51 protein-coding genes, 3 pseudogenes and 1 riboswitch (1 of these 55 running past the window's edge) are annotated in these 55,206 nt (G+C 73.6%); of the genes and pseudogenes, 33 read left to right on the top strand and 21 right to left on the bottom strand.

Annotated features, from left to right (window positions below; all coding sequences use genetic code 11):
• The first annotated feature begins 353 nt into the window (after positions 1–353).
• Positions 354–1,550 (top strand): alpha/beta hydrolase family protein, encoded by a 1,197-nt coding sequence (locus tag ACIGZJ_RS13535; RefSeq protein WP_396457321.1) that lies wholly within the window; start codon positions 354–356, stop codon positions 1,548–1,550.
• Here the strand turns inward: ACIGZJ_RS13535 and ACIGZJ_RS13530 are convergent.
• Both ACIGZJ_RS13530 and ACIGZJ_RS13525 read right to left on the bottom strand, forming a co-directional pair.
• Positions 1,547–2,321 (bottom strand): annotated as a pseudogene (locus tag ACIGZJ_RS13530) (helix-turn-helix domain-containing protein). The gene ACIGZJ_RS13535 and the pseudogene ACIGZJ_RS13530 overlap by 4 nt on opposite strands.
• Before the next feature lie 34 nt (positions 2,322–2,355).
• Positions 2,356–5,985, bottom strand: coding sequence for a SpoIIE family protein phosphatase (locus ACIGZJ_RS13525; RefSeq protein ID WP_396457320.1), 3,630 nt, complete (start codon positions 5,983–5,985; stop codon positions 2,356–2,358).
• A 910-nt stretch (positions 5,986–6,895) separates the two neighbouring features.
• On the opposite strand from ACIGZJ_RS13525, the gene ACIGZJ_RS13520 reads away from it, so the two are divergent.
• Positions 6,896–7,702, top strand: coding sequence for a S1 RNA-binding domain-containing protein (locus tag ACIGZJ_RS13520; RefSeq protein ID WP_396457319.1), 807 nt, complete (start codon positions 6,896–6,898; stop codon positions 7,700–7,702).
• 376 nt (positions 7,703–8,078) lie between these two features.
• Here ACIGZJ_RS13520 and ACIGZJ_RS13515 read toward each other — a convergent pair.
• Positions 8,079–8,823 (bottom strand): annotated as a pseudogene (locus ACIGZJ_RS13515) (thiolase family protein); the annotation flags it as partial.
• A 167-nt stretch (positions 8,824–8,990) separates the two neighbouring features.
• A pseudogene (locus ACIGZJ_RS13510) lies at positions 8,991–9,428 on the bottom strand (steroid 3-ketoacyl-CoA thiolase); the annotation flags it as partial.
• Positions 9,429–9,651: 223 nt separating this feature from the next.
• On the opposite strand from ACIGZJ_RS13510, the gene ACIGZJ_RS13505 reads away from it, so the two are divergent.
• The gene (locus ACIGZJ_RS13505) at positions 9,652–10,179 is read left to right on the top strand and encodes a GNAT family N-acetyltransferase (protein ID WP_396457318.1); all 528 of its coding nucleotides are present in this window, start codon (positions 9,652–9,654) and stop codon (positions 10,177–10,179) included.
• Positions 10,180–10,288: 109 nt separating this feature from the next.
• Here the strand turns inward: ACIGZJ_RS13505 and ACIGZJ_RS13500 are convergent, their stop codons facing one another.
• Both ACIGZJ_RS13500 and ACIGZJ_RS13495 read right to left on the bottom strand, forming a co-directional pair.
• Entirely contained in the window at positions 10,289–11,347 is a 1,059-nt protein-coding gene (locus ACIGZJ_RS13500; RefSeq protein ID WP_396457317.1) for a serine hydrolase domain-containing protein, read from the bottom strand.
• Positions 11,348–11,695: 348 nt separating this feature from the next.
• Positions 11,696–12,796, bottom strand: coding sequence for a glycoside hydrolase family 19 protein (locus tag ACIGZJ_RS13495; protein WP_396457316.1), 1,101 nt, complete (start codon positions 12,794–12,796; stop codon positions 11,696–11,698).
• A 286-nt stretch (positions 12,797–13,082) separates the two neighbouring features.
• On the opposite strand from ACIGZJ_RS13495, the gene ACIGZJ_RS13490 reads away from it, so the two are divergent.
• Both ACIGZJ_RS13490 and ACIGZJ_RS13485 read left to right on the top strand, forming a co-directional pair.
• Positions 13,083–13,856, top strand: a complete 774-nt coding sequence (locus ACIGZJ_RS13490; RefSeq protein ID WP_396457315.1) for a GntR family transcriptional regulator — start codon at positions 13,083–13,085, stop codon at positions 13,854–13,856.
• Between the two features lie 310 nt (positions 13,857–14,166).
• Entirely contained in the window at positions 14,167–15,675 is a 1,509-nt protein-coding gene (locus ACIGZJ_RS13485; protein ID WP_396457386.1) for an alkaline phosphatase family protein, read from the top strand.
• A 68-nt stretch (positions 15,676–15,743) separates the two neighbouring features.
• On the opposite strand, the gene ACIGZJ_RS13480 is transcribed toward ACIGZJ_RS13485, so the two are convergent.
• A complete protein-coding gene (locus ACIGZJ_RS13480) occupies positions 15,744–16,163 on the bottom strand; it encodes an HIT family protein (protein ID WP_396457314.1) in 420 nt (139 codons plus the stop codon).
• Between the two features lie 148 nt (positions 16,164–16,311).
• Here ACIGZJ_RS13480 and ACIGZJ_RS13475 point away from each other — a divergent pair, with 148 nt between their 5' ends.
• The gene (locus ACIGZJ_RS13475) at positions 16,312–16,518 is read left to right on the top strand and encodes a YegP family protein (protein WP_396457313.1); all 207 of its coding nucleotides are present in this window, start codon (positions 16,312–16,314) and stop codon (positions 16,516–16,518) included.
• 72 nt (positions 16,519–16,590) lie between these two features.
• Here the strand turns inward: ACIGZJ_RS13475 and ACIGZJ_RS13470 are convergent, their stop codons facing one another.
• Positions 16,591–17,286 (bottom strand): MSMEG_1061 family FMN-dependent PPOX-type flavoprotein, encoded by a 696-nt coding sequence (locus tag ACIGZJ_RS13470; protein WP_396457312.1) that lies wholly within the window; start codon positions 17,284–17,286, stop codon positions 16,591–16,593.
• A 132-nt stretch (positions 17,287–17,418) separates the two neighbouring features.
• Here ACIGZJ_RS13470 and ACIGZJ_RS13465 point away from each other — a divergent pair, with 132 nt between their 5' ends.
• Complete coding sequence (locus ACIGZJ_RS13465) at positions 17,419–17,724, top strand: antibiotic biosynthesis monooxygenase family protein (RefSeq protein WP_396457311.1); 306 nt, start codon at positions 17,419–17,421, stop codon at positions 17,722–17,724.
• Positions 17,725–17,825: 101 nt separating this feature from the next.
• On the opposite strand, the gene ACIGZJ_RS13460 is transcribed toward ACIGZJ_RS13465, so the two are convergent.
• On the bottom strand, positions 17,826–18,074 hold the full coding sequence (locus ACIGZJ_RS13460; RefSeq protein WP_396457310.1) for an SCO4226 family nickel-binding protein: 249 nt from the start codon (positions 18,072–18,074) through the stop codon (positions 17,826–17,828).
• Positions 18,075–18,666: 592 nt separating this feature from the next.
• Positions 18,667–18,794, top strand: a riboswitch (FMN riboswitch).
• Between the two features lie 208 nt (positions 18,795–19,002).
• Here ACIGZJ_RS13460 and ACIGZJ_RS13455 point away from each other — a divergent pair.
• The 10 genes from ACIGZJ_RS13455 (at position 19,003) to ACIGZJ_RS13410 (ending at position 27,751) form a co-directional block, all read left to right on the top strand.
• The gene (locus ACIGZJ_RS13455; protein WP_392934452.1) at positions 19,003–19,665 is read left to right on the top strand and encodes a riboflavin synthase; all 663 of its coding nucleotides are present in this window, start codon (positions 19,003–19,005) and stop codon (positions 19,663–19,665) included.
• A complete protein-coding gene (locus ACIGZJ_RS13450) occupies positions 19,662–20,309 on the top strand; it encodes a nicotinamide riboside transporter PnuC (RefSeq protein ID WP_392934454.1) in 648 nt (215 codons plus the stop codon). Before ACIGZJ_RS13455 ends, ACIGZJ_RS13450 begins: the two co-directional genes overlap by 4 nt.
• Positions 20,306–21,631, top strand: a complete 1,326-nt coding sequence (locus tag ACIGZJ_RS13445) for a bifunctional 3,4-dihydroxy-2-butanone-4-phosphate synthase/GTP cyclohydrolase II (RefSeq protein WP_396457309.1) — start codon at positions 20,306–20,308, stop codon at positions 21,629–21,631. The genes ACIGZJ_RS13450 and ACIGZJ_RS13445 overlap by 4 nt, the downstream gene beginning before the upstream one ends.
• A 42-nt stretch (positions 21,632–21,673) precedes the next feature.
• Positions 21,674–22,147 carry a 6,7-dimethyl-8-ribityllumazine synthase gene (ribH, locus tag ACIGZJ_RS13440; protein ID WP_396457308.1) on the top strand — a complete coding sequence of 158 codons (474 nt, stop codon included), beginning with the start codon at positions 21,674–21,676 and terminating at the stop codon, positions 22,145–22,147.
• A 140-nt stretch (positions 22,148–22,287) separates the two neighbouring features.
• Positions 22,288–22,560 (top strand): phosphoribosyl-ATP diphosphatase, encoded by a 273-nt coding sequence (locus ACIGZJ_RS13435; RefSeq protein WP_387942747.1) that lies wholly within the window; start codon positions 22,288–22,290, stop codon positions 22,558–22,560.
• A gap of 76 nt (positions 22,561–22,636) precedes the next feature.
• Positions 22,637–23,485, top strand: a complete 849-nt coding sequence (gene hisG, locus ACIGZJ_RS13430; protein WP_387942749.1) for an ATP phosphoribosyltransferase — start codon at positions 22,637–22,639, stop codon at positions 23,483–23,485.
• Between the two features lie 127 nt (positions 23,486–23,612).
• Positions 23,613–24,050, top strand: coding sequence for a PH domain-containing protein (locus ACIGZJ_RS13425; RefSeq protein ID WP_396457307.1), 438 nt, complete (start codon positions 23,613–23,615; stop codon positions 24,048–24,050).
• A 248-nt stretch (positions 24,051–24,298) separates the two neighbouring features.
• Positions 24,299–25,645, top strand: a complete 1,347-nt coding sequence (locus tag ACIGZJ_RS13420) for a hemolysin family protein (RefSeq protein ID WP_396457306.1) — start codon at positions 24,299–24,301, stop codon at positions 25,643–25,645.
• Positions 25,642–26,688 carry a hemolysin family protein gene (locus ACIGZJ_RS13415; protein WP_396457305.1) on the top strand — a complete coding sequence of 349 codons (1,047 nt, stop codon included), beginning with the start codon at positions 25,642–25,644 and terminating at the stop codon, positions 26,686–26,688. The genes ACIGZJ_RS13420 and ACIGZJ_RS13415 overlap by 4 nt, the downstream gene beginning before the upstream one ends.
• A gap of 79 nt (positions 26,689–26,767) precedes the next feature.
• Positions 26,768–27,751, top strand: coding sequence for an NAD-dependent epimerase/dehydratase family protein (locus ACIGZJ_RS13410; RefSeq protein ID WP_396457304.1), 984 nt, complete (start codon positions 26,768–26,770; stop codon positions 27,749–27,751).
• A 40-nt stretch (positions 27,752–27,791) separates the two neighbouring features.
• On the opposite strand, the gene ACIGZJ_RS13405 is transcribed toward ACIGZJ_RS13410, so the two are convergent.
• Complete coding sequence (locus ACIGZJ_RS13405; RefSeq protein ID WP_396457385.1) at positions 27,792–29,750, bottom strand: AAA family ATPase; 1,959 nt, start codon at positions 29,748–29,750, stop codon at positions 27,792–27,794.
• Positions 29,751–30,221: 471 nt separating this feature from the next.
• Positions 30,222–30,857: a uridine kinase gene (locus ACIGZJ_RS13400; protein WP_396457303.1), complete on the bottom strand. Its 636-nt coding sequence runs from the start codon at positions 30,855–30,857 to the stop codon at positions 30,222–30,224.
• A 209-nt stretch (positions 30,858–31,066) separates the two neighbouring features.
• Between ACIGZJ_RS13400 and ACIGZJ_RS13395 the strand changes: the two genes are divergently transcribed.
• Entirely contained in the window at positions 31,067–32,230 is a 1,164-nt protein-coding gene (locus ACIGZJ_RS13395; protein WP_396457302.1) for an acyl-CoA dehydrogenase family protein, read from the top strand.
• A gap of 107 nt (positions 32,231–32,337) precedes the next feature.
• Here ACIGZJ_RS13395 and ACIGZJ_RS13390 read toward each other — a convergent pair whose 3' ends face one another.
• The gene (locus ACIGZJ_RS13390) at positions 32,338–32,790 is read right to left on the bottom strand and encodes a hypothetical protein (RefSeq protein ID WP_396457301.1); all 453 of its coding nucleotides are present in this window, start codon (positions 32,788–32,790) and stop codon (positions 32,338–32,340) included.
• A 229-nt stretch (positions 32,791–33,019) separates the two neighbouring features.
• Here ACIGZJ_RS13390 and ACIGZJ_RS13385 point away from each other — a divergent pair, with 229 nt between their 5' ends.
• The 5 genes from ACIGZJ_RS13385 (at position 33,020) to fxsA (ending at position 38,045) form a co-directional block, all read left to right on the top strand.
• Positions 33,020–33,460, top strand: coding sequence for an Lrp/AsnC family transcriptional regulator (locus ACIGZJ_RS13385; protein WP_030243361.1), 441 nt, complete (start codon positions 33,020–33,022; stop codon positions 33,458–33,460).
• A gap of 30 nt (positions 33,461–33,490) precedes the next feature.
• The gene (locus ACIGZJ_RS13380; protein WP_396457300.1) at positions 33,491–35,113 is read left to right on the top strand and encodes an amidohydrolase; all 1,623 of its coding nucleotides are present in this window, start codon (positions 33,491–33,493) and stop codon (positions 35,111–35,113) included.
• A 76-nt stretch (positions 35,114–35,189) separates the two neighbouring features.
• The gene (locus ACIGZJ_RS13375) at positions 35,190–35,645 is read left to right on the top strand and encodes an N-acetyltransferase (RefSeq protein WP_396457299.1); all 456 of its coding nucleotides are present in this window, start codon (positions 35,190–35,192) and stop codon (positions 35,643–35,645) included.
• A 135-nt stretch (positions 35,646–35,780) separates the two neighbouring features.
• Positions 35,781–37,421 (top strand): apolipoprotein N-acyltransferase, encoded by a 1,641-nt coding sequence (gene lnt, locus ACIGZJ_RS13370; protein WP_396457298.1) that lies wholly within the window; start codon positions 35,781–35,783, stop codon positions 37,419–37,421.
• 54 nt (positions 37,422–37,475) lie between these two features.
• On the top strand, positions 37,476–38,045 hold the full coding sequence (gene fxsA, locus ACIGZJ_RS13365) for an FxsA family membrane protein (RefSeq protein WP_392934482.1): 570 nt from the start codon (positions 37,476–37,478) through the stop codon (positions 38,043–38,045).
• A gap of 221 nt (positions 38,046–38,266) precedes the next feature.
• Here the strand turns inward: fxsA and ACIGZJ_RS13360 are convergent, their stop codons facing one another.
• The 3 genes from ACIGZJ_RS13360 to ACIGZJ_RS13350 form a co-directional block, all read right to left on the bottom strand.
• Entirely contained in the window at positions 38,267–38,641 is a 375-nt protein-coding gene (locus ACIGZJ_RS13360) for an RNA polymerase-binding protein RbpA (RefSeq protein WP_030396357.1), read from the bottom strand.
• A 286-nt stretch (positions 38,642–38,927) separates the two neighbouring features.
• Positions 38,928–40,586: a hypothetical protein gene (locus ACIGZJ_RS13355; protein ID WP_396457297.1), complete on the bottom strand. Its 1,659-nt coding sequence runs from the start codon at positions 40,584–40,586 to the stop codon at positions 38,928–38,930.
• Between the two features lie 148 nt (positions 40,587–40,734).
• Positions 40,735–40,929 carry a hypothetical protein gene (locus ACIGZJ_RS13350; RefSeq protein ID WP_063346460.1) on the bottom strand — a complete coding sequence of 65 codons (195 nt, stop codon included), beginning with the start codon at positions 40,927–40,929 and terminating at the stop codon, positions 40,735–40,737.
• A gap of 396 nt (positions 40,930–41,325) precedes the next feature.
• Between ACIGZJ_RS13350 and ACIGZJ_RS13345 the strand changes: the two genes are divergently transcribed.
• The 4 genes from ACIGZJ_RS13345 (at position 41,326) to ACIGZJ_RS13330 (ending at position 44,070) form a co-directional block, all read left to right on the top strand.
• The gene (locus tag ACIGZJ_RS13345) at positions 41,326–41,742 is read left to right on the top strand and encodes an ankyrin repeat domain-containing protein (protein WP_396457296.1); all 417 of its coding nucleotides are present in this window, start codon (positions 41,326–41,328) and stop codon (positions 41,740–41,742) included.
• Positions 41,743–41,766: 24 nt separating this feature from the next.
• Positions 41,767–42,297: a GNAT family N-acetyltransferase gene (locus ACIGZJ_RS13340; RefSeq protein ID WP_396457295.1), complete on the top strand. Its 531-nt coding sequence runs from the start codon at positions 41,767–41,769 to the stop codon at positions 42,295–42,297.
• A 60-nt stretch (positions 42,298–42,357) separates the two neighbouring features.
• A complete protein-coding gene (locus tag ACIGZJ_RS13335) occupies positions 42,358–43,458 on the top strand; it encodes a serine hydrolase domain-containing protein (protein WP_396457294.1) in 1,101 nt (366 codons plus the stop codon).
• 114 nt (positions 43,459–43,572) lie between these two features.
• Positions 43,573–44,070: an NUDIX domain-containing protein gene (locus ACIGZJ_RS13330; RefSeq protein ID WP_396457293.1), complete on the top strand. Its 498-nt coding sequence runs from the start codon at positions 43,573–43,575 to the stop codon at positions 44,068–44,070.
• Between the two features lie 20 nt (positions 44,071–44,090).
• Here ACIGZJ_RS13330 and ACIGZJ_RS13325 read toward each other — a convergent pair whose 3' ends face one another.
• From ACIGZJ_RS13325 to ACIGZJ_RS13315, 3 genes are all read right to left on the bottom strand, one after another.
• Positions 44,091–44,750: a vitamin K epoxide reductase family protein gene (locus tag ACIGZJ_RS13325; protein WP_396457292.1), complete on the bottom strand. Its 660-nt coding sequence runs from the start codon at positions 44,748–44,750 to the stop codon at positions 44,091–44,093.
• 68 nt (positions 44,751–44,818) lie between these two features.
• Positions 44,819–45,640: a DsbA family protein gene (locus ACIGZJ_RS13320; protein ID WP_396457291.1), complete on the bottom strand. Its 822-nt coding sequence runs from the start codon at positions 45,638–45,640 to the stop codon at positions 44,819–44,821.
• A gap of 194 nt (positions 45,641–45,834) precedes the next feature.
• Positions 45,835–46,512: a hypothetical protein gene (locus ACIGZJ_RS13315; protein WP_396457290.1), complete on the bottom strand. Its 678-nt coding sequence runs from the start codon at positions 46,510–46,512 to the stop codon at positions 45,835–45,837.
• Positions 46,513–46,720: 208 nt separating this feature from the next.
• On the opposite strand from ACIGZJ_RS13315, the gene ACIGZJ_RS13310 reads away from it, so the two are divergent.
• The 3 genes from ACIGZJ_RS13310 to ACIGZJ_RS13300 all read left to right on the top strand — a co-directional run bounded on the left by ACIGZJ_RS13310 (position 46,721) and on the right by ACIGZJ_RS13300 (position 48,779).
• Complete coding sequence (locus tag ACIGZJ_RS13310; RefSeq protein ID WP_396457289.1) at positions 46,721–47,320, top strand: hypothetical protein; 600 nt, start codon at positions 46,721–46,723, stop codon at positions 47,318–47,320.
• Entirely contained in the window at positions 47,317–47,703 is a 387-nt protein-coding gene (locus ACIGZJ_RS13305) for a hypothetical protein (protein ID WP_392934505.1), read from the top strand. The genes ACIGZJ_RS13310 and ACIGZJ_RS13305 overlap by 4 nt, the downstream gene beginning before the upstream one ends.
• Before the next feature lie 188 nt (positions 47,704–47,891).
• A complete protein-coding gene (locus ACIGZJ_RS13300; protein WP_396457288.1) occupies positions 47,892–48,779 on the top strand; it encodes a CHAD domain-containing protein in 888 nt (295 codons plus the stop codon).
• A 43-nt stretch (positions 48,780–48,822) separates the two neighbouring features.
• On the opposite strand, the gene ACIGZJ_RS13295 is transcribed toward ACIGZJ_RS13300, so the two are convergent.
• Positions 48,823–49,611, bottom strand: coding sequence for a uracil-DNA glycosylase (locus tag ACIGZJ_RS13295; RefSeq protein ID WP_396457287.1), 789 nt, complete (start codon positions 49,609–49,611; stop codon positions 48,823–48,825).
• A gap of 148 nt (positions 49,612–49,759) precedes the next feature.
• On the opposite strand from ACIGZJ_RS13295, the gene ACIGZJ_RS13290 reads away from it, so the two are divergent.
• Entirely contained in the window at positions 49,760–50,728 is a 969-nt protein-coding gene (locus ACIGZJ_RS13290) for a slipin family protein (RefSeq protein ID WP_392934516.1), read from the top strand.
• A gap of 118 nt (positions 50,729–50,846) precedes the next feature.
• Entirely contained in the window at positions 50,847–51,311 is a 465-nt protein-coding gene (locus ACIGZJ_RS13285; RefSeq protein ID WP_392934518.1) for a CBS domain-containing protein, read from the top strand.
• A 51-nt stretch (positions 51,312–51,362) separates the two neighbouring features.
• Here the strand turns inward: ACIGZJ_RS13285 and ACIGZJ_RS13280 are convergent, their stop codons facing one another.
• Positions 51,363–54,299, bottom strand: coding sequence for an FAD-binding and (Fe-S)-binding domain-containing protein (locus tag ACIGZJ_RS13280; RefSeq protein ID WP_396457286.1), 2,937 nt, complete (start codon positions 54,297–54,299; stop codon positions 51,363–51,365).
• A 77-nt stretch (positions 54,300–54,376) separates the two neighbouring features.
• On the opposite strand from ACIGZJ_RS13280, the gene ACIGZJ_RS13275 reads away from it, so the two are divergent.
• Positions 54,377–55,003: a hypothetical protein gene (locus ACIGZJ_RS13275; protein WP_396457285.1), complete on the top strand. Its 627-nt coding sequence runs from the start codon at positions 54,377–54,379 to the stop codon at positions 55,001–55,003.
• A 9-nt stretch (positions 55,004–55,012) separates the two neighbouring features.
• On the opposite strand, the gene ACIGZJ_RS13270 is transcribed toward ACIGZJ_RS13275, so the two are convergent.
• Positions 55,013–55,206: the end of a glycosyltransferase family 2 protein gene (locus ACIGZJ_RS13270; protein ID WP_396457284.1), read on the bottom strand. 841 nt of this gene lie beyond the right edge of the window; the window shows 194 of its 1,035 coding nt (coding positions 842–1,035); the start codon falls outside the window, past its right edge; the stop codon is at positions 55,013–55,015.

The raw sequence follows: 55,206 nt of genomic DNA, 5'->3' as shown, positions 1-55,206 counted from the left end.
TGCGGTCGTCGACGTAGAGTGCCGCGTCCAACTTCTTGTTCGTCACGAGCAGGTGGTGGCGCTCGAGCCTTGCTCCGGCACGCCCGTGTCCGGCGAGCAGCATGTCTCGCAGGACCAGTGCAGCGCCGCGTTGATCCTTCGGGGGTTCATGCGGCTTTGAGTGGGCTGCCGTCGTGGGTCCAGCGGTAGGGCTTGGCGTCGTGTTCGTCGTAGGCCAGGACGAAGGTGGCGCTCGACGACGCCGACGAAGGGAGCCTCGCGCCGCTGGGGATCTCAGGGTGTAGCCAGCACCACCCTCAAGGCGGAAGCCCGCATGATCGAGCGTCAGGGCGGGGCCGGGCAGGATCGTGCCCGTGAACACCACCTCGAACCGCAAGCGCCGTATCAGCGCTGTCGCAATCCTGGGTCTCGCCGCATCAGTGGCCGCGACCGGCACCGGAGTCGCCGCCACGACCCCGCCGTCCACCGTGCACGCGACCGCCGCCACAGCTGCCGCCGCGCCCCCGCGGTCCTTCCAGGGCACGCTCCCCGCGCCGACCGGCCCCTACGCCGCCGGCGAGGACGTCATCCACCTCACCGACGCGAGTCGTCCCGACCCGTGGGTGCCGACATCCGGCCCCCGCCAACTGACCGTCACGATGGTCTACCCGGCCGTCCCCGGGACCGGGACTCCGGCCCCCTATATGACCCTCGCCGAGGCAGCCGGATCCCTCCAGCACCGGAAGACACCGGCGAGCTCCGGCGTCACCCCACAGAACCTTTCCAGCGTCACCACTCACGCCTTCGACGGCGCGCGGCCGCAACGCGGCAAGCATCCGCTGGTGGTCCTCTCACCCGGGTACGAGGACCCGCGCATGGTGCTCACCTCGCTCGCGACCGACCTGGCGAGTCACGGCTACATCGTCGCGCTCGTCGGCCACACATACGAGGACAGCGGCGAGACGCTGGCGAACGGCCAGACGCCGCCGTGCGCGATCTGCGATGACCCGGCGCGGCTCGACTTCGACTCCGTCGCCGCCAGCCGCGCGCTGGACGTGTCCTTCGTGATCGACCAGTTGACGCATGGCAATACCTCGTGGCGCCTGGCACACCTCATCGACAAGCACAAGATCGGAATGGCCGGACACTCCCTCGGCGGAGCGGCGGCCGCCGCCACGATGATCGCCGACTCGCGAGTACTGGCCGGAGTGAACATGGACGGCTCCTTTCACCCGGCCCCGATGCCCGGCCAGATCAACCGGCCGTTCCTCATGCTGGGTGCGGCCGCCGACCACCACTCGGCCGGCGGCGAGTGGGAGCAGACCTGGGCCGCCCTCGGCGACTACAAGAAGTGGCTGACGGTCACCGACGCCGACCACTTCAGCTTCACCGACCTGGACCTGCTTCTGGAGGAGGCCGGGTTCCCGTCGCCGCCCCTCTCCCCGGAACGCGGGGTGGTGATCACCCGCGAGTACGTGACAGCGTTCTTCGACCAGACGCTGAAGGGGATCCACAGTCCGCTGCTGGACGGCCCCTCGCCGAACAATCCGGAAGTACTCTTCCAGTACTAGTGTCCTGCGCCGGAGATCCGTCGGCAGAATCGGGCGAGTGAGTCGAGGATCTCGTCGGCGGTCTTGGTCCAGGTGAACGGTGTGGGGTCCTCGTTCCAGCGCTTGACCCAGGTGCGGATGTCGCGTTCGAGGGCCTGGACGTTCCGGTGGGATCCGCGGCGGATCATCTGGTCGGTTGGGAAGCCGGACCAGCGCTCGACCTGGTTGATCCACGAGGACCCGGTCGGGGTGAAGTGCATGTGGAACCTGGGGTGTTGGGACGTGGACCTTCTCGATGAAGAACGGGTCGGTGGAGAGCTTGAAGGTGTCCGCCAGGTGGGGCTTGAGCTGGAACTTCCGCCAGATCCGCCCCACCGTGGACTTCGACAGGTCGCTGTGGGCCGCCATCGAGCTCCGCGACCAGTGCGTCGCGTTCTTCGGGATCTCCTCCAGTGTCGCGACCACCACCGCTTCGACCTCGTCCAGTGCGATCGTGGGCGGTCGGCCCGGCCGCGGCTCGTCCGCCAACCCGTCCAGCCGCTCGACGAGGAACCGCCGCCGCCACTTGCGGACCGTGTCCGCGGTGATCCCCAACTCCCTTGCCGCACCGACGATCGACGGCACATCGGGGCCGTCGCAGGCCAGCACGATCCGTGCCCGCAGAGCCGGCGCCTGGGCGGACGTCGCTCTGCGGGCCCACCGCGTGAGCGCCGCACGCTCCTCGTCCGACAGCAGCAACGGCTCCAACGCGGGACCACGACGACGCAGCGACACATCCGGAGAATCACTCATGCACGATCTGGCGACGGATCTCCGGCGCAGGACACTAGTGGTCGGTGTGGATCCCCGGCGGCAGCTCCAGCTCGAACCAGACCACCTTCCCGTCCCGGGTGCGGCGGCTGCCCCAGCGGTGGGCCAGTTCGTTGACGAGGTGCATGCCGCGCCCGCCCTCGTCCTCCTCCCGGGCGCGCCGGATCCGGGGTGCCTCGCTCTCCTGGTCGGCGACCTCGATGGTGAGCACCCGGTTGCAGAACAGCCGTAGCTGGGTGGGGGATCCGGCGTGTACCAGGGCGTTGGTGATCAGCTCGCTGGTGAGCAGCTCGGCCCAGTCGGCGAGCGAGCCGAGCCCCCAGGCGGTGAGCGTCTCGCGGGTGAACCGGCGTGAGTGCGCGACCATGGCGTGGTCGCCGGTCAGCGGCAGGGTGGCGATCCGGTCGGTGCCGACCGGCTGGACCTGCGCCAGGATGATCGCGATGTCGTCCTCGCTGGTGCGGCCGGTGAGTTCGGCGAGCACCGCGTCGCAGGTCTGCTCCAGCGAGCCGCGGCGGTCGGCGATCGTCCGGCAGAGCAGTCGCAGGCCCTCGTCCAGGTCGCGGCCCCGCCGTTCGACCAGGCCGTCGGTGTAGAGCGCCAGGATGCCCTCCTCGGGGAGGGTGAACTCGACGCTCTCGAAGGGCACTCCGCCGACGCCCAGCGGCGCCCCGGGCGGCATCTCGACCAGTTCGGCCCGTCCCTCGGAGTCGGCCAGTACCGGCGGCAGATGGCCGGCGCAGGCGGCCGTGCAGAGCCGGTCCACCGGGTCGTACACGGCGCAGACGCAGGTGGCGAACTGGCCCTCGCCGATAGCCGTCGTCGCCTCGTCCAACCGGTGCAGCACCCGGGTCGGGTCCAGGTCGAGGGTTATCAACGTCCTTGCCACCGTGCGGAGCTGGCCCATGGTGGCGGCCGCCCGGATGCCGTGCCCCATGACGTCCCCGACCACCAGGGCGACCCGTCCGGAGGACAGCGGCACCACGTCGAACCAGTCGCCGCCGACCTCGCTCACCACACTGCTCGGCAGGTAGCGGTAGGCGATCTCCAACCCCGGTGTGCGGTGGATGTCCTGGGGGAGCAGGCTGCGTTGGAGCATCAGCGCGGTGTCCCGCTCGCGCCGGTAGAGCCGGCCGTTGTCCATCGCGAGGGCGGTCCGGGCGGCGAACTCCTCGGCCAGCGCCCGGTCCGCCGGGCCGAACGGCAGCGGGTTGCGGATCCGGATGAACTCCGCGCCGCCCAGCACCACTCCACGCGCCAGCAGCGGCACCATCAGATAGGAGTGCACCCCGGCGTCCAGGCCCGGCTGCACCCGGTCCGGCGAGGCCACGATCCGGCGCAGCGCCGCCTCGTCCACCTCGGACACCAGGATCGACCGCCCGGTCCGCAGGCTCTCCGCGTACACCTGCGCGGACATCGAGGTCTCGCCGATCTGGTCCGCCGCCGAGGACATCGTCCCCTCGGGTCCCAACTCGCCGACGGCCACCGCCCGCATCAGCACCGAGCCGTCGTCCGGGACCGGTCCCGGCTCCTCGCCGCTGAGTACCGCGTCGCGCAGGTCGACGGTGACGAAGTCGGCGAAGCGCGGGATCACCACCTCCACCAACTCCTGGGCGGTGCGGTGCAGATCGAGCGTGGTGCCGATCCGGGTGCTGGCCTCGTTGAGCAGTGACAGCCGCTGCTGGGCCGCCCAGGCCTCGTCCAGGGCGCGCTGGCGGTCCTCCGCCGCGTCGCGCTCGCGGGTGAAGAGCAGTGCGTTGTCGATCGACACGGCCGCCCGGACCGCCAACTCCCCGGCCAGCGCCAGGTCCTCGTCCTCGTAGGGGCGTTCCACCACCGTCCGGTAGAAGCCCGCGACGCCGACGGGTGCACCGCGGGCGATCAGCGGCACCACCATGAAGGACCGGACGTTCTGCTTCCGAACGGCCGACTGCCGCACCGGGTCGTCGGCGAACCAGGCCATTCCGGCCTCGTCCATCCGGGGGACCAGCACGGGGGCCCGGTTCGCCAGGCTCCAGGCGTACGGGGATCCGGGCTGGAACCGGTGTACTCCGCCGGTCCGGGCGATCGGCTCCAGCGTGGAGCCCTGCGCCGAGTGGAACGCCATCCGGCGCAGTACCGCCGAACCGTCCTTCTGCACCCGGGCCTCGCGCTCGCCGCGCACCAGGTCGTCGAGCACCTCGACCACCACGGTGTCGGCCAGTCTCGGCGTCGCGACCTCCGCCAACTCCATGGCGGTCTGGGCGAGATCGAGTGTGGTGCCGATCCGGGTGGATGCCACGTTGACCAGCGCCAGCCGCTCCTGTGCGGCCTTCGCCTCGCGCAGCGCCTGCTGGCGGGCGAGCACGGTCTGGTGCTGGCGCAGGTAGAGCCGGGCGTTGTCGATCGCGACGGCGGCACGCGAGGCCAACTCGTCGCCGAGGGTGATGTCCGCCGCGACGAAGGACTCCCGCTCGCCGCGCCGGGAGTACACCACCATGCCCAGCGTGGTGCCGCGGGCCACCAGCGGGGTGATCCGCACCGAGCGCGGGCGGTCGCCGAGGTAGGCCTGGCGGCGACTCTCCGTGATCCCCTTACTCAGCAGCGGCAGCTCCCAGGACGGCACCACCACCGTTCGGCCGCTCGCCATCGCGCGGGCATAGGGCGAGTCCGGCGCCACCTCGTACACCGCCTCGACGGGTAGCGCGTCCGCCGGGTACAGCGGGTCGTCGGTGGCCAGCGCGAGGCGGCGCACCAGCTGGGGGACGGTCGGGTCCAGCGGCTCGACGTTGCGGCCTGAGACCAGTACCTCCAGCGCGAACACACCGCTGATGTCGGCGACCCTGGGCACCATCGCATCGGCCAGTTCGCGTGCGGTCTGCCGCAGGTCGAGCGTGGTGCCGATGGAGGTGGTGGCGTCGACGAGCAGGGACAGCCGCTCCTGCGCCCGTGCGGCGCGGGCGTCCGCGCGGAAGCGTTCGGTGATGTCGATCAGGGTCGAGCTGACGCCCAGGACCTCGCCGCCGGGCTCCTCCAGCCGGAAGTAGGAGGCCGACCAGGCGTGGTCGTGCTCCGGGTCGTTGGGGGTGCGGCCGTGCGAGCGGGCGTCGATGACCGGCTCGCCGCTCTCCAGCACCTGCCGCATCACCGCCTCGCTCTCCTCGCCGTTGATCCCCGGGAGCAACTCGCTGAGGGTGTGGCCCAGATGCTCCTCGACGCTGAGGCCGTTGACCCGGGCGAGCGCCTCGTTCAGCCGGACGAAGGCGAGCCGGGAGTCGAACACCGCCATGCCGACCGGCGACTGGGTGAAGAACCCGTCCAGGACGGCGAGGTCCGCCTGGATCCGGCGCAGTGTGGTGACGTCCGATGCGACGGCCAGCACCAGCGGGCTGCCGCCGGGGCCGGAGATCGGGTGGGTGCGGAACTCCAGGTTCACATGGTGGCCGTCCCGGTGCCGGACCGGGAAGACGCCGGACCAGCCGCGGCCGTCCAGGATCCCCTGGAACAGCTCCAGGATCTCCGGCCGCTGGCTGTCCGTGGCCAGCAGCTGTGCGGCCCGGGCGCCGATCGCCTCCTCGGCGGAGAAGCCGAGCAGGGCCTCCGCGTCACTGCTCCAGTGCAGGATGCGACCGTCGGCCTCGATCAGCGCGGTCGCGATCGGCACCATCAACAGGGCGTCCTGGTGCTGCCCCCGACCGGCACCTCGCTGCTCGTTCACCATAGCCAGAGAACCGCCCGGAGATCGTTCCCATCAGCCCTGCCATCTTCCCACGCTGCCCCGTCCAACCGCTCTCCGTGCCGGCCCCGGCCCTCCGAAAGGGCCCGCCCCAGCACCCCCACCTCGCCCCGGCCCCCGATCCCGGCCCCTCCACCCGGCCCCTCCACCCGGCCCACCGCCTCCCCGCTGACCCGTGTGCCACCCCAGCCCACCCGGGGGTAAATATGTAGACCGGTCTACTGACTTATCCACCAGAGAGCGCAAAATATGTAGACCGATCTCTATATTTGTTGCCCACGTGCATAAATTCACTAGACCGGTCTACATAATCCTGCGTCGCACCAAGCTGATCTGGAGTGGGAAGTCGGCGGGTCCGACTTCCCACTCCGGAACTCCGTGGGATGTGGCCGGAGAGTCGGGGGCCTACGGCGAAGGCGTAGGCCGCGAACGGTGCCAGACCGTGCGGGCGGCGATTTCGGTCCTGCGGCTGGTGGGCTCGCATGTTGAGGTGTCGCGTGTTCCATAGGGCAAGGCCTTGGTTTGCCTGGAGATCTGCCTGCTCCGCATCCGCGAGCTGGGCATTTCAGCGCTCGAGTGGCGAGAGCGGTAATCCGCGGCGTACCGGCTCCAGGCTTCGCCGGCATTGGTGACCAGGCGGGTGGCGACCCGAGCAGCCGCAGACCGACTCCTGAACGGCGTTCGCCCCCGCGATCTACAGGCGGGACCGACCGTGGTTCAGCTCGCCGCCGGGCGCGACGACCTTCTCGGCAGCGTCCGCTCCCTCTCCGTGGCCCCCAGTCGTAGAGCCCTCTACTGAATCCCTCCCAGAAGGGAGGTCGGCGCGTGCCACCATCGGCGGATGAGTGAGTATTCCTGGCCTGACGACGGCATCGAAGTCGGCGCACGGGCCAAGGCGGCGTGGTCTGCCACATGCCAGGTACTGCCTGTGGGGACCCGGATCACTGGCGAGGTCATCGGCCGCCGGCCCTTCGGGGTCTTCCTCCGCATCGATCACCACCCCGACGCCGTCGGGCTGGCCGAGATCACCGCCATGCCCAGATGCGCGACCCTTCCGCACGTCGGTGAGCAGGTCTCGGGCGAGGTCATCTGGCATGCAGACCACAACCACCAGGTGAAGGTAAGACTCACCGAGTGGACCTCGCACGAGGACCTGCTGCCGCAGTTCGCCGCCCGCATCGGCCAGATCGTCACCGGACACGTCACCAAGCTCGCGCCGATCGGAGCATTCGTCCGCCTCGCCGACTGCGTCGAAGGGCTTGTACCCCTCGCCGAGCTGTCCGATGAACCCGCCGGGGATCCGGCCCAAGCCGTCTACCAGGGAAAGGAGTTGCCCGTCCGGATCCTCAATGTCGACCTCGAACGGCGCCGGATCGAGCTGTCGGCCAGGAGCTGCCCGGCCGATCACGGGACTCGCGAGGCTCCTGGTCTTCTGAACGGGTTGGCTGCAGAGGTGATGGTGCAGAGGATCATGGATGCGGAATACGCCGATGATGCCGAGGTCGCCTACCTGTTGGAGACCTTGGGAAGGTCCCTCGGCTGTCCAAGTGGCCATATCGGCAACTTGATCTTCTGTCCGGATGGGCCGGACCTGACAGCCGCTGAAGTGGTCGCTCAGGCTCTGGGGTATCGGCCCTTCGCGCTGTGAGGAAGGCGACGGGCGCACAGCCGCGAGGTACCGAGGAAGTCGGATTTCCTCCCGGATCGCCTCCACCAGCCGGCCGACGCGACTCTTGACGGGGCGGGTGCAGGCGGCGGGTCGGTGCGCGCGGATAGTGGTGGAGCCCCACCGCCACGCCCCAGTCGATCCCGCCTGCCGCGCTCGCCAACGTCCTTTCCCCATAGGGGAGTCCACAACCCGAACGCGACATCCCATCCCAACGAAGTGCCACGGTGAGATGGAGGGCAAACCACTCTCCCTGCTCGCCACCCGGGCCACCGCCGACGCCCCGGCCGAGGCGCGCCGCCGATTCGCCGCAGCGGTGCGGACGCACCGATCGGGTGCCCGAGCCGCCGGGTCGGGGTCAGTCCAGCGCCTCCAGGATGGTGGCGTTGGCCAGGCCGCCCGCCTCGCACATGGTCTGCAGGGCGTAGCGGGCGCCGCGCTCGCGCATCGCGTGCACCAGGGTGGTCATCAGCCGGGTGCCGCTGGCGCCCAGCGGGTGGCCGAGGGCGATCGCACCGCCGTTGACGTTGACCTTCGCCGGGTCGGCGCCGGTCTCCTGCAGCCAGGTCAGCACCACGCTGGCGAAGGCCTCGTTCACCTCGAACAGGTCGATGTCCGCCAGGGAGAGCCCCGAGCGGCTCAGCACCTTCTCGGTCGCGGGCAGGACACCGGTCGGCATCAGCAGCGGGTCCGAACCGGTGACGGCGAAGGAGTGCAGCCGCGCCAGCGGACGCAGGCCCAGCCGCGCCGTCGTCTCGCCGTCGGTGATCAGGACGGCCGAGGCGTCGTCGTTGATCGGACTGCTGTTGCCCGCCGTCACCGACCAGTCGATCTGCGGGAACCGCTCGCCGAAACCCGGGTCGGCGAACGCGGGCCGCAGGCCGGCGAGCACCTCGGGCGTGGTGCCCGGGCGGACCGACTCGTCCATCGTGACCAGGCCGCCGGGCGTCGTGACCGGCGCCGGCTCCGGCTCGAACAGCCCGGCCGCATGGGCGTGCGAGGCCCTGGCGTGCGAACCGGCGGCGAACTCGTCCATCGCCGTACGGGAGGGAGAGCGACCACCTGGCGGCGATCAGCTCCGCGCTGATGCCCTGCGGAACCTGGGGCCTGTCTTTCGGATCACGCCGGGTGGTCGACGCCGGAGCACGCACGCCCCCAGCCTTCGGCCGGGAGGTACCCCCACCGCATGGACTCCCTCCTCCGCACCGCCGATGCACGCACTCCAACGCCGCCCCCTGATCCGACGCGATCCGAAAGAGAGGCCCCCACCCGGGTAGCGGTCGGTGATCGCCACGCTGAACGGGTCCGCCCCCGGCGGGACGTTGGACCACATCGGCACCCGGCTCATCGACTCGACCCCGCAGGCGACCACCACGTCGTAGGCGCCCGCGATCACCCCCTGGGCGGCGAAGTGGACGGCCTGCTGGGAGGAGCCGCACTGCCGGTCGACGGTGGTCGCGGGGACGGACTCCGGCAGCCCGGCCGCCAGCCAGGCGTTCCGGGTGGTGTTCATGGCCTGCTCGGCGACCTGGTCGACGCAGCCGCCGATCACGTCGTCGACCAGCGCCGGGTCGATCCCGCTGCGCCCGATCAGGGCCTGGAGGGTGTGGGCGAGCAGCTCGACGGAGTGGACGCCGGAGAGGGCCCCTCCCGGCTTGCCCTTGCCGATGGGGGTGCGGACGGCTTCGGCGATCACGGCGTCACGCATGGCGGCCGGCCGCCTTCCTCTGGGTGGCGCCGGGCCGGTCCTGGCTCCGGCGGAAGTTGGAAAAGCAAACCCACCATAGGGCTGGTGGGTTTGGAATTCCAACTATGCGAAGATGTGGCCCGGGCCACACCTCTCCGGCCCGCTGCGGCACCTCGCAGGAGGATCAAGCCGCATCCGTGAAAGTGTTTGCCGACCGCGCGTCGCATGGGTAGCGTCGCCATCCGTGACCCCGACCCTGCGCACCGAGCGGCTGCTCCTGGAGCCCTACGTCCCCGACGACGAAGAGGGCTTCGTCGCCCTGTTCCAGGACACCAGGGTGTCGCGCTGGATGGGTGACGGTCCTGCTTCCGAAGCCGCGGACCGGGCGCTGTTCGGGCGGATCTTCACCAAGGTCTACGCCCAGGACCTCTTCGACGTCTGGGCCGTCCGCCGGGACGGACTCCTGGTCGGGCATGCCGAGATCAAGGCGACCGAGGCCACCGGAGGCCACGAGATCATCTACGCCCTGGCGCCGACGGCCTGGGGGCTCGGCCTGGGGACCGAGCTGGCGGAGGCGATCACCGCCTATGGCTTCGGCACTCTCGGACTGGCCCGCGTCCACGCCACCGTGGCCGCGCCGAACACGGCCTCCCTGGCCCTGCTGGACCGGATCGGGTTCGAGCACGTCCAGGACGTCGAGGAGGAGGACGGAAGCACCACCAGGGTGCTGGTCCGCCGGCGGACCGCGACCGACGGCTCGCCCCTCGCCTGATCAGGGGCGAGCCATCCGCGTCCGTGAACCCCTGACCGACTGAACCGCCCGTTGGCCTGGCGGCGGTCGGCGGTCGGCGGTTGGCGGTGATCGGGTTCGGGGCGCCGACCTACCCGGCCGTCGCGTGGTCGGTCTGAAGGGTGCGCAGCAGGGCCGTGCCCGCCGGGTCGACCGAGCGGCGGGTGTTGGCCAGGACTATCACGCCCACCTGCTTCTCCGGGTCGAAGGCGACGAAGGAGGCGAAGCCGCCCGTCCCGCCGTTGTGCCAGATCTGCAGATGGCCGCCCTGGTGCGGGTGCAGGCGGTGGCCGAGCCAGCCCAGGTGCGCCCATGCGAAGGGGTTGACCCGGTGCTTGACCTCGCGGGTGAGCGCTATCGCGGGGGCGAGCGGGCCGTCCTCGCCGCGGCCGTTGGCCAGTTGGGCGCGGAGGAACACCGTGAGGTCCGCGGCGGTAGAGCGCAGCGCGCCGGCGCCCGCCAGATCGGCCAGGTTCCACCGGGGTACGGGCCTTCGCCGCGGGCTGTGGCCCTGGGCGAGCCGGGCCGACTGCTCCGCGCTCACCTCGATCACCGTGTCGGCGAGCCCGAGCGGCTCGGCGATCTCCCGCGTCACCAACTCCCCGTACCCGAGGCCGGACCGGTGGGCGAGCGCCAGGCCCAGCAGCCCCGCGCCCAGGTTGGAGTAGCGGAAGCCGCGGCCGGGCGCGCTGTGCAGTCGCGTCCGGGCGAGCCCGGCGAGCAGGGCCTCGCCGGTGCAGTGGACGTACGGGTCGGGCTTGCGCGGGTTGAGCAGGGCCGGCAGCAGCATCCCCGCGGGCAGGCGGGGGAGTCCGGCGGAGTGGGTGGCGAGGTGCTGGAGCGTTATCGCCGTTCCACCCTTGCCCGGCACGGTGGAGCCGGCCGGCAGTGCGTCGGCGAGCGGCTCGTCCAGGGCGGCCGACCCGGCGGTGACCAGCCGGGCCAGGGTGAGGGAGGTGAACACCTTGGTCACCGAGCCGACTTCGAACAGGGTGTGCGCTCCGGGTACGTCGGCGGCCGGGCCCGCGCCGGTGCGGCCGGCGCCGCGGATCTCCACCGCGTCACCGGCCAGCCCGGCGACGACCACACCGACCTGCTGGCCCGCGAGCCGGTCGGCGGTCTGCTGGACAAGGCTGCCAAGATCGCTCATGCCTGTGAGCCTAGGTGCCCGCCACCTGCCCGGTCGTCAGCCGTAGCGATGATTCCGGTCCCCGCTGGTCCGCCCACAGGCGTATGCCAAAAGGGATACGTGAGCGACCGCCGGGGACGAACGCGGCAGTCGGCCAGGCCCGAACGACCTATTCCGAACGGCCAGGCCCGGCAATCGGCCAGGCCCGAACGGCCAGGCCCGGCAATCGGCCAGGCCCGAACGGCCAGGCCCGGCCCGAGGACCAGGCCCGAGGACCAGGCCCGAGGACCAGGCCCGAGAGCTCGGCCCGAGAGCTCGGCCCGAACGGCGGGGACCGGTCACCCGGCCCCCGCCCTCCGATCGGCGGTGTCAGCAGCTCAGGTTGGAGCCCGGAACGGTGCCGAGGATCTGGGTGAAGCTCTGGTAGGCGTTGATCCGGCTCTGCACCTGGGCGGGGTTGCCGCCGTTGCACTCCAGCGAGCCGTTGATGCTGCGGATCGTCTCACCGAAGCCGTACCCGTTGACCATGGCGTTGTGCGGGGTCATGGTGCCGGGGCCGGTCTGGGTGTTCCAGTACCAGAGCGCGGTCTTCCAGGCGACGGCCGGGTCGGTCTGGACCAGGTTCGGGTTGTGCAGCAGGTCGATGCCCAGGGCGTCGCCGGCCGCCTTGTAGTTGAAGTTCCAGCTCAGCTGGATCGGCCCGCGCCCGTAGTACGCGGCCTGTCCGGCCGGGCAGCCGTACGGCTGTGAACTGTCGCAGTAGTGGGGGTAGTTGGCGGTGTTCTGCTCGACGACGTAGACGAGTGCGCCGGTCTCGTGGTTGACGTTGGCGAGGAAGGCCGCGGCCTCCTGGCGGCGGACGGTGTCGCTGCCGGTGCGGGCGAACCCGGGGAAGGCGGCGGTGGCGTCGATCAGGCCCTGGTAGGTGTAGAAGGGGTTCCGGTTCGGGAACATCTGCTGGAACTGCGCCTCGCTGACCGGGAATCCGCCCGGGTTGGGCGTCTGGGTCGAGGTCGGTGTGGCGGTCGGCGTCGAGCCGCAGTTGTACGGCTCCCAGTACCAGGTGCTGATCACCGGGTCGTAGCCCGGGTTGTCGTGGGTGGCCCGGTAGAGCCCGCCGTTGGTGTAGTGCACGATCGTGCCGGTGGTGTACGTGCGCCCGGCGACCCAGTCAGGGTAGGAGCAGTTGCCCGAGGTGGGGGTCGGGGAGGTCGGGCCGCCACCACCGCAGGTGCCCTGGTCGGCCCAGACACCCGTGCCGGCGGTGCTCGGGGCCTCGTTCTGGGTCCACCACTTGGCGGACCAGTTGTGCCCGCTGTAGGAGACGGCCGCGCCGCCGGTGTACGCGGTGGACGCGTTCCAGGGCGCGGCGCAGGCCGCCGCGTTGGCGGCGGAGGCGGGCAGCAGCAGCGCGACCGCCAGCGCGGTCACCACGGCGGAGAGCAGCGCGAGTAGGCGTTTCGTGGACACTTCATCACCCCTTGTGCGGTGGGGGCCGCACGGTCGTGGAGGAAGGGAGGAAGGGAGGGGCAGGGAAAGCGGGAAACAGGGGCAGGGGAGCCGGGCCTCGTCGGGGTTGCGGCGCGGGCGCGTCGTGGGGGACGGGCCGACCGGGGTGCGGGCCGGTGCGCCGATGACGACGGGGCTGACCCAGACTCAAGCGGAATGGTCTATACCTGTCAAGGGGTTGCGGCGTGATGCGGCGCCGGTCGTGCCGGATTCGGCCGGAATCGGCTGGGTCTGCGAGGATGTCCGGATGGACGACACTCCCGGCTCCGCCGCCCTGCCCGGCCCCGGCGGGCCGATCCGGTCGGGCATCCCGGAGCACGGTCGGGTGCCCAAGTACTACGCGGTGAAGGGGCAGTTGGAGGCTCTGGTCGACGAGCTCGGCGAGGGCGGCGTGCTGCCGACCGAGCGCGAGCTGGCCGCCCGATTCGAGGTGGCCCGCGAGACCCTGCGCCAGGCGCTGCGCGACCTGCTGATCCAGGGGCGGGTCCGCCGGCGTGGCCGCAGCACCGTGGTGGCCGGGCCCAAGCTGGAGCAGCCGCTGTCGCTGTCCAGCTACACCGAGGGCGTCCGCCGTCAGGGGCGCACCCCGGGCCGCAGCCTGATCGGCCTGGAGCGGATCGCCGCCGACGTCCACCTGGCCGGTCAACTCCGGCTGCCGGTCGGGGAGTCGGTCTGGCATCTGGAGCGGGTGCTGCTGGCGGACGGCGAGCGGATCGGACTGGAGAGCACCTACGTCGCGGTGGCGAGGGTGCCCGCGCTGGACCGGGAGTTCGACCCGGAGTCGTCGTTCTACGCGTTCCTCAAGGAGCAGGCGGGAATCGCCTTCGGCGCGGCGGACGAGCGGATCGAGACGGTCCTCGCCTCGCCGCGGGAGGCGCTGCTGATCGGTACGCCGCCCGCGCTGCCGATGCTGCTGCTGCACCGGCTGACCAGGGATGCGGCCGGGGTCCCGGTGGAGCGGGTGCGCTCGCTCTACCGCGGGGACCGGTTCAGCTTCACCACTCACCTCGCCGCCGACTGAGGCCGTTCCGCACTGCCGCCGCCAAGCCGCCACCTGTCCGTCGCCACCCCCATTTGATCACCAAAAGGTAACGGGTCTGGACCGAATTCGAGCGCTGTTCACGCCCGGGACGAAATCCGGGCGACCTCCGGCCACCCGCTGCTCCGACCGTTGTCACCGCTCCCCTTCTGCTCCCCTCCCGCTCCATGACGCAGCCTCAGGAGACGACGTGACCGCCGGAACCCCCGCCACCGAGCCCAGCCCCACCGAGCCCAGCCCCACCGGACCCCGCACCGCCGGACCGCGCACCGCGGGCATCCCCCGCCGAGGACTGCTCCTCGGCACCGCCGCCGCCCTGCTGGCCACCGGCCCGCTGGCCGGCCGCGCCGCGGCCGTCACCGGTACCGCCACCACCGCCACCGCGACCACCCCCGCCGCCGCCCTCACACCCCGCACGCCGAAGGTCCTGCTCATCGGCCTCGACGGCGCCATGCTCAACCGCATCAAGGACGCCGGCGCCGCCAACCTCAACGCCCTGATGGCCGGCGGCCTCACCGCCGCCAGCAGCCTCTACGCCAAGCCGATGGCCGAGACCGCCTCCGGCCCCGGCTGGTCCACCGTCGCCACCGGCGTCTGGCCCGACAAGCACAACGTCAGGGACAACAACTTCACCGCCCCGGCCTTCGCCGCCTACCCCGACTTCCTCACCCGCGCCGAGACGGCCGCCCCCGCACTCTCCACCCACGTGATCGCGTCCTGGGGGCCGGTCGCCACCACCATCTGCTCCGGCAGGGTCGACACCCGCATCGCCACCCCGTCCGCCGAGTACGACACCGGGACCACCTCCCGCGCGGTCGCCCTCCTGCGGGACGGCAGCCCGGACGCCGTCCTCGTCCACCTCGACAACGTCGACCACGCCGGCCACTCCAGCGGCGCCGCCAGCCAGGCCTATCTGGACGCGATCCGCGGCGTCGACGCCCAGGTCGGCCAGCTGGTGGCCGCCGTCCGCGGCCGGGCCGGCTATGCCCAGGAGGACTGGCTGATCATGGTCACCGCCGACCACGGCCACACCGACCTCGGCGGCCACGGCGGCTCCAGCTGGAGCGAGCGGCAGACCTTCGTCATCGCCAACGGCGGCGGCCTCCCGGCCGGTTCGGTCCGCCACGACGTCCGGATGGTCGACATCGCGCCCACCGCCCTGGCCCACCTCGGGATCGCCGTCGACCCGGCCTGGGGCCTCGACGGCAGCCCGATCGGCAGCCTCGTCCCGGACGCCTTCGACGCACTGCGCCCCCAGCTCACCGGCCGGGTCGACGAGACCGGGATCGCCGCCGGCACCCTCGGCTTCACCCACACGCCGCCGAGCGGCTGGTCGGTCGACAACTCCGCCATGGGCACCGGCGGCATCACCGAGTGGCGCGGCTGGAGCTTCACCACCGACGAGTTCTGGACCAAGACCCAGCGCGACCAGAACCGCGAACTGAACGTCCGCTCCCGGAACGTCTTCGCGGTCGCCGACTCCGACGAGTGGGCCGACAAGACCTTCAAGGGGGTCTACGACTCGACCCTGGTCAGCCCGTCCTACCCGGTGGCGGGGCTCGGTACGGTCACCGTCTCCTACAGCACCTACTACCAGCCCGAGGGCAGCCAGACCGCACAGGTCCTGGCGGTCTGGGACGGCGGCACGCCGACCGTCGTCAGGAGCCACACCACCCAGGTCAACGGCCCGCAGACGCTCACCCTCGCCGTCCCGGCCGGTGCCACCGGCCTGCGGCTGCGCTTCCGCTACACCGGTGACAACAACTGGTACTGGGTGCTCGACAACGTCCGGGTGGGCTGACAGCGCGCGGCGGCGGTCACCCGGGCTCGGTGAGTGCGGCGGTCACCCGGGCTCGGCGCGCGAGGCGGTCACCCGGGCTCGGCGAGTGCGGCCCGCAGCCGCTCGGCGACCTCCGCCGCGCCCGCCTCGTCCGGGTACCGCCCGCGCGGCCAGAAGAAGCCGCGCAACCCGTCCTTCGGGTTGCGCGGCACCACGTGGACGTGCAGATGCGGTACCGACTGGCTGATCCGGTTGTTCGCCGCCACGAAGCTGCCCGCCGCACCGAGCCCCCGCTCCACGGCGGCGGCCACCCGCTGCACCCGGAGGAAGAACGGGCCCACCTCGGCCGCCGGAAGGTCGGCGAGCGTGCGGTGGTGGGCGCGTGGGACGACCAGCACATGGCCGGGGAACAGTGGCCGCCGATCCAGGAACGCCACCGCCGCCTCGTCGTCCAGTACCCGGTGGGCCGCTTCGTCGCCCGCCACCACCGCACAGAAGACGCAGTCCATCCGTCCATTCAAGCCGCCGCCCGCGGCCCCGGCACGCCGCCGGCGCCGCTTCACCCGTCCGGCGGCGACCCGGGTGCGGGCGGGCGCCGGGCGGGCGCACCGTGCTGGAGGTGGCGCGCCGTGCGTCCCACACGAGGAGGTGGCCCGGATGGCGGGCAGGTTCGAGGTCTACGAGGACGCCGGGGGCAAGTACCGGTTCCGGCTCAAGGCGGGCAACGGCGAGATCGTCGCCACCGGCCAGGGCTACCCGAGCAAGGAGGCCGCCCACAAGGGCGTCGAGGCGGTCCAGCGGGCGGGGCCGCAGGCGCCCCGGTCGTGGACATCGCCAAGACCGCCGCCTGACGCCGCCGCCTGAGGCCGGTACCCGAGACCGCCGCCCCGGAACGGCCCGCACCGGCCCGGCCCCGCCCCCGCGAGCCCCGCGTGGTCACTCGTACCGGTACAGCAGCGACTCCCGCTCGGTCTGCTCGATCATCTCGACGGTGAGCGAGGGATCCCGCAGGTGGGACAGGGTGACCTCGGCCGAGCTGGGCTGCTCGTCCTTGCCGAGCCAGTTCTCCGGCTTCCACGCCGAGCTGCGCAGGAACGCCTTCGGGCAGTGCGCGTAGACCTCCTCGACCGCCAGCACGATCGCACTGCGCGGCGGCTTGCCGACGGCCGTCAACTGCTCCAGCAACTGCGGGTCGGTGGAGACGCAGGCCCGCCCGTTGACCCGGAGGGTGGTGTCCCGGCCGGGCACCACGAAGATCAACCCGGCCCGACCCGTCTCGACGATGTTGTGCAGGGTGTCCAGCCGCTTGTTGCCGGTGGCGTCCGGAATGGCCAGCGTGTACTCGTCCAGCACCGACACCAGCCCCGCCGGTCCACCGCGCGGCGACACGTCGCAGCGCCCGGCGGCGTCGGCGCTGGCCACGAAGACCAGCGAGGAGCAGGCGATCAGCTGCCGGGCCACCTCGTGGATGTGGTCCACCTGCTTGCGTCGGGCGTGGTCGCCCGGCTGCTCGTAGATCTCCCGCAGGTTCTCGGAATCCCGGACGGCGCCCGCGTCGAGAGCCGCGAACAGGCTCCCGGGCGCGCCCGACGGGGTGGTTGACGGAACGGCAGTTTCCGGTGCGCTGGTCATACCGGCAATCTAGCCGAGCGCCCTTCCGGGCTCTTTGGCCACCGGTGGGGAAACCTCGCCCGAACCCTCCCCACCAGCGGTTTTCCGCCGATAATGGGGGCCAGGGACGCGCTTTCGCGGGAGGTGGCGGCCATGATCATCAGGATTTGGGCCGGGCAGGTCATGGCCGGCCAAATCGAGGAGTTCCGCTCGCTGCTCACCAGCCGGGTGATCCCCGAGCTCGTGCGGACGGACGGGTGCCTGGGCGGCGAGCTGATGCAGTCGGTGACCGACGACGGCCACCGGGTGCTCGTGGTGAGCCGCTGGCGCGACGAGGCCGCCCTGCGCGGGTACGCCGGGCCGATGTGGCGGATCCGCCCGGTCTGGTCCGAGGGCGAACTCCGGTACCTCGCGCACCCGCCGGAGGTCACCCACTTCACGCCGATCCCGACCGCCTGACCCGCGGGGTCCGAAGCGGTCGCAGGCACCGGATCGAGCGGTCACGGTCCGTCCGCACACGGACGGGCCCGGTCGGGCCCGCCCACAACCACCGAGCGTGCTCACACCATGAGCGGCACCGGGTGGATCTCGTCCGCCGGGTGGCCGGTGCGCTCGTGGACGCGCTGCACGGCCTCCTTGGAGGGCGCCTCGGAGAGGCAGTAGACGGTGCCCGACTCCGGGTCGGCCCACGCCTGCTCGAAGTGCACGCCCTCGTTCTCCTCGATCGCCAGATCGGCCTGGTGAGCCTTGCGGAGCTCCTCGCCGGTGATCCCGGTCATCCCGTGGTGGACGTCCATGAACTTGGCCATCGTCCTCGTACCTCCTGATCGGGGAGCGTGCCCGCCCGCCCCGACCGGGCCCGCTCGGGTTGCTGTCCTTCCAGGGTGCGCCGCCCACCGTGCCGCCGTCCACGCGGGACGCCTCCGGACACCGACAGGGAACCCGCCAGGGAAGCCGTCAAGGAAGCCGTCAAGGAAGCCGTCAAGGAACCCGCCGGGTAGGACACGGAGGCCGCAAGGCGCCCCTCAAGGAACCCGCCACCGCCCCACCCCGCCGATTCCACCGACCGTCCACCGCCCTCCCGCCGGTACTCCGGGAATGCTGGATCCGGACGCCCAACCCCGCTACGCCCGCAGCCCGGTGCGCACGGACGCCCGGGACGGCCCGAGCGCCCGGATCCCCGCCCACCGCACCGGCGACCACGCCGCTGAGCTGCAACGACGGCGCCCCGCCGAGGTGGTGGCATGCCGGAGCCCGGAGTGCCGCCCGCGGCAAGGCGGGACGCGGCGGAGCGCACCCCGGCGCATTCCCGGCCGTCGCGTGAAACAGACCACAGTGGAAGCCTCTCCCTGGGCTTGCGCGGACCATGGCACAATGACGTCAGAAGTAGCAGTGACGTTCAGCGCACTCCGGGGTCGGTGAAAATCCGAACCGGCGGTTACAGTCCGCGACCCGTCCGCAGCCAGCGGCCGGTTGACCAGGTGAAATTCCTGGACCGACGGTTAAAGTCCGGATGGGAGGTGTGCGCGGCGGACGAAGAGCAGTGCCCGTGGTCCCCCGGTGGACTTCGGGAAGGTGTGCGACGGGAGGATCCCTCCCGGCGGTCCGACACCCCTCCTCAGGGGAGCCGGCCACCGCGACGACGGGCCCGCCCGGTCGGCTCGCGCACCCGTGCCCGTCCGTGTCCTCTCCCATGCCGCCCCGGAGTCCGCGCCCCTAAGCGCGAGGAGAACCCGGGTGTTCACCGGCATCATCGAAGAGCTCGGCGAGGTCGTGTCGATCGAGGAGATCGGCGACTCCTCGCGAATCCGTCTGCGCGGCCCGGTGGTCTGTCAGGACGCGCACCACGGCGACTCCATCGCGGTCAACGGCGTCTGCCTGACCGTTGTCGACACCCCCGAGCAACTGGCCGCGGACAGCGGTGAGTTCAGCGCGGACGTGATGGCGGAGACGCTGCACCGCTCCAGCCTCGGCGAACTCGCCCCCGGCTCCCGGGTCAACCTGGAGCGCGCGATGGCGCTGGGCGCACGGCTCGGCGGGCACCTCGTCCAGGGCCATGTCGACGCCACCGGAACGCTGTTGGCCCGCGAGCCGGGCGAGCGGGACGCGGACGGCAACCTCCGCTGGGAGGTGCTGCGCTTCTCGCTGCCCGCCACCATCTCCCGCTACCTGGTGGAGAAGGGCTCGATCACCGTCGACGGCGTCAGCCTCACCGTGGTCGAGGCCGCCCGCGACAGCTTCACCGTCAGCCTCATCCCCGCCACCCTCGCGCTGACCACGCTCGGCGCCAAGTCGGCCGGCGAGAGCGTCAACCTCGAGGTCGACGTCCTCGCCAAGTACGTGGAGCGCCTGCTCGAGTCCCGTACCCTCCCCACCACCATCGCCGGAGACCCCCAGTGAACTGGCTCAGCGGAATCGCTTTCACGGCCTTCGGCGAGCACGTGAAGTGGGCCGACATGATCGGCAACCTGCTCGGTCTGTCCGCCCTGGCGCTCGGCTGGCGCCGCTCGGTGTGGAGCTGGCCGGTCCAACTGCTCTCCGGCGCCGTGCTGATCACCGCGTACCTGAACGGCCATGTGCCGGGCCTGATCGGCAAGCAGCTGATCGTGGTCGCCACCGCCGCCTGGGGCTGGAACCAGTGGCAGCGCGGCCGCCGCGACACCGGCGGGATCTCCGTACGGTTCGCCACCTGGCCCGAGCGGGCCGTGCTGGTGGCCGGCACCGCGTTCGGCACCAGCGCGCTGGCCTGGCTGTTCCTGGCCAACCCCAGCCTGTCGTGGAGCCCCTGGTCGGACGCGTACATCTTCGTCGGCACGCTGGCGGCGATGGTCGCCCAGGCCCGCGGCTGGGTCGAGTTCTGGTTCGCCTGGATCGCCGTCGACGTGGTCGGCGTCCCGCTGGCCTTCAACAGCGGCTACGCCTTCTCCGGCCTCACCTACTCCATCTACTTCGTCCTGGTGCTGCTCGGCCTGCGCTCCTGGTGGCTGAGCACCCGTGAGCCGCGCACCTCGTCCGCCACCGTCCCGCAGGGAGTCACGGCATGACCGCCAACCGGACCACGCAGCAGACCGCGCACCAGACCGCCGGCCCGACCGCGCACCAGGCCACCGGCCCGGGCGACGAGCTCGACCTGGTGCTCGACCCCGTCGAGCGGGCCATCGCCGACATCGCCCTCGGCCGCGCCGTGATCGTGGTCGACGACGAGGACCGCGAGAACGAGGGCGACATCGTCTTCGCCGCCTCCGCCGCCACCCCGGAGCTGATGGCCTTCACCATCCGCTACAGCTCCGGTGTGATCTGCACCCCGATGACCGGCGACGAGCTGGACCGGCTCAAGCTGCCCCCGATGACCCAGGTCAACGAGGACCGCAAGGGCACCGCCTACGCCGTCTCGGTGGACGCCCGCGACGGGGTCGACACCGGTATCTCCGCCGCCGACCGCGCCCGCACCGTCCGCCTGCTCTCCTCCACCGGCACCGAGCCCGGCGACCTCACCCGCCCCGGGCACGTCTTCCCGCTGCGCGCCGTCGAGGGCGGCGTGCTGGTGCGCCCCGGCCACACCGAGGCCGCCGTCGACCTGGCCCGGCTCGCCGGGCTGGCGCCGGCCGGCGCCATCGCCGAGGTGGTCAACGACGACGGCACCATGGCCCGGCTGCCCGAGCTGGTCGCGTTCGCCCGCGAGCACGGCCTGGCGATCATCTCCATCGAGGACCTGATCGCCTACCGCCGCCGCACCGAACTGCACGTCGACCGGGCGGCCGTCACCGCGCTGCCCACCGCGTACGGGGAGTTCACCGCGGTCGGCTACCGGGGCACCATCGACGGCGTCGAGCACCTCGCGCTGGTGGCCGGCGGCCTGGACGCCGACGGCCGGCTGCCCGACGGCGAGGACGTCCTCGTCCGGGTCCACTCCGAGTGCCTGACCGGCGACGTGTTCGGCTCGCTGCGCTGCGACTGCGGTCCGCAGCTCCAGGCCTCGCTGGCGAAGGTCGCCGAGGCCGGCCGCGGTGTCGTCCTCTACCTGCGCGGCCACGAGGGCCGGGGCATCGGCCTGGCCCACAAGCTGCGCGCCTACGAGCTGCAGGAGCAGGGCCGCGACACCGTCGACGCCAACCTCGACCTCGGCCTGCCGGCCGACGCCCGGGATTACAGCATCGGCGCGCAGATGCTCGGCGACCTCGGCGTGCGCTCGCTGACCCTGCTCACCAACAACCCGGACAAGCTGGCCGCGCTCACCGAGCACGGCCTCAAGGTCAAGGGTCGGGAGCCGATCGAGACCCCGCCCGGCGAGCACAACCTGCGCTACCTGCGCACGAAGCGCGACCGGATGGGCCACGACCTGCCCGGCCTCGGCCAGGACTCCTGAAGCACCCACACCCCCGTACCGACCACCGAGAGGGAACAGCACATGAGCGGCCACGGAGCCCCCGAGCTGACCATCGACAACGCCGCCGGCCTGAAGGTCGCCGTGATCGCCGCCCAGTGGCACGACCAGGTGATGAACGGGCTGCTGGACGGCGCCCACCGGGCGCTCAAGGAGCTCGGCATCGACGAGCCCACCGTGCTCCGGGTGCCCGGCACCTTCGAGCTGCCGGTCGCCGCCAAGCGGCTCGCCGAGCGCGGCTACGACGCGGTGATCGCCCTCGGTGTCGTCATCCGCGGCGGCACCCCGCACTTCGACTACGTCTGCCAGGCCGCCACCTCCGGCCTCACCCAGGTCAGTGTCGACACCGGCGTCCCCGTCGGCTTCGGCGTGCTGACCTGCGACAACGAGGAGCAGGCGCTGGACCGCGCGGGCCTGCCCGGCTCCGCCGAGGACAAGGGCCACGAGGCCGTCACCGCGGCCGTCGCCACCGCCGCGGTGCTCCGCTCGATCGCCTGAGCCCCCGGCCGCGCCCGAGCCCGCCCGAGCCGGCGGTACGACCAGCACACCGGGTCCCGGACCGTGGACGTCCATTGGACTGTCCACGGTCCGGGACCGTTTACCGCCCGTAAGCCCGCACGCCGTAAGGTGAGTCCATCATGGCTCTGAAGACATTCGAGGAGCTCTTCACCGAGCTCCAGCAGAAGGCCGCCACCGGCGACCCCTCGTCCTCCCGTACCGCGCAGCTCGTCCAGCAGGGCGTCCATGCGATCGGCAAGAAGGTCGTCGAGGAGGCCGCCGAGGTCTGGATGGCCGCCGAGTTCCAGTCGGACGAGCAGACCGCCGAGGAGATCTCCCAGCTCCTCTACCACCTTCAGGTGATGATGGTCGCCCGCGGGCTGACGCTCGAAGACGTTTACAAGTACCTCTGAACAAGTACCTCTGAACCGGCCGACTGAACCGGCCGACGTGCCACTCCACTCCCCACCAGGTAAGGAACCGACCTCCATGCTGCGCATCGCCGTCCCCAACAAGGGTTCGCTCTCGGGTCCCGCGGCGGAGATGCTCCATGAGGCCGGCTACCGCCAGCGCAAGGACCCCAAGGAGCTCGTCCTCGTCGACCCGAACAACGAGGTCGAGTTCTTCTTCCTGCGCCCGCGCGACATCGCCGTCTACGTCGGCTCCGGCCGCCTGGACGTCGGGATCACCGGTCGCGACCTGCTGCTGGACTCGCACTCCAACGCCGAGGAGGTACTGGCGCTCGGCTTCGGCGGCTCCACTTTCCGGTTCGCCCGCCCGGAGGGCGTGGAGGTCAAGGACGTCCAGGGCCTGGAGGGCCTGCGGATCGCCACCTCCTACACCGGCCTGGTCGAGCAGCACCTCGCCGACCACGGGGTGAAGGCCACCGTCACCAAGCTGGACGGCGCGGTGGAGACCGCGGTGCAGCTGGGCGTCGCCGACGTGATCGCCGACGTGGTGGAGACCGGTACCAGCCTGCGCAACGCCGGCCTGGAGGTGTTCGGCGACCCGATCCTGGTCTCCGACGCCGTGGTGATCCGCCCGAAGGGCGCGGGGGAGGACGCGGGCGTCGACCAGTTCCTGCGCCGTCTGCAGGGCGTGCTGGTGGCCCGCCGCTACGTGCTGATGGACTACGACATCCGCGCCGAGCAGGTCGGCGCCGCCGTCGCGCTGACCCCGGGCCTGGAGTCGCCGACCGTCTCCCCGCTGCACACCGAGGGCTGGGTCGCGGTCCGTTCGATGGTGCTCCGCAAGGAGGCCCAGCGGATCATGGACGACCTGTGGAGCATCGGCGCCCGGGCCATCCTGGTGACCAACATCCACGCCTGCCGGCTCTGACAGCGGCGACCCGGCTCCGGGCGCGGAGCTAAACAGCGGTTCAATGGGGGCGGGGGCGCGCACAGCGTCCCCGCCCCGTTCCCTGGAAACCCCGCCGGTTCCCTGGCAACCCCCACCGGAGACCCACGTGACCACCCCCGCCGAGTTCCCCGTCACCTGGGCCCCGCGCCGCACCCGGGCCGTGCTGCTGCCGGTCTGCGCGCTGCTGGTCGTGATGTTCGCCGCGATCGCCGTCGCGCTCCCGCAGAACTGGCAGCTCAACGACCGGATCATGATGGCGCTCAGCGGTGCGCTGTTCGCGGCGGCCGGCCTGATGCTGGCACGGCCCCGGGTGAGCGCCGACGCGGACGGCATCACGGTGGTCAACTTCGTCCGCAGCCGCCGGCTGTCCTGGGAGGAGATCGTCCGGGTCAACTTCCGCCAGGGCGACCCGTGGGCGACGCTGGACCTCGCGGACGGCACCTCGCTCGCCGCCGTGGGCATCCAGTCCGGCGTCGGCAAGGCCCAGGCCATCGCGGACGCCCGCGCCCTGCGCGACCTGGTCGAGAGCCGCGGCCGGGCCTGAACCCTGGCCTGAGCCCCGCCTGAACCCCCGCCTGAGCCCGGCCCGGCGCGCCGACCGCAGCGCGGGTCGAACAGGGATCCGACTCCCGTCGGGGTATCGTCTACGCTGGAAAAAGCAGGGCAAACGTTTCGCGCTGCCCGAAAACGCCTCCCGCAACGACCTGAGGAGTGACACACCCCCTCGATGGACGATCCGTCCGGTAGTACCTGCGCCGCCTCGCTTCCGCCCGTCGGAAGGCAGGCGGCACTGTGATCACCGCCTGGCTGCTGCTGTTCGCGGCGCTCCTGCTGATCCTCGCCAACGGCCTGTTCGTGGCCGCCGAGTTCGCCTTCGTGACCGTGGAGCGCGGTGCGGTGGACCGCGCCGCCGAGGCCGGCGACCCCAAGGCCCGCCGGGTCGCCCGGGCCCAGCGGCACCTCTCGTTCGAACTCTCCGGCGCCCAACTCGGCATCACCGTCACCTCGCTGGTGGTCGGCATGCTCGCCGAACCGGCGCTCTCCGTCCTGCTGGGGCCCGTGCTCACCGGTATCGGCCTGCCCGACGGCGCCGCCCGCGGCGTCGCCCTGATCATCGGCATGGTGCTGGCCACCGTCGTGCAGATGGTGATCGGCGAGCTCGTCCCGAAGAACTGGGCGATCTCCCGGCCGCTCCAGGTGGCCCGAGCGGTCGCGGCCCCACACATGGCGTTCTCCTTCGCCTGCCGGCCGCTGATCAGCTTCCTCAACGGCGCCGCCGACCGTACGGTCCGCGCCTTCGGCATCGAGCCGCAGGAGGAGCTGGGCCACGCCCGCACCCCCGCCGAGCTGGTCTCGCTGGCCCGGCACTCCGCCCGGGCCGGCGCGATAGACGAGGAGTCGGCCACGCTCTTCGTCCGCACCCTCGGCCTCGGCGACCTCACCGCCGAGTCGGTGATGACCCCCCGCGTCGACGTCTCCGCCCTGCAGGGCGATGCCAGCGCCGCCGACGTCCTCAACCTCACCCGGGCCACCGGCCTCTCCCGCTTCCCGGTCTACACCGACAGCCTGGACGAGGTCACCGGCACCGTGACCCTCAAGGACGCGCTCGCCGTACCGCCCACGCGGCGCGGCCTGGTCCGGGTCTCCGAGCTCGTCTCGCCGCCGCTGCTGGTGCCCGAGACCCTGCCCGCCGAGCGGCTGCTCGACCAGCTGCGCCGGCTCCAGCCGATGGCCATCGTGGTCGACGAGTACGGCGGCACCGCGGGCGTCGTCACCGTCGAGGACATCGTCGAGGAGATCGTCGGCGAGGTGCAGGACGAGCACGACCCCGCCGACACCCCGGAGCTGGTCCCGCTCCCGCCCGTCGACGGACTGCCCGTCTGGGCCGCCGACGGCCGCGCCCGGACCGGCCAGCTGGAGTCGATCGGCCTGCACGCCCCCGACGGCCCGTACGAGACGCTGGCCGGCCTGGTCTCCGACCTGCTCGGCCGGCTGCCCGTCCCCGGGGAGCAGGCCGAGCTGCCCGGCTGGCGCTTCACCGTGGAGGCCGTCGACCGCCACCGAACGAGCCGGGTGCGGATCGAGCGGACCGGCGAGCGCCACCGCTCCGGCCGCGACCACGAGGACGGGACCCGATGACCGCGCTCCAACTGGCCGCCGCCCTCCTGCTGCTGCTCGGCAACGCCTTCTTCGTCGGCGCGGAGTTCGCCGTGATCACGGTGCGCCGCAGCCAGATCGAACCGCTCGCCGAGGCCGGCGACAAGCGCGCCCGCACCGTGCTGCACGCGCTCTCCAACGTCTCCGCGATGCTCGCCGCCGCCCAGCTCGGCATCACCGTCTGCTCGCTGGGCCTGGGCGCGCTCGCCGAGCCCACCATCGCCGCCCTGCTGGAGGGCCCGTTCCACGCGATCGGCATCCCGGCCGGGCTGATGCACCCGCTCTCGTACGGGATCTCGCTCGCCGTGGTGGTCTTCCTGCACATGGTGATGGGCGAGATGGTGCCCAAGAACATGGCCCTGGCCGGCCCGGAGAAGGCCGCGCTCTGGCTCGGCCCGCCGCTGGACCGCCTGGCCCGCTGGCTCGCCCCGGCGATCAGCTTCCTCAACGCCTTCGCCAACGCGGTGCTGCGGCGGTTCAGGGTCGAGGGCAAGGACGAGGTGGAGTCGGTCTTCACCACCGAGCAGCTGATGTACCTGCTGGCCGACTCCCGGGACGCCGGCCTGCTCGACCAGGGCCGCCAGGAGCGCCTGGAGGACGCCCTGGAGCTGGGCCACCGCCCGGTCACCGACGTCCTGTTGAAGCCCGAGCAACTGGTCACCGTGGACACCAAGGTGACCGCCGCGCAGGTCGAGGAGCTGGCGCTGCGCACCGGCTTCTCGCGCTTCCCGGTGACCGACGGCGACCCGGCCGGCCAGGGCTACCTCGGCTACCTGCACCTCAAGGACATCCTGGACGTGGACGACCCGTCCCTGCCCGTCCCGGCCCGCCACTGGCGCCCGATCACGGTGCTGCGCGGCACGCTCCCGCTGGACGACGCCCTCGGCGCGATGCGCAGGGCCGCCTGCCACCTGGCCGCCGTCCTGGACGGGGACGGGCGCACGCTCGGCGTGGTCATGCTGGAGGACGTGCTGGAGGAGCTGGTCGGAGAGGTGCACGACCCGGACCACCGCTCGGTCGCCTGACCCGGTGTCCGCTCAGAGCGATTCTGCTCTCAGCAGTCGGCTGTTCCCATGCCGACCACCAACGGGCAGGGTGGTCGGCATGAGGCTTCTACTGCTGGGTGGTACGGAATTCGTCGGTCGCGCCCTCACCGAGGACGCGCTGGCACGGGGCTGGGAGGTGACGGTCTTCCACCGGGGGACGCACGCGCCGCCTGCGGGTGTGCGGGCCCTGCACGGGGACCGGACGGCCGAGGGCGGCCTGGCCGCACTGGCCGAGGGGGAGTGGGACGCCGTCGTGGACACCTGGGCGGGCGCCCCGTCGGCGGTGCGCGACAGCGCCCGGCTGCTGGCCGACCGGGTCGGGCGCTACGCCTACGTGTCCAGCCGCTCGGTGTACGCGTACCCGACGCCCGCCGACGCCGACGAGAGCGCGCCGCTGGTCGAGGGCTCGCCGGACGACGGCGAGATGCCGTACCCGCAGTCCAAGCGCGGCGGCGAGCTGGCCGTTCTGGACGCGTTCGGCGACCGCGCGCTGTTCGCCCGCGCCGGGCTGATCGTCGGCCGGTACGAGAACATCGGCCGGCTGCCCTGGTGGCTCAACCGGATCGCCCGCGGCGGCCCGGTGCTCGCCCCGGGCCCGCAGGATCTGGCGCTGCAGTTCATCGACGTCCGGGACTTGGCCGCCTGGACGCTGGACGCCCTCGCGGCCGGCCTGCACGGTGCGTACGACCTGGTCAGCCCGCAGGGGCACGGCACCATGGCCCAGCTGCTGGCGGAGTGCGCCCGGGTCACCGGCTCCGACGCCGAGCTGCGCTGGACGACGCCCGAGGCGATCGCCGACGCCGGGATCGAGCCCTGGTGGGACCTCCCGTTCTGGGTGCCGCCGGGCGAGCTGCACGAGACCCTGTACCGCGCCGACGTGGCCAAGGCGGCGGCCGCCGGCCTGCGCTGCCGGCCGCTGGCGGAGACGGTCGCCGACACCTGGGAGTGGCTGCAGTCCGTCGGCGGCACCGCCCCGCAGCGCCCGGACCGTCGGGTGGTCGGCCTGACCCCGGAGCAGGAGGCCAAGGCCCTGGGCGCCTGACCGTCCCGACCGGACGGCGCCTCGACGGCCGGGAGCGGGCTCAGCCCCGGCCGTCGATCAGCTCCCCGTACGCCTGGACGACGTCCGGCAGGCGCAGCGTCGCCAGGTCCTCCCGGCCGGGCGGCCGGCGCAGCAGGGAGAGCCGCAGATCGCGGTAGGCGCAGGACTTCTCGTACAGGGTGCGGATGAACCGCCCGTTGCCCAGTTCGTCGATCCAGCCCTCGCGCACCACGTGGGTGCAGATGCTGGCCAGCTCCTCGGCCGCGTCCTCGTCCCAGCCGTCGCCGTCCCGGCCGGCGAGCGCCGCGCCGATCGCGGTCAGCTCGCCGGGGCGGTAGCTGGGGAAGTCCACCCGGGTGGTGAAGCGGGAGTTGAGGCCCGGGTTGGTGGCGAGCAGCCGGGTCATGCCCTCCGGGTAGCCGGCCAGGATCACCACCAGCCGGTCGCGGTTGTCCTCGGCCCGTTTCAGCAGGACCTGCAGGGCCTCGTCGCCGTAGGCGTCGCCCTTGCTGTAGCCGGAGTTGGAGAGGCTGTAGGCCTCGTCGATGAAGAGCACGCCGTCCAGCGCGGAGTCGATCAGCTCGTTCGCCTTGACCGCGGTCTGGCCGAGGAACTCGCCTACCAGGTCGGCCCGTTGGGCCTCCACCAGGTGGTCGCCGGAGAGCAGGCCGAGGGCGTGGAAGACCCGGCCGAGGATCCGGGCGACGGTGGTCTTGCCCGTTCCCGAGGGGCCGGAGAAGACGAAGTGCCGCTTCGGCGGCTGTACCGGCAGGCCCTGTTCGGCCCGCAACCGGGACATCCGCAGCTGCGCGGAGAGCGCCCGGACCTGCCGTTTCACCGGCTCCAGCCCGACCATCTGGGAGAGTTCGGCCAGCGCGGCGTCCAACTCCCGGTCGTCTCCGGTGCGTTCGGCGCCGTATCCGCCGAAGCTGCCGGGCGGGGCCTCGCCGCGGGCGGGCACGGGCACGGGCGCCGCCGCGGCGGGCTGCTCCGTCGGGAGGGGCGGGCCGGAGCGCTCGCCGGCCTCCGGCGGCGCGTCCGCGCTCTCCTCCTCCACCGGTTCGGGGCCGCCGCCCGGCGCCCCCTCGGCGGATCTGTCCGCCTCCGGCGCCGGCGCCGGCTGCGGGTCGGCCTCGGGGCCCTCCTCGTCCGCGAACTCCGGGAAGCCGTACGGGTCCAGGTCGAGGTCGCCGTCCAGCCCGGCGGGGTCGTACGGGTCCTCCGCCCCCGTTCCGGCCGAGCGCCCGGCCTCCCGGCCGGTCCCGGCGGAGTCGAGCAGCGCGTCGACCACGCCGTCCTCGGCCGAGATCGCGGCGAGCCGGGCCGCGGTGTCCATGAACGCCGGGTCGGCCCGGTGCACCGCCCGGTAGAGCGGCAGTGCGGCGGCGCTGCGCCCGGCCCCCTCGTAGGCGCGGCCCAGCCAGTAGCGCAGCTCCTTGCGCTGCGGCTGCTCGGAGCGGCAGCGGGCGAGCGAGGCCGCCAGCGGGGCCTGTGCCTGCGCGCACATGTCCAGTCGGACCCGCGCCATCCCGGCGAACAGCCCGGCTTCGATGCCGAGCAGCTGGTCGTCGAGCAGGCGGTCGGTGTCCCGGATCAACTGCTCCCAGTCCTTGAGCAGGTAGGAGCGGCAGGCGTGCAGGAAGCGCACCGACGGGTCCTGTTCGGCGGGCGGGCACTGCTCCAACGCCTGGTCCAGCCGGGCCAGGTGGCGCCCGTCCAGCCAGTGCGAGGCGTGCGCGAGGGCGAGGTCGCGGGCGTCCTCCAGGACGGGTTGGACCCACCACCCCAGCCAGTACCAGGAGCTGAGCGGCCGCCGGTGGATCCGGCGCTGCTCGCCGAACCGGTTCTGGTTGCGGTGCATGGCGAGCAGGGCGCCGGAGGTGTCGCTGCGCAGGGCGTGCAGGCCGAGCCAGGCGTCGGCCATGCCCGGGTCCAGCCGGACGGCCGTGCGGAACTCCTCCTCGGCGCGGGTGTACGCGCCCGCCGTGTAGGCGTCCATGGCGCGCAGCCAGGCCCGGTCGGCGAGCAGGTTCGGCGCCGGGCCGCCTGCCTGGCCGCCCGCTCCGCCGACCGCGCCGTCACCGTCCGGGTGGCCGCCGCCCGTGTCGTTGCTGTCGGAACTTTCCACCGTCGCCACTCACGCCCCCCGCGGTGTGCCTCGGGGCTCGGCCGGCGGGTCGGGTGCGCAGATCCGGCCGGTGGTCGATAGCCCCCGGGGCGCAGATGCGCCTGCCAGGAATCGTACCGGCGCAGCGCTGATCCGGAAGGGTGCCGCGCCGGGTCAAATGCGATCGGGGGCCGGTCCGTTGGGCTCCCCGGGGCGCCGGTCGAGGGCGCGGGCGCACGGGGGCGGGAGAAGGGGGCGGCATCCCCGGCTCACGGGGGAACAAGCCGGGGATGCCGGGCCCGATGTTGCGCGATCAACTAATCGAGCAACTGGTGAGAACCTAAGTCCTGGTGATACCGCAGGTCAAGGGCATGTTGAAGGTTCACCGACGGTGCCCGGCGAGATCCGCCCGGTCACCCCGTCCACCGTCGTCCCGGCATGCGGACGGCTCGGGTCGGCGGCGAAATGCGCCGATTCGGCCCGCGCCCAGCCCTCCCAGAACTCCGCCAGGGCCGGCCCGTCCCGCTCCTCGCCGCGTCGGCGGGCGGAGTCGGCGTCCAGCTCCATCCAGATCAGCCGGGCCAGCCACGGCCGCACCTCGCGCCGCCCGGCGCCGACTCCCTCGACCAGCACCACCGGGGCGAGCGGCACCGCCGCCGTCCCGGCGAACCGGCGCAGCGTCCAGTCGTACACCCGGTACGCGGCGTCCCGCCCCGCCGCCAGCGGCTCCAGCACCTGGGCCTGCAGCCGCCCGGGCCAGCCGAACGGCTCGGCGTGCGTCGCCAGGTCGTCCAGGTGGACGACCGGCGCCCCGCCCAGTGCCCCCGCCAGCCGGGCCGTGAACGTCGTCTTGCCCGAGCCCGCGTGCCCGTCCACCGCGACCAGCCGGACCGGTCCGCAGGACGGCGCCAGGGCACGCAGCTCCCCGGCCAGCCGGGTCAGGCCGTCCGGGCGGGCGGGCGCCGAAGCGGCGGTCTCGGGGATTTCGGAAGCAGCCACAACGGCAACCCTACGGTGACCCGCACTCCAGTACGGACAGTGATTCCATGCAGGTCGTGACGGCGGCGCCCTGATCAGGCATACTCGCATCGCCGCCATGTGAACGGCCGTTCACCGTAACCCGGTGCCGGTCCGGCCGACCTGCCACACCCGCTCCGCACCCCTCACACCGGGGAGCCGGAGCCTGATCGAGGAGGCGACCAACCGCCATGACCCCCGCCCCTGCGAAAGCCGTGGACCGCCAGCTGCCGAGCGAGGAGGCCCGCGAGCTGCTGAGCCTCACCCGGGACCTCGTCCAGCGCGAGATCCAGCCCCGCGCGGCGGAGGACGAGGCCGCCGGACGCTTCCCGCGCGAGGTCTTCCGCACGCTCGGCGAGGCCGGCCTGCTCTCCCTGCCGTACGGCGAGCAGTACGGCGGCGGCGAGCAGCCCTACGAGGTCTACCTGCAGGTCCTGGAGGAGCTTGCGGCCGGCTGGCTGGCCATCGGCCTCGGCGTCAGCGTGCACACCCTCTCCTGCCACGCCCTGGCCACCTTCGGGACGGAGGAGCAGCGGGCCGAGTGGTTGCCCGGCATGCTCTCCGGCGAGCAGCTGGGCGCCTACTGCCTCTCCGAGCCGCAGTCCGGCTCGGACGCCGCCGCCCTGCGCACCCGCGCGGACCTGGACGGCGAGGACTACGTCGTCAGCGGCACCAAGGCGTGGATCACCCACGGCGGCCAGGCCGACTTCTACAGCGCCCTGGTGCGCACCGGCGAGGAGGGCGCCCGCGGCATCAGCTGCCTGCTGGTCCCCGGCACCGCGGTCGGCCTCTCGGCGGCGCCGCCGGAGCACAAGATGGGGATGCGCTCCTCCCCGACGGCGCAGCTGCACTTCGACGGCGCCCGGGTGGCCCGCGAGCGGCTGATCGGCACCGAGGGCCAGGGCTTCCAGATCGCGCTCTCCGCGCTCGACTCCGGCCGCCTCGGCATCGCCGCCTGCGCGGTCGGTGTCGCCCAGGCCGCGCTCGACCTCGCCGTGGACTACGCGCGCACCCGCCGCCAGTTCGGCCGGGCGATCGCCGACTTCCAGGGCCTGTCGTTCATGCTCGCCGACATGGCCACCCAGATCGAGGCCGGGCGCTCGCTCTACCTGGCCGCCGCCCGCCGCCGCGACGCCGGCCTGTCGTTCTCCAAGGAGGCGGCGATGGCCAAGCTGTTCTGCACCGACGCGGCGATGAAGGTCACCACCGACGCCGTCCAGGTGCTCGGTGGCTACGGCTACACGCAGGACTTCCCGGCCGAGCGCTACATGCGCGAGGCCAAGGTCCTGCAGATCGTCGAGGGCACCAACCAGATCCAGCGCCTGGTCATCGGCCGCCACCTGACCAACGGCTGACGGACAGCCCCCGCGAACGGCCTCCGGGCGTCACTCCAGGGTGCGGAGTGACGCCCGGAGGCATCTCAGGCCCGGGCCGGGCCCGATGGCGTGCGGTCGGCCACCCGTCAGCGGCGCGCCAGCCTGCGGCGCTGCTCGGGGATCGCCGGGGCCGCCTCGATCCGCACCGGGCGGTGCGCCACCGCGTGCGAGAACGGCTGTGTGCGCCAGTCGAGTTCGGTCGGCAGCGTCAGCAGCGCCTCCAGGCAGGGGGCGTCCGCGTCCTGCGCGTCCTCGACCTCCGCGAGGTCGTCCGCCGGAACGCCCGAACCCGGGCAGAGCGCGGGGGAGAAGGGGTGCCAGGCGGTCGGCAGCACCGCGTGCTGCGGCAGCCGCTCCTCGTCGCCGACCAGGGCGATCGGGCGGCGGCACTCGGGGCAGTGCACCCGGAAGATCTCCCAGGTGTCGCCCTCGCCCGGGTCGGCCCCCGGAGCCGGGTCGTGACCGACCGCGAGATCCTCGCGGCCGCTCGTATCGTGGGTGTCGTCGGCGCCCAGCGAACGCTCGTCAGTTGCAGGCATGGTGATCCCCCTTGGATCGGGCCCGGCGTGGTCGCCCGGGGCCACAACCAGCACTTCCCTGCGACGCGGACTCATAATCCTGCGGCCCGCCGCACTGTGATGCACCGGGTGTGTCCTTCGCCACATTCGTCCGGCATGTGCCCGCCCGGCACGCCGCACCGCCCCCCGTGCCACCGCGTGCGCCCACCCGGGCGCTGCATGCGCCCCCGACCGGGTAGGTTTGCGCCTTGTGGAGGATCTCGACCAGCGCATCGTTCAGCTGCTCCTTGAGGACGGCCGGATGAGCTACACGGACCTGGGCAAGGCCACCGGCCTGTCCACCTCGGCGGTGCACCAGCGCGTGCGCCGCCTCGAACAGCGCGGGGTGATCCGCGGCTACACCGCGATCATCGACCCCGACTCCGTCGACCTGGCCCTGACCGCGTTCATCTCGGTCAAGCCGTTCGACCCCAGCGCCCCTGACGACACGCCGGAGCGGCTGGCCGGCCTGCCCGAGATCGAGGCCTGCCACAGCGTCGCGGGGGACGAGAACTACATCCTCAAGGTCCGCGTCGGCGCCCCGGGGGACCTGGAGGACCTGCTCGCCCGCATCCGCAGCGCGGCCGGCGTCTCCACCCGCACCACCGTGGTCCTCTCCACCCCGTACGAGGCGCGCCCCCCCAAGCTCTGAGCAGCGCCGACGAGGTGCAGACTTGGCGTCATGACCGAACGCACCCTCCGGACCGTCCTGCTGCGCGGCGGCGCCGTCTACAGCCCCGCCGACCCGTTCGCCACCGCGATGCTCGTCGAGGGCGAACACATCGCCTGGGTCGGCAGTGACGGCGCCGCCGAGGCGTACGCCGACACCGCCGACGAGATCGTCGACCTGGACGGCGCGCTGGTCACCCCCGCCTTCGTCGACGCCCACGTGCACGCCACCTCCACCGGACTGGCGCTCACCGGCCTCGACCTCACCGGCAGCACCTCGCTGGCCGCCGCACTCGACGCCGTGGCCGCCTTCGCCGCGGCCCGGCCGGAGCCCGACGGCGTCCTGATCGGCCACGGCTGGGACGAGACCGGCTGGCCCGAGGGCCGCCCGCCCACGCTCGCCGAGCTCGACGCGGCCGCCGGCGGCGCCGCCGTGTACCTCTCCCGCACCGACGTGCACTCCGCGCTCGCCACCACCGCGCTGCGCGCCCTCACCGAGGGCCTCGCCGACCGCCCCGGGTTCCACCCCGAGGGCCCGCTCACCCGCGACGCCCACCACGCCGTGCGGCGGACCGCGCTCGCCCACCTCACCCCCGAGCAGCGCCGCCGCGCCCAGCGCGCCACCCTCGAGCGCGCCGCCGAGCTCGGCATCGGCGCCCTGCACGAGTGCGCCGGACCGGAGATCTCCTCCGAGCAGGACCTGACCGCCCTGCTGGCCCTGGCCGCCGCTGGCGACGGGCCCGAAGTGTTCGGGTACTGGGGGGAGTTGGGCGGAGCGGGCCGCACCGGCGTGGAGACCGCCCGGCGGCTCGGCGCGGTGGGCGCCGGCGGCGACCTCTTCGTCGACGGCGCGCTCGGCTCGCACACCGCCTGCCTGCACACCCCCTACGCCGACGCCGAGCACACCGGCACCGCCTACCTGAGCGCCGAGCAGGTCGCCGACCACGTCGCCGCCTGCACCGAGGCCGGCCTGCAGGCGGGCTTCCACGCCATCGGCGACGCCGCCGTCACGGCCGTCCTGGACGGCGTCCGGGCGGCCGGCGAGCGGGTCGGCGCCGACCGGGTCAGGGCGCTGCGCCACCGCGTCGAGCACGCCGAGGCACTGGACGGGAGGTCCATCGCCGCGTTCGCCGAACTCGGCCTGACCGCCTCCGTCCAGCCCGCCTTCGACGCCGCCTGGGGCGGCCCGGACGGAATGTACGTCCAGCGCCTGGGCGCCGAGCGCGCCGCCGCCCTGAACCCCTTCGCGGCCCTGCTGCGGGCCGGCGTCCCGCTGGCCTTCGGCTCCGACGCCCCCGTCACCCCGCTCGACCCCTGGGGCACCGTCCGCGCCGCCGCGTTCCACCGGACCGCCGAGCACCGGATCTCCGTCCGCGCGGCCTTCACCGCCCACACCCGGGGCGGCTGGCGGGCGCTCGGCCGGGACCAGGACGGCGTCCTCGTCCCCGGCGCGATCGCCAGCTACGCGGTCTGGGCCGCCGACGAACTGGTCGTCCAGGCCCCCGACTCCCGGGTCGCCGGCTGGTCCACCGACCCCCGCTCCGGCACCCCCGGCCTGCCCGACCTCACCCCCGGCCGCCCGCTGCCGGCCTGCCTGCGCACCGTCGTCCGGGGCCGCACGGTCCACCTCGCCTGACCTGGGCGCCCCGCCCTGGGCGCCCCGGTCCGAAAACGCGGTGAACGGCGCGCCGCCGGTGCGTAGGTTGGCCGCCATGACCGATCACCCGCTGGTACCCGCCGACTTCACCGTCCCCCGCGAGCTCGTCGCCGAGGGGTTCCGCCTGGAGCCCCTCGGCGAGCAGCACAACACCTCCGACCTCCTGGCCTGGACGTCGAGCATCGACCACATCCACGCCACCCCGGGCTGGACGGGCACCTGGCCGCCCGGCGAGGGCATGTCGCCCGAGCGGAACCTCGCCGACCTGCGCCGCCACGCCGCCGACTTCGAGAACCGCCGCGGCTTCACCTACACCGTCCTGGAACCCGCCGTCGACGAGGTGATCGGCTGCGTCTACATCTACCCGGACCGCGAGGAGCCGTCCGTCGTGAAGGTCAGCTCCTGGGTCCGCGCGGACCGCGCCCACCTCGACGCCCCGCTGTACCGCGCCGTCGCCGGCTGGCTCGCCGAGGCCTGGCCGCTCGGGGAGGTCCGCTACACCCCGCGCTGACGCGGGCCGGTGGCCGGTACCGGAACCCGACCTCACGGCCGGGTGTCATTCCGGGGTACCTTCTTCGGACAGCGTCCGAACAGTCGCCCCGCGCCCGCGGGGACGGCCCCCAGAGAAGATGGTGCGCAGGTGGCCATGCCCGTCACCCAGGAGCGGCCCGGCGCCGCACCCGAGACACCCGACGTGGCAGCCGGGCCCGGCCGGGCCGGCCGGGCCCTCGCGAAGGTCCGTGCCGGGCTGCCCCGCACCGGCCTCGCCGTGCTCGCCGGCCTGCTGCTGGCCCTGGCCTTCCCGCCGTTCGACCTGTGGCCGCTGTCGATCGCCGGCGTCGCGGCGCTCTCGCTGCTGACCCGCGGTCGCACCGCCCGCCAGGGGGCGTGGACGGGCTTCGCCTTCGGGCTGCCGTTCTTCCTGCTGCTGCTCAGCTGGCTGCGGGTGGTCGGCTGGGACGCCACCATCGGGCTGTCCGTCATCGAGGCGCTGTTCCTGGCCGCCCTCGGCGCGGGGCTGGCCGTCGCCTCCCGCCTGCCCGGGTGGCCGCTGTGGGCGGCCTGTCTCTGGGTCACCCAGGAGTGGGCCCGTGACCGGCTGCCGCTCGGCGGCTTCCCCTGGGGGCGTCTGGCCTTCGCGAACACCGCCACCCCGTTCACCCCGCTCGCCGCGCTCGGCGGCGCCCCGCTGGTGACCTTCGCGGTCGCGCTCAGCGGCACCCTGCTGGCCTGGGCCGCCCTGCGGCTGCGCGGCCCCCGCCGGTCGCCGCGGGCCGCCGCGCTCGCCGCCCTCGGGGCCGTCGGCGCGCTGGCCGGCGGATACCTCGTCCCGGTGCCCACCGCGCCCGCCGACACCGTCAAGGTCGCGCTGGTCCAGGGCAACGTGCCGAACCCCGGCATGGACTTCCTCGGCCGCCCGATGATGGTCCTCAACAACCACGCCTCCGCCACCGAGCGGCTGGCCGCCGACATCAAGGCCGGCAAGGTCGAGCGCCCGGACATCGTGATCTGGCCGGAGAACTCCTCCGACCTCGACCCCTTCACCGACCCGCTCGCCTACCAGCGCATCGACGAGGCCGTGAAGGCGATCGGGGTGCCCACCCTGGTCGGCACCCTGGTCGAGGGACCGGACGAGCAGCACGTCCAGAACGAGGGCATCGTCTGGGACCCGAAGACCGGCCCCGGCGCCTCCTACACCAAGCAGCACCCCGTCCCGTTCGGCGAGTACGTGCCGTTCCGCGACCAGCTCTCCAAGGTCATCACCCGCCTCCAGCGGGTCGCCCAGGACTTCTACCCCGGCGACCACAACGGCGTCATGCAGCTCGGACCGGCCAGGATCGGCGACGTGATCTGCTTCGAGGTCGCCTACGACGAGATCGTCCGCGACACCGTCGACCAGGGCGCCCGGGTGCTGGTCGTGCAGACCAACAACGCCACCTACGCCAGGACCGGCCAGCCCGAGCAGCAGCTCGCGATGTCCCGGCTGCGCGCCGTCGAGCACGGCCGGGCCGTGCTGATCGCCGCCACCAGCGGCATCAGCGCGGTGATCGCCCCCGACGGCTCGGTGGTCCAGCAGACCGAGGAGCTGACCGCCGCCGAGCTGTCCGCCGTCGTCCCGCTGCGCGACGGCATCACGGTGGCCGACCGGGTCGGCGCCGTGCCCGAGTGGACGCTGGCCGTCGCGGGCCTGCTGGCCTGCGGCGCAGCGGTACTGCTCGGCCGCCGCCGGTCGGGCACCGGAGGAACACCCGGCAGCGGCGAGTCGTTGGACCAGGTGGTGCCGTAGCCGGCCCGGACCTCCCGTGCGGCGCGCAGACACCGCTTGGAGTGGATTCGTACCGTGAGCCAGCAAGCTACCCCCGCCCGACCCGCCCCGCGCGGAAGGCTCCGGCGGGTGCTGCCGCTGCTGATCACCGCCTGGCTGGTGCTGGAGATCTGGCTGCTGGTCCAGGTGGGTTCGTGGCTCGGCGGCCTGACCGTCGTCCTGCTGCTCATCGCCGGCGCCGTGATCGGCGGCTCGCTGATCAAGCGGGCCGGCCTGAAGGCCCTGTCGGCGGCGATCGACCAGAGCCGCGACCCCAAGTCGCAGCAGCCCCAGACCGGCACCAGCCTCACCGTGCTGGCGGGCCTGCTGCTGATCGTGCCGGGCTTCCTGTCGGACGCCCTGGCGCTGACCCTGCTGTTCCCGCCCACCCGGGTGCTGTGGCGGGCCGCCGGGCGGCGGGTCGCCGACAAGGCGCTGCGCAGCACCGCCGGCGCCGGGGCGGACCCGTTCGCGGACGCGGTGCGGCTGCAGGAGCAGCTGCGCATCCACCGCCCGGACGGCAAGGTGATCCAGGGCGAGGTGGTCGAGCCCGGTGTCGGCCCGCAGGGCCCGGACACCACCTACCGTCCGCCGATCAACGGCTGACCCCGCCTGCCCAGGCCGGTGGCCCGGACCGTCCGGTCCGGGCCACCGGCCGTCGTCGTCCGCCTGCTGGACTCTCCCTGTGGCCCTCTGGCCCTGTGGCCCTCTGGATTCCGCCGGACCGACCCGGATCAGGACGCCCGCAGCGGATCCGGACAGCGCGAAAGGGACCCTGGTGCCCAGGGTCCCTTTTCGGCGTGCTCCCGCTGGGGGCGGGAGCGGGGTCAGGCGCTCTTGCGGGTGTCCCGCGGGTGTACCGCGAGGTTCATCCCGCCGGAGCGGAGCACGGCCAGCCGCTCGGCCAGTACCTCCTCCAGCTCCTCGCGTGTCCGGCGCTCCATCAGCATGTCCCAATGGGTACGCGTCGGCTTGGTCTTCTTCTCCTCCGGCTCATCACCGTCGAGGAGTACCGCCTCCTGGCCACAGAAGCGACATTCCCAGGCCGAGGGGATCTCCGCCTCGACCGAGAAGGGAACCTCGAATCGGTGTCCGTTCTGACATGCATACTCGACGGTCTGGCGGGGAGCCAGATCGATACCGCGGTCGGTCTCGTAGCTAGTGGCCCCGAGTCGCGTGCCGCGGAGAGCTCGCTCGCTCATGAATCGTGCCTCCCGGGCTTATGGCCCACAGGACTAGTGGTCGCTGTTCTTCGTCGTTCGGTCAACGCTCGGCTTCCGACGAAGATTCCCGTCCGGGGACATGCGTCGTCTGTCGTGCCGTCCCTGTTTGTACCCACCAGCGCCCGATTTGTCACATCTGGCCGGTGATATCACCCCAGGTGTCACCTATTTCACATCTGGCGATCGGTCGGCCTTTCCGTGACGAGCGTACCGGGCCGGGCTCCGGCGCGGCCCCCCGGCCCTCGCCGGGGGCCGCGCCGTGCGGTCAGGGGACCGGACGCGGGCGAACCGCCGAGTGCTCCTTGGCGAGGTCGACACCCGCCCGCAGCCCCGGTGCCGCCGGCTCCGCCGACAGGACCGGCGGCGGCCCGTCCGGGCGGGGCGGCAGCTCGGCGGACGCGGCGGGCGCGGCGGCCTCGGTGCGGGTGTCGCGGTGCGGCAGCAGGGCGATCACCGCCTCCCGCAGCTGGGCGGGCGCCTCCTCGTCCAGCGGGTCGACGGTGGCCGGCACCTGGAGGCGGACCGGCGCGCCGTTGCCGATCCGGGCGTAGCCCCGCCCGGCGGGGGCGTGCGCGGCCGGCACGATGTCCAGCGGCACGCCGAGCGCGGCGTAGCCCTCCTCGGGCCCGGTCGGGCCGAGCACCACCCGGGCCCGGGTGGTGGCCCGGACGGTGGGGGTGATCCGGTCGCGGGCCTCCACGTCGTCGGCGATCACCACGGTGACCCGGGCGGCGCGGCCGTGCCGCAGCGGGAGCTCCAGCAGGTCCTGCGGATCGGGGCGGCCCTCCGCGTGGGCCAGCTCGCTGAGCTCGGTCGGGTGGTCCAGCAGCAGCCAGAGCGGCCGGGTGACGTCCTCGGGGGCCGCCGTCCCGGAGTGCCGGGCGGCGTTCAGCGCGGCGAGGCGGCGCTCGGTCTCCTGGGCGGCCCACTCGAGCGCGGCCAGCGCGCCGTGCAGACTGGTCTCCACCGTGTGCACACCCGGCCGGTTGACCAGGCAGGCGTGCTCGCCGGTGCCGGCGCCGTCGATCACCACGAGGTCCCCGAACGGGAGCGCCTGGAGGGCGATCGAGCGGATCAGGCTGGACGTCCCGTAGCCGGTCGAGCCGAGGGCCAGCAGGTGCGGCTCGGCGGAGCGCGGACCGGTCCGCCAGACCACCGGCGGCTGCTGGGCGATCACCCCGCCCTGGCCGACCGGGATGGTCCGGGCGCTGCCGTCCTCGTCGGTGAAGCCCAGCACGATCTCCCCGGGCGCCGCCACGAAGCGCTGCGCGGCGATGTCGGTGGGCAGCGGCGCCAGGGCGGAGATCCGCAGCTTGTTGGACTCCTCGTCCCAGTCGAAGCGGTACTCCCGGGCGCGGCCTGCCTTGCCCTGGACGACCTGCTCGATCCGCGCCCGGGCGGCGGGCTCGGTGTCGGTGAAGTACGCCGGGTAGGCGAGCTCCAGCCGGGCGAGCCGGCCCTCGCCGTCGAACTCCCAGGAGGAGAAGGCCTCCTTGTAGGCGCCCTCGTGGCGGTACAGCGGATTGAGGTCCTCCGGCCCGGCCAGGTACGGGGTCAGCGCCGCGTACAGGGCGGTGAGCTTGATGTCGGCGACGTCCGGCTCGGGCGGGGCCGGCGGCGCCTTGGGGGCCCGGCCGACCCAGGCCGAGCTGGCCATCAGGGCCACCAGGGCGAACAGCAGCCCGTGCGGCAGCAGGTAGATCCCGAGCAGCATCGCGGCGACCAGGAACACCGTCGGACCGCGGCGCTCCTTCGGGGTGGCCTGCCAGCGCTCCCTGGCCCAGCCGGCGTGGTGGCGCATTCCGCGGCCGATGACGGTCAGCGGCGCGAACATGTCGGAGGCGTGGTCGCCGGCCGTGCGGGCCAGGTCGCGGCCCCTGGTGAGGTGGTCGCGGCCCTTGCTGAGATGGCGGTTGAGCGGCATTCCTGGGCTCCCCGGGCGAGTGGGACGGGTCGGGTTCGGGAGATCGGGTTCGAGCGGCTTCACGGGCGTACGGGCTTCACGGGTGTACGACGGAGCCCGGGGCGGTGGGATCCGCGCCCGGGCCCGTGCGGGAACTGTCAGGCAGGTCCTAGAACTTGAGCCCGCCGAGCAGGCTGGCGAGGCTGGCGCCGCCCGCGGTGATGCTCGGAGCGATCGACGATCCGGCCACGTAGAAGCCGAAGAGGGCGCAGACGACGGCGTGGGAGACCTTTAGTCCGTCCCTGCGGAAGAAGAGAAAGGCGATGGTGCCGAACAGGACGATGCCGGAAATCGAGAGGATCACGCTCTGCTCCTCGGTGAGGGGGACAGGGACAGTGTCACGGAAAGTGCCCTAATCGTGACAAAAAGTAATAGATGATGGAACGGTGCAAATGGGTGGTTTCTGCGGTCAATACCGGCCCGGACCCCCGGGAGAGGTATGCGAACCGCCCCGGCCGGGGCCTCGAACGGCCCCGGACCGGCGCGCCGAGGCATTCCCGGTGGGCGGGCGGGAGCCTTCCGGGGGTGCCGGGAAGTTCGCCCGAACGGCTGCGCGACCCTCCCGCCCGTGTGTCGTGCGGGGGAATGCCGCTATCCGGAATCCGGACGTGTACTGGTTCGTCCGGGTGTCCGGCCGCTACGGTGCGGTACGCGCAGCCGGAACCACCACGACCTGTCGACCACCGAGGAAGGGCCCGCCATGACCGACGCCGCCACCCCGCAGTCCCCCGACGCCCCCGACGCCGAGGTGATCGCGCTGGCCGGGAAGCTGTTCGACGCCGCCCGCACCGGCGACACCGACACCCTGGCCGCCTACGTGGACGCCGGGGCGCCCGCCGGACTCACCAACGACCGCGGTGACACCCTGCTGATGCTCGCCGCCTACCACGGCCACGCCGCCACCGTGGGCGCCCTGCTGGCGCGCGGGGCCGACCCGAACCAGGCCAACGACCGCGGCCAGACCCCGCTGGCCGGCGCCGTGTTCAAGGGCGCCGAGGACGTGCTCGCCGTCCTCCTGGACGGCGGCGCCGACCCGCAGGCCGGCACCCCGTCCGCCGTGGACACCGCCCGGATGTTCGGCAAGGAGGAGCTGGTCGCCCGATTCGAGGGTCGCTGACCGAAGGTCGTAGGCTTTTCAACCATGGAGAGCACCACGGGGACCACGACCGTCCAGAACGGCACCATCGAGATCCGCGTCACCGGCTACGGCCACCCGGACGCGCAGCGCCTGTCGGCGCAGGTGCAGGAGGAGTACGTCCAGCGCTACGGCGACGGCGACCTCACCGTCCTGCACCCCGACGACTTCGACTCGCCGGCCGGGCTGTTCCTCACCGCCTACCTCGACGGCGAGGCCGTGGCCTGCGGCGGCTGGCGCGCCAAGACGGCCGGCCCGAACGGGATTCGTGACGGCGACGCCGAGCTGAAGCGGATGTTCGTGGTCCCCGCCGCCCGCGGCCGGGGCCTCGCCCGGGCGCTGCTCCGCCGGCTGGAGACCACCGCCGTCGAGGCCGGGCGCACCCGGTTCATCCTGGAGACCGGCACCGAGCAGCCCGAGGCGATCGCGCTGTACGCCTCCGAGGGGTACGGGCCGGTCGAGAAGTTCGGCATCTACCGCGAGCACCCGCAGAGCATCTGCCTGGGCAAGGAGTTCACCGGCGCGGCCGCCGTCTGACCCGGCGCCCGCCGGGTAGGCTCCCGCCCGGCGGGGGCGGACCGGCGGGCGGGGGAGCGGATGGACGGGCAGTCGCGGCGACCGGCAGGGCCGGGTGGCGGCCCGGCCCCGATCGGCCTCGCCGAACTCGGCGCCCCCGGCGGGGTGTTGGACCGACTGGTCCGGGGCGAGCTGCCCGCGGTCGGGGCCGGCGCCGTCTGGGCGGTCGGCGACCTTGGCGGGGTCCGCGGCGGCGGCTGCTCCGGCGCCCTCGGTCAAGGCTCGTACGCGTCGTCCGAGATGCGCCGCGACACCCTGTTCGACCTCGCCAGCCTCACCAAGATCGTCGCGCTCTGGCCCTGCGCGGGCGCGCTGTGGCAGGCCGGCCGACTGCCCCTGGACGAGCCGCTGGGGCGCTACTGGCCGGCCGCCGCCGACCGGCCGGTCGGCGTGGTGACGGCCCGTCAACTCCTCACCCACACCGCGGGGATGCCGCTGCGCACCAACCTCGAGGCGCTCTACGGCCGCGACCAGGCGGCCATCCGGGCCGGCCTGCTCGCCGCCCCGCTGCACCGCCCGCCCGGCAGCGCCGTGGAGTACACCGACCGCGCCGCCATCGTCCTCGGCCACCTGGTCGAGCACCTCGCCGGCGGCCCGCTCGCCGAGCTCGCCGCCCGGCAGGTCTGGCGGCCCCTCGGCATGGCCGACACCCGGTTCGGACCGCTGGACCGGGCGCGGACCGCCCGCGCGGCGCCCACCGAGTACGAGCCCGCCGCCGGCGGCCACCTGCGCGGCGTCGTGCACGACCCGTCCGCGCGCCTGCTCGGCGGCGCCTGCGGAAGCGCCGGCGCCTTCTCCACCGCCGACGACCTCGGGCGGTTCCTCACCGCCCTGCTCGCCCCGCCGCCCGGACTGCCCTGGGCGGGCCCGTGGAGCGCCGAGTCCCTGCGCGAGCAGACCGCCCCGCTGGCCCCGGCCCGCGGCCTGTCCTGGCTCTGCGCCCCCGGTACCGACCCCGCCGAGGGCACCTTCGTCCACTACGGCTTCACCGGCACCGGGATCTGGATCTCCCGCCGACTCGGCCGCTGGGCGCTGCTGCTCACCAACAAGGTCCACTACAGCCGCGAGACCCAGCCCCTCACCGACCTGCGCAACGCCCTCCGCCGGGCCGTCTTCGGTTGAGACCTGCCCAGGACCCACTCGATCGGGTGGAGCCGGACACGAACAGCCCCGGCCCGGTAAGGCTCTGCGGCAGAGTGGCCCGCTCCGGAGAAGGCCACCAGCGGAGGAGGCGCCGTGACCGACACCTGGCTCTCGGAGGAGGAATGGCTGGCCGGTATGGTCCGCGCCTACGTCGGCTGCAGCGTGCTGCTCACCGACCCGGCCGACCGGGTCCTGCTGCTGAAGGCCACCTACCGGGGCCGGTGGCAGTTCCCCGGCGGCGCGATGGACCCGGGCGAGGGCCCCGCCGAGTGCGCCGCCCGCGAACTGCGCGAGGAGACCGCACTGGTCGCCCCGGAGCTGCGCCTGCTCGTCGTCGAATGGCGCGAGCCCATCCCCCGGCAGGGCCGGAACGCCCACCCCGCCGTCCAGTTCATGTTCGACGGCGGCACCGTCCCGGCCGACACCCCGCTCACCCTGCAGGCCGACGAGGTCGCCGACTACGGCTTCTTCCCGCCCGCACAGGCCGCGCCGCTGCTGCACCCCAGCGCCGCCGACCGGCTGACCCGGGCCCTGCACCTCCGCCGGACCGGCGGCACCGCGCTGCTGCGCTCCCCGGGCTACCTCGGGTAGCCCGGGGGCGGGAACACGGGTCAGAGCAGGGTGCTCCAGTAGTACCAGAACCGGTTCAGGATCAGCAGGGCGATCACCGCCGCCCACACCACGGGCAGCGCCCAGTGGTAGCGGGCGGCCTCCCGCACCACCGGGCGCAGCCGCGGACCGACCGGGATCACTCCGGTCCGCAGGTTGTGCAGCGTCGTGTACCAGAACAGCGGGATCACCGTGGCCCAGACCACCATGCAGTACGGGCAGAGCGCGCCGATCTCGTACAGCGCCTGGTCGATCAGCCAGTGGACGAAGACCACGCCGAGCAGGGTGCCCGCGTGCAGCCCCAGCCAGAACCAGCGGCGGTATGCGGCGCCGGCCAGCAACCCCGCGCCGATCGCCGCCAGCGCCGCGAAACAGGCCAGCCCGAGCAGCGGATTGGGGAAGCCGAAGACCCCGGCCTGTTCGGTGCGCATCACCGAACCGCAGCTGATCACCGGGTTGATGTTGCAACTCGGGACGTAGGACGGGTTCTCCAGGATGCGGAGCTTGTCGAAGGTCAGGACGGCCGAGGCGGCCAGTCCTAGCAGTCCGCCGAGCAGCAGCAGCAGGGCGAACGGCCGGCTTGCGCCGATCGGCGAACGGCCGGACGGTGCACCGTCGGCGGCCGCGGGGCGGGAGGGGTTCACGACGGTCGGGGCGGTCATGGCAGAGCACTCCGGTGGGTGTGAAGGGCCCGGCCCGGCCGGGACGTCGGCCGGGCCGGTGGTGCTCACTACAAGCCCGCGGCCTGCTTGACCTGCGAGGTGAACTGCTCGGGCGTCACGGCGCGGTTGCCGCTGAACAGCGTGATCGGCTTGCCGTCCAGCTTCACCGTCGGCGTGCCGGTGACGCCGCTGTCGTTGAACGCGTCCGCGACCTTGGCCGCCCACGGCGCGTACGTCCGCTCGGTGACCGCCTTCACGAAGGCGTCCGACTTCAGTCCGGGCACCTTGTCGGCCAGCTCCAGCAGGTGGTTGACGTCGCCGAAGTCGTCCTCGCGCTCGTCCGGCTGGTTGGCGTACAGCACGTCGTGGTACTGCTTGAACTTGTCCACGCCCTCGTTCAGCGCGGCGCCGACGGCCGCCAGGGCGGTGCGCGAGCCCCTGCCGCCGAGGTTCTTGTCCAGGAACGCGGCCAGGTGGTACTCGACCTTGACCGTGCCGTCCTCGGCCAGCTTCCTGACCGACTCGCCGTTGGACGCCTCGAAGTTCTTGCAGACGGGGCAGCGGAAGTCCTCGAACACCTGGAGGGTGTGCGCGGCGTCGGCCTTGCCGTACACCACCAGGGTGCCGTCCGGACCGGAGGCGTTGGCGGGCACGACCAGGGCCGTCGGCTCGGCGGCCGCCGCCGTACCGGTCGAGGACTTGTCGTCACCGCCCGCCGCGCTGATCGCCAGCGCGGTGCCGCCCGCCAGGGCGAGCACGGCCACGATCGAGACGCCGACGACGATCCGCCGCCGGCGGCCGGCGGCCAGCTGCTCCAGGCGCTGCGCCTCCTGGATGCGCTCGCGGGCGCTGACGCGCTGGGACTGCTTACGGGTGTTGGGCTGGCTCATGGGTGGGTCGACTCCTGTACGGGGCGCGCGGTGCGCGCGGGATCGCCGCCTCGGCGCGGCGCGCGGCGCGCAAGGGCGCCGGCCGTCGCGAGGGGCCTGGTCGGATCAGGAGGAGCGCGCTGCCCGCGGCCGTGCGGCGGGGCTCGCCGCGGTGCCGGGGGTCCGTCGCAAGGACGGTTCGGGCCGGTCGGGGCTCAGCAGGCAGGCGCGAAGGCCGGCGGACCGCGCCGGGGCGCCGGGCTGAGGACGACGTCCTCGCGGCGCGGGAGCAGCAGGTCGAGGACCGGCAGCGGTACCCGCAGCACCGGCCGCTCCACCGGCGGGACCAGCAGCAGGAGCAGTGCCCGCAGCGGGGCCGCGAGCGACTGGTGCAGCGCGCGCAGCGCGCGGGCCAGGCCCGACAGGGCGGCGTCGCCCAGCCGCAGCCAGGCGGCGGCGGCCAGCGCCACCAGCAGGTGCGCGAGCAGGACGAGCAGCTGGGTGGCCGCGGGCGCGATCGCCCCGGCGTGCCCGAGCGGCCCGGAGAACAGCGAGCCGTCCACCGAACCGCCGCCGCAGACCAGCAGGTTCATGCCGCGCGCGGGGGCGTGGTCCGCCCCGAGGAGCGGGCCACAGCCGGACTGGCCCAGATTGAAGGTGGTGTTGAGCAGCAGCTCGATCGGCACCAGCACGGCCGAGATGTGCAGCAGCCGCCGCTCCCCGCCGGCCAGCGCGGTCGCGACCAGGAAGACGACGGCGGTCGCGGCCGCCACCAGGTTGAGCGGCAGCGGGCGACCGGTGATGACGACCTGGCCCAGCGCGGACAGCGGCACGGCGAGCGCGGTGAACACCGCGGCCCGCAGGGCCCTGGTCGCGTGGGTGGAAGCCGTCATGCCCCGGAGTATGCCACGAGGCTTACCGCCCGCACGAGGGCGCGTCAGGGGCTGACCCGCTCGCGGTCGAACAGGTTGCCCGTCGGCGATCGATCGTTCGCCGGACGGGGGCGGCGAGTTCACCGGGGCGATGGGTTTGCGGCCGGGCTGCGGGCTGAAAGGCCGTCAGGGACTGCCGGGGCGGTGTGGGCGATCCGACAATCGGGCGATGGACCATGCCACCGGCCTGCCGACCGCGCCGGTGCCGCCGTCGGCACCGCTCCCACCGCATCCACCCCACCCGCCCGTGCCGTACCCGCCCGTGCCCCACCCGCCCGTGCCGCCGACGCCGCACCCGCCGCCGTACTGCCCGAGTCCGACGGCCTCGCCCTCCGCCGTTCCGTCGCCGCCGCCCGCCTCGGTCTCCGCCTCCGCCGCACCCTCGCCCGCGTCCTCGCCGTCACCCACCCACCCGCCGCCGGCGGCCGCCCCGTCGACCGCCCACCCCACGCCCCAGCGGACCACCGCCGCGCCCCCGCCCGCACCCGGGAGGGCGAAGCCCGTCGAACCACTCGCCGCCCCGCCCACGCCGTGGCAGTCGCCGAGCGCCGCCCCCGACCCGACCCCCACGGCCACCCCCACCCCCACCGCCCCGCCGACCGCGACCATCGCCGTCGTCGTCGCACCCCCGCCACCCGCCGCCGGCCCGGCCACGGCCGGCCTCGACCCGGCCGTCTGGACGGCCGTACTGCTGCTCACCGCCCTGATCCCGGCCGCCCTCGCCGCAGCGATCGGCCACCACCACCCGAACCACCGGAGCCGCCGATGAACCCCGGGCCCCTGCTCAGTGCCGCCGCGGCCATCGCGGTCGCCATCACCGCCCTCGCCGTCGCCCACCGGCTGCGCCCCGCCGTCCCCGCGGGCGAGATCCCGCCCGAACCGCACGCCACCCTCGCCAGCATCGGCTCCGGACTGCTCTCCGGCTTCATCCTGCTCACCAGCTTCCTGATCGCCACCGGCTGGGCCTCGCACACCACCGGCCTCGTCCCGCCCCGGGGCCTCTACGCCGCCGACCTCGCCGCAGGAGTGGCCGTCCTGCTCTACCCCGCCCTGGCAGGGCTCCCCTTCAGCCCGCGCTACATCACGGCGGTGTGCTTCTTCGCCGCCCTGGTCGGCTACTCGATGTCCCTGGCGATCCAACTGCGGCCGTAGGACGCGTCCCGGCCCCGGGCTGACGTCCGGTCAGGGTGTCGGCGGGGTGGGGGCGGGCTCGACGGGATCAACACACCCGAGGAGGCGCCTCCCCGACTCCGCGCCCACCGCCCGGCGCGCCGCCGCCCACGGCCCGGCGGGCTAGCCTGGAAGGCGTTTCGAAGGCCCCGTTGAGAGGGTGAGTGCCCATGGCAGCAGCGGAGACCACCGTGGGGGCCGTTCTGCTGGAGCGGATCGGGGCGCAGGCCGGGGTGCTGGCCGGGCTGGACGACGCCGTCCGGGCGAACGCGCCGGACGCGGTGCACCGGATGCGGGTCGCCTGTCGGCGCCTGCGCAGCGCCCTGCGGACGTACCGGCGGCTGCTGCGCGGCGGCGCCGCGGACGGGCTGGTGGCCGAGCTGCGGTGGCTGGGCGCGGAGCTCGGCCGGGCCCGCGACCAGGAGGTGCTGGGCGAGCGGCTGGTCGCCCAGGCGCGGGAGCTGCCGGCGGAGTGCGGTCCGGACCGGGTCGTCGCGGCGCTCCGGCGGTGGGAGCGGGAGGAGGACCGGCGGAGCCGGCCGGAGGTGGCCGCGGCGCTGGACAGTCCGCGCCGCCACGCACTGGGCGAGGCGCTGGCCGCGCTGCTCGCCGACCCGCCGTTGCGCGGGCGGGCCGGGCGTGCGGCGGCGCCGGAACTGTCCAGGATCGCCGCGCGCGAGCAGCGCCGGACGGCGGAGCGGATCCGGCGCGCGCTCGCGGTGCAGGGGGCCGGTCCGGAGCGGGCGGCGGCCCTGCACGAGGCACGGAAGGCGGCGAAGCGGGCCCGGTACGCGGGGGAGACGGCGGAGCCGGCGGTCGGGCGCGCGGCGAAGCGGTACACCGAGCGGATGAAGGCCGTGCAGGAGCTGCTGGGGGAGCACCAGGACGCGGTGGTGGCGGCGGCCGCGCTGCGGGAACAGGCCGCGCCCTCGGGGGAGCCCTTCGGGTACGGGGTGCTGTACGGGCGGCAGCTGGCGGACGCCGACGCGGCGCGGCGGAGGCTGCCGGCGGTGTGGGCGCGGGCGGCGGAGCCCGCGCTCGCGCGCTTCCACGGCTGACGCGGCGGCTTCGGGGCCGGGGCCGGGCTTCGGGGCCGCGGCGCTACGGGTGCGGCGACAGGCCCGCCGAGCGCGCCGCGGTGCGCAGCAGCTCGCGGAGCATCGCGGTGGTGAGCCGGCCGGTGTTCGTGTTGCGCGGGCTGACGTGGTAGCAGCCGTACAGCTCCAGCGGCGGGCCGCCGTCGGTGGCGGGCAGGGTGGCGTGGGCGCCATGGCCGAAGGCCGGCCGGGGCCGGGGGAGCTGCCAGCCGGCGGCGGCGACGGCCGGGAGCAGCGCCCGCCACGCGAAGCCGCCGAGGGCGACGACCGTCCGGACGGTGGGCCGCAGCAGCTCCAGCTCGCGGGTGATCCACGGCCGGCAGGTGTCGCGTTCGGCGGTGCTGGGCTTGTTGTCGGGAGGGGCGCAGCGGACCGGGTCGGTGATCCGGACGCCCTCCAGGCGCAGCCCGTCGCCGTACCGGACGGACTCCGGGCGGTTGGCCAGCCCGAGGTCGTACAGCGCGGCGTAGAGGAGGTCGCCGGAGGGGTCGCCGGTGAAGATCCGGCCGGTGCGGTTGGCGCCGTGCGCGGCGGGGGCGAGGCCGACCAGGACGAGCGGGGCGTCGGCCGGTCCGAACCCGGGGATCGGGCGGGCCCAGTAGTCCCAGTCCAGGTAGGCGCGGCGCTTGGTGCGGGCGGTCTCCTCGCGCCACTCGACCAGCCGCGGACAGGCCCGGCAGCCGGTGACGACGCGGTCCAGCGCGGCCAGTCCGTCGGCGCGGGCGGCGGCCTCGACGGGGTGGCGGGGGTGGCCGGGGTCGGTGGCGGGGCCTTCGTCGACGGGCTGCGGCATGGGGATGATCGTAGGGCTTCGAGGGCGTGCGGCTCGGCCGTTCCGGCGGTGCTCCGGCAGGCGTAGCGTGGAAGCAGCTGCTCCGGCGGCCCCCGGCTGGGCCGGGTCGCGACGGCCGGGGCGCGGTGCTGGGCGCGAGGAGACCGCGATGCTGATAATCGATGCGGTGGTGGTGGCCATCGTACTGGCGGCGATCTGGGCCGGGCTGAGCGTCCGGGTCGTCCAGCAGTACCAGCGCGGGGTGGTGTTCCGCTTCGGCCGGGTGCGCGAGCAGATCCGGGAGCCGGGGCTGGTCAGGATGCTCCCGGTGGCGGACCGGTTGCGCAAGGTGAACGTGCAGATCGTCACGATGCCGATCCCCGCGCAGGAGGGCATCACCCGCGACAACGTCACCGTCCGGGTGGACGCGGTGGTGTACTTCCGGGTGGAGGACCCGGTGAAGGCGACGGTCAACGTGCAGGACTACAACTTCGCGATCTCCCAGGTCGCGCAGACCTCGCTGCGCTCGATCATCGGCAAGAGCGAGCTGGACGACCTGCTCGCCAACCGCGAACCGATCAACCAGGGCCTGGAGCTGATGATCGACAGTCCGGCCCTGGGCTGGGGGATCGAGATCGACCGGGTGGAGATCAAGGACGTCGCCCTGCCCGAGTCGATGAAGCGCTCGATGTCCCGGCAGGCGGAGGCCGAGCGGGAGCGCCGGGCGCGGATCATCACGGCGGACGGCGAGTTCCAGGCGTCGGCGCGGCTCTCGGAGGCCGCGGCGGTGATGAGCGCGACCCCGGCGGCGCTCCAACTGAGGCTGCTGCAGACGGTGGTGGAGGTGGCGGCGGAGAAGAACTCGACGCTGGTGCTGCCGTTCCCGGTGGAGCTGCTGCGGTTCCTGGACGCCGCGACGGACACCCACCGGCGGGTGCAGCCGGCGTCGGCGCCGGATGCGTCGGTGGCGGCGGCCGAGGGGGCACCGGGTGCGCTGGACATGCCGGTGCCGGGCGTGGAACAGCTGGAACTGCCGCCCCTGGAGGAGCTGCTGGAGCGGTCGCCGCTGGATCCGCTGCCCGAGCCGTCGCAGAACGGCGGCGGCGCGGGACCGGCGGCCCCGCAGGCGGCGGCCTAGGCAGGACAGGGCCTGAGACGTCGCGGCCCGGTGCGGCCCGGCGATGCCCGGTGGCGGCGCTCCCGGGAGCGGACCAGGATGGAGTCACGGGAGTGGCAGGCAGGTCAGGAGGCCGATCATGACCAGAGCCGGAGACATCATGCACCCGGGCGCGGAGTGCATCGGCGAGCACGAGACGCTCGCCGCCGCGGCCCGGATCATGCGGGAACGCGACGTCGGGGCACTGCCCATCTGCGGTGAGCGGCAGAAGTTGCTGGGCATCGTGACCGACCGGGACATCGTGCTGAAGTGCGTCGCCGAGGGCCGTGACCCGGCGCAGGTGACGGCGGGCGAGCTGGCCCAGGGCCGGCCGATGACGGTCGAGGCGGACGAGGACGTGGAGCAGGTGCTGCGGATGATGGAGCAGCACCGGGTGCGGCGGCTGCCGGTGATCAACCACCCGGAGCACGAACTCGTCGGGATGATCAGCGAGGCGGACATCGCGCGCGGGATGCCCCAGGCGCGGCTCGCGGAGTTCGTGTCGGCGGTCTGCGCCGAGGAGACGCCGAGGTCGACGGAGGTGCAGGAGCCGCAGGGCGTGTAGGTCCGCAGCCGGGGCCCGTCGGCCGCCCGGCCGACGGGCCGAGCGCTGCCACTACCGCGCCTCGCGCAGCGCCCGCTGGATCAGCTCCGCGAGGTGCAGGGCCTGGCGGCCCTCGGCGAGTTGGGAGATCTGGGTGCGGCAGCTGAAGCCGTCCGCCAGCAGGACGGTGTCGGGGGCGGCGGCGCGGACCTCCGGGAGCAGGACGCGCTCGGCGATGGCGGCGGAGACCTCGTAGTGCCCCTGCTCGAAGCCGAAGTTGCCGGCCAGCCCGCAGCAGCCGGAGTCGAGCACCCGGTTGTGCAGCCCCAGCCGGGCCTCGACGCGGCGGTCGGCGGCGGTGCCGAGCACGGCGTGCTGGTGGCAGTGGGTCTGGGTGACGGCGTCGACCGGGAGCTGCGGGAGCGGGGCGTCCGGCGCGTACTCGTCGATGAACTCGGCGAAGGTGCGGGTGCGTTCGGCGAGCGGGCCGCCGTCGGGGCCGAGCAGGCGGGGCAGGTCCTCGCGCAGGGTGGCGGTGCAGCTCGGGTCCATGCCGACGACCGGGGTGTCGGCGGGCAGCCCGGTGGCGGTCAGCGCGCGCAGGCTGCGGCGCACCACCCGTCGGGCGGTGCCGAGTTGGCCGGTGGAGTACCAGGTCAGCCCGCAGCAGACCGGCCCGTCCGGGAGCCGGACGTCGAAGCCCAGGTGCTCCAGCACCTCCACCGCGGCGCGCAGCACGTTCGGCTGGAGGTGGTCCGAGAAGGTGTCCGGCCAGAGCAGGACGGGCCGGGCGCCGGCCGGCGCCGGGTGCGCGGCGCGGTGGCGGCGGTACCAGCGGCTGAAGGTCTCCGGCGGGAAGACCGGGACCACCCGCCGCCGGTCCACCCCGCCGAGCCGCTTGAGCAGTCCGGCGGCGGGCGAGCGGGCGATCAGGTTGGCGGCGCCGGGCGCCAGCGCGACGGCCCGCAGCCAGAGCGGCAGCCAGCCCATCGAGTAGTGCGCGACGGGCCGTGGCCGGTGCCGGTAGTGCTGGTGGAGGAACTCGGTCTTGTAGGCGGCCATGTCGACGTGGACGGGGCAGTCGCTCGCGCAGCCCTTGCAGCCGAGGCAGAGGTCCAGCGACTCTCGGACCTCCGGCGAGCGCCAGCCGTCCGGGACGGCCTCGCCGCGCAGCATCTCGGCGAGCAGCCGGGCCCGGCCCCGGGTGGAGTGGCGCTCCTCGCCGGTGGCCATGTAGCTGGGGCACATCACCCCGGTGCTGGTGTCCACGCACTTGGCGACGCCCACGCAGCGGTGCACCGCCTTCAGCAGGCTGCCGTCGTCGCGCTCGTACGGCAGGGCGAGCGGCAGTTCGCGGACCGGTCCGGAGAAGCGCAGGTCGGCGTCGAGCGGGCGCGGGTCGACCAGTGCGCCCGGGTTGAGCAGGTTCTCCGGATCCCAGATCCGCTTGAACTCCCCGAACAGGTCGATGATCTCGGGCCGGTACATGCGGGGCAGCAGCTCGGCCCGGGCCTGGCCGTCCCCGTGCTCACCGGACAGCGAGCCGCCGTAGGAGACCGCGAGGTCGGCGGCCTGCTCCAGGAACTCCCGGAAGACCGGCAGGCCTCGGGGCTCGGCCAGCGGGAAGTCGATCCGCAGGTGGACGCAGCCCTCGCCGAAGTGGCCGTACGGGATGCCGTGCAGGCCGTGGCGGCGCAGCAGGGCCCGCAGGTCGCGCAGGTAGTCGCCGAGCCGCTCGGGCGGGACGGCGGAGTCCTCCCAGCCGGGCCAGGCCTCCCCGCCGCCGGGCAGCCGGGTGACGATCCCGGCGCCGGCCTCGCGGACGGCCCAGAGCTGCCGCTGCTGGTCCGGGTCGGTGACCACCGAGACCGTGGCGGTGCGCTCGCGTCGTACCGCGTCGGCGAGTCGGCGGGCGGCGTCCAGCGCCTCGGCCCCGGTGGCGCCGCCGGTCTCCAGGAACAGCCAGCAGGCGCCGTCGGGCAGCCGGTCCAGGGCGGGCGGGCGCGGGCCGGCGGCGACCAGTGCGGCGACCAGGTCGGCGGCCATGCCCTCGACGGTGAGCGGGCGCAGCGGCAGCAGCGCGGGGACGGCATCGGCCGCGGCGCTCTCGTCCGGGTAGCCGGCCACCACCAGGGCGCGGGCGGCCGGCTCCTCGACCAGCCGGACGGTGGCGCCGAGCAGCAGCGCGCAGGTGCCCTCGGTGCCGGTGAGCGCGCGGGCGAGGTGGTGGCCGCGCTCGGGGAGCAGGGCGTCCAGCGGGTAGCCGGAGGTGCGGCGCGGCAGTTCGGGCATGCCCTGGCGGATCACGGCCAGGTTCCGGTCGGTGAACTCCTGGAGGGAGCGGTGGAGTTCACCCGCCCGGCCGGGGAGTGCGCGGAGCGCGGCGCGCTCCGCGGGGGCGAGCGCGCCGCCGACGGTGAGTTCGGTGCCGTCGGCGAGCAACAGCTCCAGGGCCTCGACGTTGTCGGAGGTCCGCCCCCAGGCCACCGAGTGCGCACCGCAGGAGTCGTTGCCGATCATGCCGCCGAGGGTGCAGCGGCTGTGCGTGGACGGGTCCGGTCCGAACCGCAGGCCGTGCCGGCGGGCGGCGCGCTGGAGGTCGTCCAGCACGGCGCCGGGCTCGACCCGGGCGGTCCGCCGCTCCGGGTCCACGTCCAGCACCGCGCCCAGGTGCCGGCGGAAGTCGAGGACGACGGCGCCCGGCCCGATCGCCTGCCCGCCGATGCTCGTCCCGGCGCCGCGCGCCACCACGGGTGTGCCGTACTGGCGGCAGAGGTCGAGGGCGGTGCGGACGTCGTCCAGGTCGGCCGGTTTGACCACGCCGAGCGGCAGGTGGCGGTAGTTGGAGGCGTCGTGGCTGTACACGGTGCGCTCGGCGGCGCCGAAGCGCACGTCCCCGCGCAGGGTGGCGGCCAGCTCGCGGGCGAGGTCGGTACCGGCGGCGGAGGGGCGGCTCACGTGGGTCCTCCCGGAGGCGGGGCGGTTGTCCTTCGTACCGCCGCCGATCATCCCAGCCGGGCGGGCCGGCCGTCTCGGGCCACCCCGGTGTACGCCCGACGAGGTGTCATATGACACCCTCGACTGCCATGATCACTGACTCCTCGGCCGGCGACGCCGCCGAGCCCGGCCGCTTCCTCGCCCGGCTGCCGATCGGCGAGCGGCCGCCGCTGCGCGCCGACGGCGCCCACTCCTGGGACATCTTCCCGTACGACGGCGACCTCCTGATCAAGGTGCTGGACGAGCCCGAACTGCCCGAGCCGCCCCGGCACGGCGAGGGCGGACCGGACACCTGCGGGCAGTGCGCCCGCCCGGACGAGGACTTCCTCTGGACGGACGCGCACTGGCGGCTGAGCGCCCCGCAGGCCTCCTCCGGGCTGCCCGCCGTCGTGCTGCTCCAGCCCCGCGCCCACCACGACCTGCTGGACCTCCCGCCCGAGCGGGCCGCCGAGATCGGCCCGATGTTCCAGCGGGTCGAGGCGGCGCTGCTGTCGCTCGGCGGGATCGCCCGGGTCCACGTCAACAAGTGGGGCGACGGCGCCTCGCACCTGCACTTCTGGCTGATGGCCAGGCCCGAGGGCATGATGCAGCTGCGCGGCTCCACCCTCGCGCTGTGGATGGACGCCCTGCCGCCCGCCCCCGCCGAGGAGTGGGCCGACACCGCCCGCCGGGTCGCGGCCGCGATGGCCGCCGACGGGGGCACCGCCCACGTGTAGTACCTGCCTTCACACTCCCGCTTTGCGGCGGGCCGTGCCGGTCAGGGTCCCGCGGGCGATGTGCGAGAGCTTGGCCATCTCGAAGGCCGGGTAGGCGCCCCCGGCGAGCAGCGAGAACTTCACGCCCTCGCGCCCGCCCGGCCGCCGGTGCCCGGCCGGCTGGAAGCGGCGGTGGTGCTCGGCGGCGCGGTGGAAGAACTGCG

The sequence above is a fragment of the Kitasatospora sp. NPDC052868 genome, assembly GCF_044547105.1.
Classification (GTDB): Bacteria; Actinomycetota; Actinomycetes; order Streptomycetales; family Streptomycetaceae; genus Kitasatospora.
This window is presented reverse-complemented; position numbering and strand designations above follow the sequence as displayed.

Coding starts and splice junctions, on each gene's coding strand:
- ACIGZJ_RS13315 (WP_396457290.1), bottom strand. CDS start 46,512: ATGACGGCTTCCACCCACGCGACCAGGGCCCTGCGGGCCGCGGTGTTC.
- ACIGZJ_RS13340 (WP_396457295.1), top strand. CDS start 41,767: ATGGAGAGCACCACGGGGACCACGACCGTCCAGAACGGCACCATCGAG.
- ACIGZJ_RS13465 (WP_396457311.1), top strand. CDS start 17,419: ATGATCATCAGGATTTGGGCCGGGCAGGTCATGGCCGGCCAAATCGAG.
- ribH (WP_396457308.1), top strand. CDS start 21,674: ATGAGCGGCCACGGAGCCCCCGAGCTGACCATCGACAACGCCGCCGGC.
- ACIGZJ_RS13300 (WP_396457288.1), top strand. CDS start 47,892: ATGGCAGCAGCGGAGACCACCGTGGGGGCCGTTCTGCTGGAGCGGATC.
- ACIGZJ_RS13410 (WP_396457304.1), top strand. CDS start 26,768: ATGAGGCTTCTACTGCTGGGTGGTACGGAATTCGTCGGTCGCGCCCTC.
- ACIGZJ_RS13405 (WP_396457385.1), bottom strand. CDS start 29,750: ATGGACGCCTACACGGCGGGCGCGTACACCCGCGCCGAGGAGGAGTTC.
- ACIGZJ_RS13355 (WP_396457297.1), bottom strand. CDS start 40,586: ATGCCGCTCAACCGCCATCTCAGCAAGGGCCGCGACCACCTCACCAGG.
- ACIGZJ_RS13345 (WP_396457296.1), top strand. CDS start 41,326: ATGACCGACGCCGCCACCCCGCAGTCCCCCGACGCCCCCGACGCCGAG.
- ACIGZJ_RS13395 (WP_396457302.1), top strand. CDS start 31,067: ATGACCCCCGCCCCTGCGAAAGCCGTGGACCGCCAGCTGCCGAGCGAG.
- ACIGZJ_RS13470 (WP_396457312.1), bottom strand. CDS start 17,286: ATGACCAGCGCACCGGAAACTGCCGTTCCGTCAACCACCCCGTCGGGC.
- hisG (WP_387942749.1), top strand. CDS start 22,637: ATGCTGCGCATCGCCGTCCCCAACAAGGGTTCGCTCTCGGGTCCCGCG.
- ACIGZJ_RS13305 (WP_392934505.1), top strand. CDS start 47,317: ATGAACCCCGGGCCCCTGCTCAGTGCCGCCGCGGCCATCGCGGTCGCC.
- ACIGZJ_RS13335 (WP_396457294.1), top strand. CDS start 42,358: ATGGACGGGCAGTCGCGGCGACCGGCAGGGCCGGGTGGCGGCCCGGCC.
- ACIGZJ_RS13480 (WP_396457314.1), bottom strand. CDS start 16,163: ATGGACTGCGTCTTCTGTGCGGTGGTGGCGGGCGACGAAGCGGCCCAC.
- ACIGZJ_RS13475 (WP_396457313.1), top strand. CDS start 16,312: ATGGCGGGCAGGTTCGAGGTCTACGAGGACGCCGGGGGCAAGTACCGG.
- ACIGZJ_RS13275 (WP_396457285.1), top strand. CDS start 54,377: ATGATCACTGACTCCTCGGCCGGCGACGCCGCCGAGCCCGGCCGCTTC.
- ACIGZJ_RS13460 (WP_396457310.1), bottom strand. CDS start 18,074: ATGGCCAAGTTCATGGACGTCCACCACGGGATGACCGGGATCACCGGC.
- ACIGZJ_RS13285 (WP_392934518.1), top strand. CDS start 50,847: ATGACCAGAGCCGGAGACATCATGCACCCGGGCGCGGAGTGCATCGGC.
- lnt (WP_396457298.1), top strand. CDS start 35,781: ATGCCCGTCACCCAGGAGCGGCCCGGCGCCGCACCCGAGACACCCGAC.
- ACIGZJ_RS13290 (WP_392934516.1), top strand. CDS start 49,760: ATGCTGATAATCGATGCGGTGGTGGTGGCCATCGTACTGGCGGCGATC.
- ACIGZJ_RS13380 (WP_396457300.1), top strand. CDS start 33,491: ATGACCGAACGCACCCTCCGGACCGTCCTGCTGCGCGGCGGCGCCGTC.
- ACIGZJ_RS13325 (WP_396457292.1), bottom strand. CDS start 44,750: ATGACCGCCCCGACCGTCGTGAACCCCTCCCGCCCCGCGGCCGCCGAC.
- ACIGZJ_RS13445 (WP_396457309.1), top strand. CDS start 20,306: ATGACCGCCAACCGGACCACGCAGCAGACCGCGCACCAGACCGCCGGC.
- ACIGZJ_RS13310 (WP_396457289.1), top strand. CDS start 46,721: ATGGACCATGCCACCGGCCTGCCGACCGCGCCGGTGCCGCCGTCGGCA.
- ACIGZJ_RS13520 (WP_396457319.1), top strand. CDS start 6,896: ATGAGTGAGTATTCCTGGCCTGACGACGGCATCGAAGTCGGCGCACGG.
- ACIGZJ_RS13390 (WP_396457301.1), bottom strand. CDS start 32,790: ATGCCTGCAACTGACGAGCGTTCGCTGGGCGCCGACGACACCCACGAT.
- ACIGZJ_RS13375 (WP_396457299.1), top strand. CDS start 35,190: ATGACCGATCACCCGCTGGTACCCGCCGACTTCACCGTCCCCCGCGAG.
- ACIGZJ_RS13435 (WP_387942747.1), top strand. CDS start 22,288: ATGGCTCTGAAGACATTCGAGGAGCTCTTCACCGAGCTCCAGCAGAAG.
- ACIGZJ_RS13415 (WP_396457305.1), top strand. CDS start 25,642: ATGACCGCGCTCCAACTGGCCGCCGCCCTCCTGCTGCTGCTCGGCAAC.
- ACIGZJ_RS13280 (WP_396457286.1), bottom strand. CDS start 54,299: ATGATCGGCGGCGGTACGAAGGACAACCGCCCCGCCTCCGGGAGGACC.
- ACIGZJ_RS13295 (WP_396457287.1), bottom strand. CDS start 49,611: ATGCCGCAGCCCGTCGACGAAGGCCCCGCCACCGACCCCGGCCACCCC.
- ACIGZJ_RS13320 (WP_396457291.1), bottom strand. CDS start 45,640: ATGAGCCAGCCCAACACCCGTAAGCAGTCCCAGCGCGTCAGCGCCCGC.
- ACIGZJ_RS13500 (WP_396457317.1), bottom strand. CDS start 11,347: ATGAGCGATCTTGGCAGCCTTGTCCAGCAGACCGCCGACCGGCTCGCG.
- ACIGZJ_RS13525 (WP_396457320.1), bottom strand. CDS start 5,985: ATGGTGCCGATCGCGACCGCGCTGATCGAGGCCGACGGTCGCATCCTG.
- ACIGZJ_RS13490 (WP_396457315.1), top strand. CDS start 13,083: ATGGACGACACTCCCGGCTCCGCCGCCCTGCCCGGCCCCGGCGGGCCG.
- ACIGZJ_RS13360 (WP_030396357.1), bottom strand. CDS start 38,641: ATGAGCGAGCGAGCTCTCCGCGGCACGCGACTCGGGGCCACTAGCTAC.